Below are 56330 nucleotides of genomic sequence, written 5' to 3'. Positions count from 1 at the left end.
ACACGCCAAGCCCGGGCCTTGCAGCCCGGTGGCCCGCTCTTTGCTACCACTCGTCCCTTAACCTTTTGTCGGCCTTAGGTTTTTTAAGGTTTATGGGCACATATTTACTAATTTCTCGTTCCCCCCGCACCCCGCATCATCGCTCCAACAAGAACGCGTCGCCCTTCGCCGGCACGCACCCGGGCAGCACCCGATGCCCAGCCTTGCCTTGGAGTCAGTCATGACCAGTGCAGCCAATTCGGCACCCCTCATAGAAAAACACACGATCGGCTACGTGCCCCCGCAAGACCGCCATGGAAAGGTTAGGGATCTGTTCACCCTGTGGTTCGGCGGCAACATCGCGCCGCTACCCATCGTCACCGGCGCACTCGGCGTGCAGCTGTTTCACCTGAACCTGGTGTGGGGCATCGTCGCCATTCTGGTCGGCCATTTGGTCGGTGGGGTGCTGATGGCGCTGCACTCGGCCCAAGGGCCACAAATGGGCATCCCGCAGATGATCCAGAGCCGCGCCCAGTTCGGCTCGCTCGGGGCGCTGCTGGTGGTGGTGATCGCCGGGGTCATGTACATCGGCTTCTTCGCCTCCAACATCGTCCTCGCCGGTAAGTCGCTGCATGGCGTGGTCGACGCCGTGCCGGTACCGGTCGGTATCGTCATCGGCGCGCTGGGTTCAGGGATCATCGGCATCATCGGCTACCGCTTCATCCACGTACTCAACCGTATCGGCACTTGGGTGCTGGGCATCGGCATCGTGGTCGGCTTTGGCTACATCTTCAGCCATGTGCAGAGCGACGACTTCCTGACCCGTGGCGGCTTCAACCTGGCCGGTTGGCTGGCCACGGTGTCGCTGGCGGCGCTGTGGCAGATTGCCTTCGCCCCCTACGTGTCGGACTACTCGCGCTATCTGCCGGCCGACGTGAAAGTCAGCTCGACCTTCTGGACCACCTACCTCGGGTCTGCCCTGGGTTCTAGCCTGTCGTTCATCTTCGGCGCCGTAGCGGTGCTGGCGATTCCGGCCGGCATGGACACTATGGACGCAGTCAAGCTGGCCACCGGCACCCTCGGCCCGGTCATGCTGGTGCTGTTCCTGCTCAGCGTGATCAGCCACAACGCCCTCAACCTGTATGGTGCGGTGCTGTCGATCATCACCTTGATCCAGACCTTCGCTTACCGCTGGATCCCCACCGCTAAGAGCCGCGCAGTGCTGTCGCTGATCGTGCTGGCGGGCTGCAGCGTGGTGGCGGTATTTGCCTCGGCAGACTTCATCGGCCATTTCGTCGACATGGTGCTGGTGCTGCTGGTGGTACTGGTGCCGTGGACAGCGATCAACCTGATCGACTTCTACGTGATCCACAAGGGCGACTACGACATCCAGTCGATTTTCAAGGTCGATGGCGGGATCTATGGGCGTTACAACCCACAGGCGCTGATTGCTTACGCCGTAGGGATCGTGGTGCAGATCCCGTTCATGAATACGCCGCTGTATGTCGGGCCGATTTCCGAACACATCAACGGGGCTGACCTATCGTGGTTGGTGGGGCTGGTGATCACTTCGCCGCTGTACTGGTGGCTGGCTAGCCGTGACAGCGCGTATCGTCGTCGGCAGAGCAGTGCCAAGCTGGCGACTGCAGCCTGAAAAACCGGGGCTGCTTTGCAGCCCCACTTATTGCATCAGTACTGGGTTTGACCCGGCACCCAAGCGGTCCCAGCCAATGGCACCCTGGCCATCGCAGCCGCCTCCACGGTCAGCGCCACCAGGTCCTCGGGATCAAGGTTGTGCAAGTGCGACTTGCCGCAAGCGCGGGCCATGGTCTGCGCTTCCAACACCAATACTCGCAGGTAGTTGGCCAGGCGGCGCCCCGCTTCTTCCGGATTCAAGCGTTTGGCCAATTCCGGGTCCTGGGTGGTGATACCGGCCGGGTCGCGGCCGTTCTGCCAGTCGTCGTAGAAGCCAGCCGCCGAGCCGATCTTCTTCAACTCGCTGTCCAGCCGCGGGTGGTTGTCGCCCAGAGCGATCAGCGCGGCGGTGCCGATGGCCACGGCATCGGCACCCAGGGCCATGGCCTTGGCCACATCGGCGCCGTTGCGGATGCCGCCTGAGACGATCAGCTGCACCTTGCGGTGCATGCCCATCTCCTGCAGCGCCTGCACGGCCTGGGGGATGGCGGGCAAGATCGGAATGCCCACATGTTCGATGAACACTTCCTGGGTCGCCGCAGTACCGCCCTGCATGCCGTCGAGCACGATGACGTCGGCACCGGCCTTGACCGCCAGTTTGACGTCGTAATAAGGACGGCTGGCGCCGATCTTCACGTAGATAGGCTTTTCCCAGTCGGTGATCTCACGCAGCTCGGCAATCTTGATCGCCAGGTCGTCCGGCCCGGTCCAGTCCGGGTGACGGCAGGCACTGCGCTGGTCGACGCCAATCGGCAGGGTGCGCATGCCGGCGACACGCTCGGTGACTTTCATGCCCAGCAGCATGCCGCCGCCACCCGGCTTGGCGCCCTGACCTAGGACGATCTCGATGGCATCGGCCTTGCGCAGGTCGTCAGGGTTCATGCCGTAGCGTGACGGCAGATACTGATACACCAAGTGCTGGGACTGGCCACGCTCCTCCGGGGTCATGCCGCCGTCGCCAGTGGTGGTGCTGGTGCCGGCAATGGTCGCGCCACGGCCCAGGGCTTCCTTGGCATTGGCCGACAGCGCACCGAAGCTCATCCCGGCAATGGTCACCGGAATTTTCAGGTGGATCGGCTTTTTGGCAAAGCGGGTGCCGAGCACCACGTCGGTGCCGCACTTTTCGCGGTAGCCTTCCAGCGGGTAGCGCGACACGCTGGCACCGAGCAGCAGCAGGTCGTCGAAGTGCGGCACGCGGCGCTTGGTACCGCCGCCGCGGATGTCGTAGATGCCGGTTTCGGCGGCACGTTGGATTTCCTGGATGGTCAGCCGGTCGAAGGTGGCCGACTCACGCAGTACCGGGGGGAATTGCTCGCTCATGGGGATGCTCCTGATCAGTACGCGCTGGCGTTGTCGACTTTGAAGTTGTACAGCTGGCGGGCCGAGCCGTAGCGTTTGAAATCGGCGGCCTTGTGTTCAAGGCCCGCGTCGTTCAGCAGCGCCTGCAGCTCTTGCAAATGTTCGGCGCGCATTTCTTTTTCGATGCAGTCCGAGCCCAGCGACTGCACCGTGCCTTTGACGTAGATGCGCACCTCGTACAACGAATCGCCCAGCGCATCCCCGGCATCGCCGCAGACTACCAGGCGCCCGGCCTGGCCCATGAAGCAGCTCATGTGGCCGATGCTGCCGCCAACCACGATGTCCACGCCCTTCATCGAAATGCCGCAGCGCGCTCCGGCATCGCCCTCGATCACCAGCAGCCCGCCATGGGCGGTGGCACCAGCGGCCTGGGAGGCGCTGCCTTTGACCCGGACAATGCCGGACATCATGTTCTCGGCCACACCCACGCCGACGTTGCCATGCACAGTGACGCTGGCCTGCTGATTCATGCCGGCGCAGTAGTAGCCGGCGTGGCCGTCGATATCCACCGACACCGCCTGATTGATGCCCACCGCCAGGTTGTGCTTGCCGTCCGGGTGGGTAACACGCCATTCGTGGTCCTGCACATCGCCATGCAAGGCCTGGTTGAGTTCGCGCACCGAGGCGCTGGAAAGGTCGATCGTTTTCATGAAGGTCTCCAGTGATTCGGCGGTGTCAGGCGCTTTCGCGCTCCCAGACGTACAAGGTGGCCGGTGCCGGTTCCCAGACCTTGGCCTTGTCGATGCCCGGCAGGCTGGCCAGGGCCTGGTATTCGGAAGCCATGGCCACGTAGTCGTCGGTTTCGGCGAGCACCGCCGGCTTGCAGGCGATCGGGTCGCGGATCACGGCAAAGCCGTTGCGGGTACCAATGGCGAAGGTGTAGAAGCCATCCAGGTCCTGCAGCGCACCATCCAACGCCTGGGCCAGGCTATCGCCCTGCTGCAGGCGCCAGGCCAGGTAGCCGGCCGCCACCTCAGTGTCGTTGTCGGTTTCGAAGCTGATGCCTTCGCGCTTGAGCGCCTGACGCAGGCGGAAGTGGTTGGACAGCGAGCCGTTGTGCACCAGGCACAGGTCGGCGCCGGTGGAGAATGGGTGGCTGCCTTCCAGGGTTACGGCACTCTCGGTGGCCATGCGGGTGTGGCCGATGATGTGGCTGCCCTTCATGCCAGCCAGGCCGAAGCGGCTGGAAATTTCCGCCGGCAAGCCCATGCCTTTGAGGATTTCGATGCTCTGACCGGCGCTCATGATGCGCACCTCTGGCGCCATTTGGTTAACAGCGTCCCGCGCAGCTGCTTCGCTGGTGTTCACCTTGAGCACGACGGCGCTGGCGTTTTGGAACCAGTCCAGCGAACAGCCCAAGCGCCCTTCCAGCTGGCCCATCAGCTCGGCCCAGGGGTAATTGATATCAGTGGCCTGCAGGGTCAGCTTGACCCAGCCATCGGCCACTTCGTCGCCATAGATAGCGAAGCCGGCGCTGTCCGGGCCACGGTCGGTCATGGCTTCGAGCATGGGCTCGAAAAGCTCGCCAAGCTGGGCCTCCAGCTCAGGTTTTTTCAAATAAAGACCTACGATTCCACACATGGTGTTGCTCCTTACTAGGCAGTGGGCGACCGTTGTCGTGCTGGCCACCCAGGGGATGGGGGCGGTCAGAAGAACTCGGTGTAGCGCTGGATTTCCCAGTCGGAGACGTGGCGGCAGTACTCCACCCACTCCATGCGCTTGAGCTTGATGAACTCGTCGACGATCTCGGCGCCGAGTACCTCGCGGAACAGTGGGTCGGCTTCCAACGCGTCGGCGGCTTCCTTCAGCGACTGCGGCAAGGTCTTGATGCCGCGTGCGGCGATTTCTTCCAGGCTCAGGTTGTAGAGGTTTTCGTTGCACATCTCGCCAGGGTCCAACTGGCGGTCGATGCCATCGAGGCCGGCGGCGATGATCGCGGCGGTGACCAGGTACGGGTTGCAGCCGGCATCCGGCAGACGGAACTCCAGGCGGCCATAGGGGATACGCACCATCGCCGAGCGATTGTTGGCGCCGTAGGCGACGAAGGCCGGTGCCCAGGTGGCGCCGGACAGCGAGCGGCCGACCACCAGGCGTTTGTACGAGTTGACCGTCGGTGCGGCGAACGCACACAGCGCCGGGCCGTGGGCCAACAGGCCTGCGGCGAAGTGATAGGCCAGCTTGGACAGGCCCATGCCGCTGCTGTCGGTGGGGTCGTGGAACAGGTTCTTGTTAGTGTTGCTGGCCAACGACAGATGGAAGTGCATGCCATTGCCGGCGCGCTTGGGGTCGGGCTTGGGCATGAACGAGCAGATCATGCCCAGGTCGTTGGCGATTTCACCCGCCGCCATGCGGAAGAAGGTGAAGCGGTCAGCGGACTCCATGGCGTCGCTGTAGGTGTAGTTGATCTCGAACTGGCCGTTGGCGTCCTCATGGTCGATCTGATAGATGTCGAAGCCGACCGGTTGCAGGGCCTCGGTCAGGCGTTCGAGGAACAGCCGCGAGCGTGACAGGCCCTTGTAGTCGTAGCACGGTTTGTCGAGGTTGTCGGAGGCGTCCACTAGCTGAAGCTTGCCCAATTCGTCACGGCGGAACAGGCTGAACTCGGGCTCAAGGCCTGTGTTCAGGGTCCAGCCCTTGTCGGCCAGGCGCTGCACTTGCTGTTGCAGCACATAGCGGCTGTCGAAGGGCCAGGGCTGGCCGTTGACATGGCCGACACACACCACGCGCCCGTAACCGGGCTGCCAAGGCACTGGAATCAAGGTGGACAGGTCGCCGCGGGCCATGAAGTCCGGGCCGTGCGGCTCCATACCCATACCGCAGATGGCGAATCCGGCGAAACCGGCCCCCTCCTCGGCCACCATCTTCAGGCCCGAGACCGGCACCGACTTGGTTTTCGCCGAGCCATGGATATCGACGAATTGCGCCAGCACGTACTTGATGCCGTACTGGTCGAGGGTGCGCTGGGTTTCTGCTGGCAACATGGGTTGAACACTCCTGGGTGAGGGGCACTAATTCCGCATGGGAAACTTACTTTCCTTATAGGAATGCAATGCGCTTGCCAACATGCGCCAGCGGTGTCCCATTCGCGGCTAAAGCCGCTCCCACAGGGGCGTGTAGATATGGGAAACTTGTTTTCATCTGAGGAAAGAAGCAGCCATCGCAGCTGCTCTTCGCACTTTCCCAGTGCGAAATCTTTATTCTTGAACTGAAACCGTGCAGGACATTCGATGCCAACCGAAACCGAACCGCGCCTTCGCCTGGAGCAATACCTGGGCCTGCAGATCAAGCGCCAACGCCAGGCGCAGTCCCTCAAGCTTGCGGATGTCGCGCGCATCGCCGGCATCAGCCAAGGCATGCTGAGCAAGATCGAGAACGCTCAGGTGTCCACCAGCCTCGACACCCTCAGCCGCCTGTGCGACGTGCTGGGCATGCCCATGGCCAAGCTGTTTAGCCAATATGACCAGCCCGATGGCAATGCACTGCTGGTCAAGGCCGGTGAAGGACTGGAAGTGGTGCGCCGCGGCACCGAGAAAGGCCATACCTACCACTTGCTCAATCACGCCAGGGGGCCGAAGAAGAATTTCGAGGCGTACATGGTGAGCATGGACGATGCCAGCGAGGAGTTTCCGACCTTCGCCCACCCCGGTACGGAGTTCCTGCATTTGTTGGAAGGGGAATTGGTGTACCGCCACGGCAACCAGCTCTACCGCATGCAGGCCGGCGACAGCCTGACCTTCGATGGCGAAACCCCACACGGCCCGGAGCAGCTGGTGCAGGTGCCGATCCGTCTACTGTCGATCATGAACTACGGCGACGAATAAGGCGGCGCGGCGCGACAATTACCGATGTCGCGATCAGACAAGCACACGTCGCCCGTGATCGGCCTCACAACGCTGTATACAGAAAGAATACACCCATCGACCAGCCCCGCGCCGTGGGCTGGTGGACGCGGTATTTGCGAGTAAGCAGCCTCGCTTCACAATTCCAACGCTGTGGCGCCTTTTTGCACCGGGCAATTCGTCCGGGCTCATAACGATAAAACTCCCAGAATTAAAGACCCGCGTCGCGCAGCCGGGAGTGTATGCGCGCGCCACATTGTGAAGACTTGACTGCCATGATCGCGACTTCAATCCCCGTAGCCGGTGCTGCCACCGGCCACCGTAACGCCCTGCTCGTTGCCCACATCGCCGCGGTGCTGTTCGGCCTGACCGGTATTCTCGGTCATCTGATCGAGGCCGACGCCAGCATCATCACCTTCGGCCGGGCTACTTTCGCCTTCATTGCCCTGGGTTTCGTCGCCGGGCTCAAAGGCACCCGCCTGCTCGACGCACTGACCTTGCGCAACCTGCCGATTCTCGGCCTGACCGGCGCCTTGCTGGCGACCCATTGGGTGACCTTCTTCATTGCCGTCAAAGTGGGCGGCGTGGCTGTGGCCACCCTGGGTTTCGCCAGCTTCCCGGCCTTCATCGCGATGATCGAACGCGGCGTGTTCGGCCAGCGCATCGGCGCCGTGCAAGGCTTGCTGCTGCTGATGGTGACGGCCGGCCTGGTCATGGTGGTGCCGTCCTTCGATCTGCTCGACAGCGGCACCGTCGGCCTGCTCTGGGGGCTGGGGTCGGGCCTGGCCTTCGCCGTGCTGACCGTGGCCAACCGCCGCAATGCGTCGAGCATGAACGCCATGCAGGTGGCCTTCTGGCAGAACGTGGTGGTGGCCGCGCTGGTCGCGCCATTCGCCTTCACCCACCTGGCCAGCACCAGCCTGAGCGGCAACGACTGGGTCAACCTGGCGCTGTTGGGCGTGTTCTGCACCGGGCTGTCGCAGTTCCTCTTCGTCAAGAGTCTTGAAGGCCTGGAGGCACGCACGGCCGGCATGATCATCGCGCTGGAGCCGGTGTACGCGATCCTCGGCGCCTGGTGGCTGTTCGGTGAGCAACCGAGCCTGCGCATGGCGGTGGGCGCCGGGCTGATCGTGCTGGCAACTATCCTCGCGGCAGCCCGCAAGGCGCCTGCCGAACAAGGAGATACCAGCCGCTGTGCACATTAATTCGCACGGCGGATCCCTGTGGGAGCGTGTCCAAAAACGCCAACTGCTCGTCCTCGACCTATTGCTGCGGATCTAGCAAAGTACATAGGCATTCCAGCGAGGAGAGCCCTATGAAAATCGCCAGTTTCGATGTCGACGCGCAAAACGGCTTCACCGCCAATGCCCCACAGGAACTGCCAGTGCCAGAGGGCAATGAAATCGCCGCCGACCTCAACGTGATGGCTTTGCGCGCCGACCTGCGTCTGGGCAGCAAGGACGCCCACCCGGCCAACGCCGCCTGGGTGGTCGCCGAACCTGGACAGATGTTGCAACCGCTGGCGCTGGCCAATGCCGACCTGACCTGGGTCAGCCACTGCGTGCCAGGCACCCCAGGCTTCGAGTTGCTGCCCGGCCTGCCCGCCCCCATCGACTACGACTACTTCGTGTGGAAAGGCGTCGAGCCCGACTTGCACCCCTACGGCGCCTGCTACCACGACCTGGCTGAGCGCCGCTCCACCGGCGTGATCGAGTACCTCAAGGTGCAACAGGTGGATACGGTAATCGTCGGCGGCCTGGCCCTGGATTATTGCGTCAAGACCACCGCCCACCAGCTGCGCCAGGCCGGCTTCCAGGTGCTGCTGTACCTGCCCGCCTGCCGGGCGCTGACCCAGGAAGGCGCCATTGCTGCCTGCGGAGCACTGGCAGCCGAAGGTGTCATCCTCTGCGGCGACGAGGCCGCGCTTGACCACCAGCTCTCTGTGATCAAGGAAGCCCGCCCATGAGCGCCAGCGTTTGTTCAAAGTGGCGTAGCCCAGCTTGTTGGGCATGAGGCTTTTACGACGCAATACATCTGGCTATTAATCCTTTCGTGCACCCCGTCCGGTAATACGAAAGTAGTGGGAGCAAGCCGCTCACAGCCAGCCTCTGAACTGTACACAGCCTTCCTGTGTGAACTTCACGAGGTGCAAGATCATGGCTAACGATCAAGGCAAAGGTGGACAACAAGGCGGCATGCCAGAGAATCCGGATCAGGTTACCAATGATCCGACTAAACAGTGGGACAAAGGCCGTCAAGGTGGCCAGACGCCGGATGACCAATGGGATAAGGATTCCCAGCGTTCAGGCGGCGCGGGTCAACAGGGTGGAATGGGCGGCCGTGGCGCGGGTAGCAAATCTGAAAGCGACCGAGAGCAAGGCATGGACCCTGGCACCCAGGTCAATGATGAAGAAGACAGCGGCATGAGCAAGGACGATCGCTGATCCCCTCAGGCCAGGGTTGCAGGAGCGCCCTGGCCCATACACAACTCCATGAACCGCGCCGCCGCTCGCGACGGCGTGGCTGCATGCGGCAACAAGATGGAAAAGCGCCGCCCCAGCGGCTCCGGCGCGATGTGCAAACGTCGTAAAGCGCCATCCTCATGCCTGATAGACATCGCCGATACAAAGCCGATGCCCATCCCCGCCCGCACCGCCTCCTTCACCCCTTCCACGCCGGCGATCTCCAGGGCCACGCGCATCGCCACACCACTACGAGCAAACGCCCGCTCGACGATCTGGCGCACGCCCGAACCGCTTTCGCGCAGTACCAACGGGTAGCTGCCAAGCGATTCCAGGGTCTGTTGTTCATCAGCCGCCAGCGGATGCCCGCTGGGCACGATGGCGACGATCTCGTCCTCGCGCCACGGCGTCACCCCGGTGCCCAGCGGCAGTTCCTGGCCGGGTGGACCTTCGATCAAGGCGATATCGACGCTGTCCAGCGCCGCGACGATTTCGGCTGTATTGCCGTGGGAAGTGGACACCACTACTTCGGGATAACGCGCATGGAAGTCGGCAATCAAATACGGCAACAGGTAACTGGCAGGCGTGGTGCTGGCGCCGATCCGCAACGTGCCACGCTCCAGCCCGCGCATGGCTTCGCGCAACGCCTGGGCCTGGCGAAAGGTTTCGCGCAGGCGCTCGGCGTGAGCCAACAACTGTTCACCTGCCGCCGTGAGCCGCACGCCTCGCCCGGCGCGCTGATAAAGGGGCTCGCCAAACGCTTCCTGCAGCAGTTTGAGCTGGCCGGAAACAGCCGGCTGCGACAGATGCAGGGCCAGGGCCGCATGGCTGATGTTGCCATGCTCGGCAACGGTGGCGAACGTTATCAGTTGTTCCGGGGTCATTTCTTCAAAATATCAGCTGTGCGGATACTTGGCATCCTGAATTACGATTTTTTATAAGCTTATAACCAAAATAAAATAGGCCCTGTCGAAACACCTTTTCCGGAGGACTCACATGGCCACGGTTCCGTCCAACCCCGCCTTTGCCCCTACCCTCTCCACCCGAGGGCGGCTGAACGGCATTCTGTTCGTCGCGCTGTTCGCGTTCGCGGTCACCCAACTGGCCGCACTGCCTGCCATTACCAACCTGGGCATCAGCCCACTGATCGTCGGTATCGTCGCTGGCGCCTTGTACGGCAATGCCCTGCGCGACGGCGTACCCGCCAGCTGGGCAGCCGGCATCAACTTCTCTGCGCGCGGCCTGCTGCGCATCGCCGTGGCGTTCTTTGGCCTGCGCGTCAGCCTGCAGGAAATCGCCGAAGTCGGCTGGTCCGGCCTGACGGTGTCGCTGCTGGTGGTGGTCAGCACCCTGTTGATCGGCCTGTGGTGTGGCATGAAAGTGCTCAAGCTCGACCGCGACACCGCTCTGCTGACCGCTGCCGGCAGCGCGATCTGCGGCGCCGCTGCGGTGCTGGCATTCGAGTCGGCCTTGCGCAGCGCCCCGCATAAAAGCGCCATGGCCGTCGGCAGCGTGGTTCTGTTTGGCACCCTGTCGATGTTCCTATACCCGCTGGCGATCAATGCCGGCTGGTTGCACCTGGATACCCTGGGCGCCGGCCTGTTCCTCGGCGGCACCATTCACGAAGTGGCGCAGGTGGTGGGCGCGGCGAGCAACGTCAGCCCTGAGGCGACGCACATCGCCACCATCGTCAAGATGACCCGTGTAATGCTGCTGGTGCCGGTACTGCTGGTGGTCGGCCTGTGGATCAGCCGCTCGCGCCAGCCAGGCCAGGCCCAAGGCAACGGCCGCATCGCCATGCCCTGGTTCGCCTTCGGCTTCCTCGGCCTGGTGCTGATGAACTCGCTGCAGGTGCTGCCGGGCAGCGTGACCCAGGTGGTCAACAACCTCGACACCTTCGCCCTGACCATGGCCATGACCGCGCTGGGCATGGAAACCCGCTTCAGCCAGATCCGCCAGGCCGGCCCTCGGGCGCTGGTCACTGGGGCGATTCTCAACCTGTGGCTGCTGGGTGGCGGCATGGCGATTACGCTGGGTGTGCAAAAGCTGTTCGCATGACTTATGGTGTTGGAAAGAAGGATGTTTTACCTGCACAGGAAAGACTTAGATGCCCCAACGCCATGTCATCAATGCATCCGTCAGCCCCAAAGGCAGCCTGGAGACGCTGTCGCAACGTGAAGTCCAGCAACTGAGCGAAGTCGGTACCGGTACGCTCTACACCCTGTTCCGCCAGTGCGCCCTGGCCATCCTCAATACCGGCGCGCACGTCGACAATGCCAAGACCATCCTCGAAGCCTACAAGGACTTCGAGGTACGTATCCACCAGCAAGACCGTGGCGTGCGCCTGGAGCTGCTGAACGCGCCGGGCGATGCCTTCGTCGATGGCGAAATGATCGCCAGCACCCGCGAGATGCTGTTCAGCGCCCTGCGCGACATCGTCTACACCGAAAGCGAGCTGGCCAGCCAGCGCATCGACCTGGAAAGTTCCCAGGGCATCACCGACTACGTCTTCCACCTGCTGCGCAACGCCCGCACCCTGCGCCCGGGCGTGGAGCCGAAAATGGTGGTGTGCTGGGGCGGCCACTCGATCAGCAGCGAGGAGTATCAGTACACCAAGAAGGTCGGCCACGAGCTGGGCCTGCGCAAGCTGGACGTCTGCACCGGTTGCGGCCCTGGCGTGATGAAAGGCCCGATGAAGGGCGCGACCATCGCCCACGCCAAGCAGCGCATGCACGGCAGCCGCTACCTGGGCCTGACCGAGCCAGGCATCATCGCCGCCGAGGCGCCCAACCCAATCGTCAACGAACTGGTGATCCTGCCGGACATCGAGAAGCGCCTGGAAGCCTTCGTCCGTGTCGGCCACGGCATCATCATCTTCCCCGGCGGCGCCGGTACCGCCGAAGAGTTTCTCTACCTGCTGGGCATCCTCATGCACCCGGACAACCAGGACCTGCCCTTCCCGGTGGTGCTGACCGGGCCGCGCAGTGCCGAGCCGTTCCTGCTACAGCTGCACGCCTTCGTCGGCGCCACCCTTGGCGAAGCTGCCCAGCGCCATTATCAGATCATCATCGACGACCCGGCCGAGGTGGCGCGGCACATGGTCGAAGGGCTCAAGGAGGTCAAGCAGTTCCGCCGCGAGCGCAACGACGCCTTCCACTTCAACTGGCTGCTGAAGATCGACGAGGGCTTCCAGCACCCGTTCGACCCGACCCACGCCAACATGGCCGAACTGGCCCTGCGCCGCGAGTTGCCACCGCACGAACTGGCCGCCAACCTGCGCCGGGCGTTTTCCGGGATCGTCGCGGGTAACGTCAAGGACAAGGGCATCCGCCTGATCGAAGAGCACGGGCCGTATCAGATCCGTGGCGACAATGCGGTGTTGGAGCCGTTGGGGCGCCTGTTGCAGGCGTTCGTCGACCAGCACCGGATGAAATTGCCAGGTGGCGCGGCATATGTGCCCTGCTATCAGGTAGTAACCTGATGTGGGAGCGGCTTTAGCCGCGAAGCAAGCGACGCTGGCGGATGGCACAGGCTTCGCCAGTGTTCGCGGCTGAAGCCGCTCCTACGAGGGTCAGCCCGCATTCTTTTACCTGACCGGGCTCACCTCGGTCCGGTCAACCAGCCGAATGCTGTCACGCCCACCGCGTTTGGACTGATACAGCGCCACATCCCCCTGCTCGATCAACGCCGCCAGGCTCGCCGGCGGCTGGTCGAACAGGCTCGCGCCAATACTCAGAGTCACCGCCTGCGGGGTGGGCATGGCCTGCTCGGCAAATTGCTGGAACTGGCCGCGCAACACACTGCCCAGCTCCACCACCCGCTCACTGCTGGCATCGCGCAGCAGAATGACGAACTCATCGCCCCCCAGCCGCGCAGCCAGTGCCCGCTCCGGCAGCACCGTGCGGATCATTTCGCTCAGCGCGACAAGCAAGCGGTCACCGGCGGCGTGGCCGTGCAGGTCGTTGACCAGCTTGAAGTTGTCGATGTCGATCAGCAGCAAGGCGCCAGGCCGGGCCGGGCTCACATCTTTGAACAGGTGCGTGGCGCGAACCTCCAGGGCGCGGCGGTTGTACAGTGCCGTCAATGGATCGCGCGCGGCCAGGCGGGCAATCCGCTCTTCACGGCGGTAGCGCACGGTGCCGGTCATCGACAGGGCGATCAGCATGATGGCCATGGCGCCTTCGACCAGCGATATCTGGATGATCAGGCCGCCGAAGGTCGCCAGGTCGATCAGCGTGCCGGGGGTGATCGCGATGACCGCCTTGGCCACGTAGAACAGGCCATGGATCATCAGTACATAACGCAACTGCGCTGCCCCCACACTCAACGACTTGCCGTGCGGGCGCAGCAGCAGGCTGCCCTTGAGCGTGAGCAGCGCCACCAGCAGCGAGTTGGCCATCAGCATGACTTTCGACCACTGCGGCCCCGGTGGCAGCAGCAGCAAGGCGAACCACAGCGGCACGATCAACAACCATGCCCGAGACAGCCGGGTCTGGGTAAACCGCACCACGCCCAGCAGGAAGAACGCATGCGCCACCACCAGCAGCCCGTTGGCGAACCAGATACCGATCAGCAGCAAACCAATGCCGCGCAGCAGGGCCAGGGTCGAGCCGATGGTGATGGTGGCGAACCCCGCGCTCCAGTAGAGCAGCGAGGATTCGCGGACGCTGCGCCACTCGATCGCCTGGTACAGGGCTGCGGCGGCAGCCAGGGCGATGGTAATGGTGAGCATCGTGGGTGGATCAAGCGCCATGAAAGTGTTGGCCTATCTGGTTAACGTGGAAAACGGCTGATTGTATTCGTTTGCCATGACTTTTCAGAGAGGTAATAACGGCTCAAAGCACCCGCTTGATCAACGGTTCCAGGCGGCTGAAACGCAGACGGCGCAGGAGCTTGCGCACTTCCTTGGGATGTTCTGCCTTGACCCCCAGTTGTTCGGCCGAAGCGATCTTCGGCGCATGCCGGCGAATGCCTTCCAGTTCGACCTCGCGCTGCACAGTCCACTGGCCTTGCGGGTCGTCGATCAGCAAGCCGTTTTCCAGGTCCAGGTTGAAACCGCGCGGGTTGAGATTGTTGCCGGTCAACAGCGAAAAACGCTGGTCGACCCACACGCCCTTGGCATGAAAGGTGTGCCCCGGGTCGTTCCAGATCCGCACCGTCAACTGGCCGCTGGCAATACCGGCCTGGCGTCGCCGGGCAAAGGCGCGCAGATTGTCTTCGTAAAGGTAAGGCAACGCGCCACTGGCACTGAACGGCTCACCGGGCGCGATATAGAAGTCGTTGGCGGTACGATCACCGACGATCAACTCGACCCGCACCCCACGGTCCAGCGCATGGTCGATCTCGCGCATCACCACCCGAGGCGGGTTGAAATACGGCGTACTGATGATGACCTGCGAACGGGCAGCCGCCAGCAGCGCACACAGGGCGCGGTTGAGGGGGTTGCCACGGCCGACGCCGAGCAACGGCACCACCCGCAGGCCCTGCCCCGGTGCCGCGGCCGGCGCGTCATAGGCCATGCGCCGCAACCGCGCGCGCAGGCGGCGGATATCGCCGCGCAGGTTACGGGTTTCGGGTGGGGCAGGCAGGTCCAGGCGCGGTGTGGCGGTGTGGTGCAGCAGCCGGCGCACCAGGTCGACCATCGAATCGGCCAGCCCCGGCGACTGGAACAGGTGGTAGCGGTCCAGGCGGTAGCGGTCGAACCGATGCAGGTAGACATTGTTGAGGCTGGCGCCCGTGTAGATCACGCAGTCATCGATCACGCTGCCTTTGAGGTGCAGCACGCCGAACAGCTCGCGGGTTTGTACCGGCACGCCATGGATTACCACATCCAGCCCGCGCAGCTGGCGCTGGGCCTGGTACCAGGCGGCATTGCCCGGCTGACGCCCCGCCCCCAGCAGGCCGCGCCGGGCGCGGAACCAGTCGACCACGATGACGATCTCAAGGCCCGGCCGCGCGGCCTTGGCCTGATACAAGGCATCGAGCACTTCCTGTCCGGCCTCGTCTTCCTGCAGGTACAGGGCAACGATGACGATTCGCCGGGTTGCCGTGGCGATGCGCTCAAGCAGGCAGGTACGGTAGGCCGCGGCATCAGGTAGTACCTGGATCGCCTCAGGGGCGATGGCGAAACCTGGCAGCGCCGTCAGCATGGATTCGGGGTTCAAATATAGTCACCTTTGTCTGCAATCAGGTCCGTCCTGGCGGTCACGCTGATTGTAGTGCTCCCATTCGCGGGCAAGCCCGCTGCCACAGGTACAGTGCCATATTTTGCCCTGGCACTGTACCTGTGGCAGCGGGCTTGCCCGCGAAAAGGGGTGCAGAGCACCCCGGTTGTTGCTATTTCAGATCGAAGCGATCGAGCTCCATCACTTTCACCCAAGCCGCGACGAAGTCCTTGACGAACTTGTCCTTGCCGTCGCTGCTGCCATACACCTCGCTCAGCGCCCGCAACTGGGCATGCGAGCCGAACACCAGGTCGACACGGCTGCCCGTCCACTTCACCTGGCCGGTCTTGCGATCCCGGCCTTCGAAGGCTTCGTTGTCATCCGTCGTCGGCTTCCACTCCACGCCCATGTCCAGCAGGTTGCGGAAGAAGTCGTTGCTCAGGGTGCCCGGCTTGTCGGTGAACACGCCGTGCTTGCTGCCGCCATGGTTGGCACCCAGCACCCGCAGGCCGCCAATCAGCGCAGTCAGTTCGGGGGCGGTGAGAGTCAGCAGCTGGGCTTTGTCCAGCAGCAGTTTCTCGGCCTTGACGCTGTACCGGGCCTTGGTGAAGTTGCGGAAGCCGTCGGCGAGCGGTTCGAGTACGGCGAACGACTCGACATCGGTCTGCTCCTGAGAAGCGTCGACACGGCCTGGCCGGAACCCCACGCTGCCACTGTAACCGGCGTCCTTGGCCGCCTTCTCGACAGCGGCGGTACCGGCCAGCACGATCAGGTCGGCCAGGGACACCTTCTTGCCACCGCTGTTGAACTCACCCTGGATTTTTTCCAGCGCCGCCAGCACCTTGTCAACGCCCTGGTTGGCAGCCCAGCCCTTCTGCGGTGCCAAACGCAGACGGGCGCCATTGGCCCCGCCACGTTTGTCAGAGCCGCGGAAGGTCGAGGCGGAAGCCCATGCCGTGGAGACCAGCTCGCCCACGCTCAGGCCCGAAGCCAGGATCTTGGACTTGAGCGCAGCGATATCCTGCTCGCTCAGCGGTGCCTGGTCGGCTTTGGGCAGCGGGTCTTGCCACAGCAGTTCTTCATTGGGCATTTCCGGGCCAAGATAACGCGCCAGCGGGCCCATGTCGCGATGGATCAGCTTGTACCAGGCCCTCGCAAAGGCATCCGCCAACTGCTCGGGGTTGTCCTTGAAGCGCCGAGCGATCGGCTCGTAGATCGGATCGAAACGCAGTGCCAGGTCGGAGGTGAGCATGGACGGCGCGTGTTTTTTGCCCGGGTCGTGGGCATCCGGCACGGTACCCGCACCTTTGCCCTCTTTGGGCCGCCACTGGTGGGCGCCGGCCGGGCTCTTTGTCAATTCCCATTCGAAATTGAACAGGTTGTTGAGGTACTCATTGCTCCACTGGGTCGGCGTCGAGGTCCAGGTCACTTCGAGGCCACTGGTGATGGTATCAGCGCCCTTTCCGCTGCCGAGCTTGTTGGGCCAACCCAGGCCCTGCAGCTCCAGGCCTGCTGCTTCTGGCTCGGGGCCAACGTTGTCGGCCGGGCCAGCGCCATGGGTCTTGCCGAAGGCATGGCCACCGGCGATCAGGGCCACGGTTTCTTCGTCGTTCATGGCCATGCGGCCGAAGGTTTCGCGGATATCCTTGCCCGATTTCACCGGGTCGGGCTCGCCTTCCGGGCCTTCCGGGTTGACGTAAATGAGGCCCATCTGCACGGCGGCCAGCGGATTTTCCAGGTTGCGCTCGGCGCTGAGGTCGCGGCTCTGTTCCTCGGGATGTTTCTCCGGCTCCGCAACCAGGTCACCCTGCCCTGGCGGCTGTGCCTTGACCTGCTCTTTGCCATAGCGAGTGTCCCCGCCCAGCCAGACTTTTTCCGAGCCCCAGTACACGTCTTCGTCCGGCTCCCAGACATCGGCGCGGCCGCCGGAGAAGCCGAAGGTCTTGAAGCCCATCGACTCCAGGGCAACGTTGCCGGTGAGTACGATCAGGTCGGCCCAGGAGATCTTGTTGCCGTACTTCTGCTTGATCGGCCACAGCAGGCGCCGGGCCTTGTCCAGGCTGACGTTGTCGGGCCAGCTGTTGAGCGGGGCGAAACGCTGCTGGCCAGAACCGGCGCCGCCACGCCCATCGCCGATGCGATAGGTGCCGGCGCTGTGCCAGGCCATGCGGATGAACAACGGGCCATAGTGGCCGAAGTCGGCCGGCCACCAGTCCTGGGAGTCGGTCATCAAGGCGGTCAGGTCTTGTTTCAACGCCTGGAAGTCGAGGCTCTTGAACGCCTTGGCATAGTCGAAGTCCGGGTCGGGGCTGGACTTGGACGAGTGTTGGTGGAGGATTCTGAGGTTGAGCTGGTCAGGCCACCAGTCACGGTTGGTGGTGCCGCCACCTGCGGTTTGATGGAACGGGCATTTCGATTCGTTCGACATCTGCTGTTACCTTTGGGTCGGTTATCCAGATTTCCGGTCTATGCCAGGTGTTCTTTCAGCCGAGCACATGGGCTCATGCCTACCCCTCATCAGGTCAGGTCGGTCACGGTCACAGGGCCAGAGTCAAGACTAGTCGAGCTTGGGCAGACTTCTAATAGAGTGGCTATTGGGGGGTGATAGGTTGGCTCTGTCACAGGCCCGCACATCCATACAAGGCACAAGGGCCGGCGCCATGCTTCAATACACCGCCCTCCCCTCTACCCCGTGAGTCAAGCCCATGAACCGCAACGACCTGCGCCGCGTCGACATGAACCTGCTGGTGCTTTTCGAAGCCCTGATGATCGAACGCAACCTCACCCGCGTCGGCGAAAAGCTGTTCATCACCCAGTCCACCGTCAGCGCCGCCCTCGCCCGCCTGCGCGAGCTGTTCGACGACCCGCTGCTGATCCGCAGCGGCCGCGCCATGGAGCCGACCCCGCGGGCGATGCAGATTTTCGCCGAGCTTGGCCCGGCCATGGATGTGATCTCATCGGCAATCAGCCGCGCACGGGAATTCGACCCGGCCAACAGCTGCAACGTATTCCGCCTGGGGCTCTCTGACGATGCCGAATTTGGGCTGTTCCCAGCCCTGCTGCAGGCCCTGCGCGAAGAAGCACCGGAGATCAGCGTGGTGGTGCGCCGGGCCAACTTCCTGCTGATGCCCAGCCTGCTGGCCAGCGGCGAGATCTCGGTTGGCGTCAGCTACACCACCGACCTGCCCGCCACCGCCAAGCGCCGCAAACTACGCGACATCGGCGTGCGCGTGCTGCGCGCCGACGACCGCCCAGGCCCGCTGACGCTCGACGAATACTGCGCTAGGCCGCATGTGATGGTGTCGTTCTCCGGTGACATGAGCGGCAATATCGACCTGGACCTGGCGCGCATCGGCCGCTGTCGCAAAGTAGTGCTGGCGGTCCCACAGTTCGGCAGCCTGCGCGCCTTGCTGCGCAACACCGAGATGATCGCCACCGTACCGGACTACGCCGCCTGCGCCCTGGCCGACGACGGTAGCTTGCGCGCCGATCCCGCGCCGTTCGAGATCACCGAGGCGGAGCTGTCGATGGTCTGGAGCGGTGCCCAGGACAACGACCCGGCAGAGCGCTGGCTGCGCGAGCGAATTCTGCAGTTCATGGCCCGGTAGCGGTTCATTTACTGCGCTGCATCCAGGCCGCACCCAGCCCACTCAAGCAGATGATGGCGATCCCCGCCAGGCTCGCGCTGTCCGGCACCTGGCCGTAGATCAGCAGCCCCAGCAGCCCGGCAAATACGATCTGGCAGTAGCTGAACGGTGCCAACAATGCGGGCGCGGCATGGCGGAACGCCTGGGTCAGCAGCAAGTGCGCGCTCATGCCGAAGCCGCCCAGCGCCAGCATCAGTAGCGCATGGTCCCAACGCGGCAGTTCCCAGAAGAATGGCACCAGCGCGCTCATCACCAGGGTGTTGCACAGCCCGGCGTAGAAATTGCTGGTGGTCGGGCTGTCGTAGGCCGAAAGGATGCGCGTCAGTAACTGATAAAAGCAGAACCCCAGCGCCGAACCGAACGGGTAGAGGATGGCCGGTGTAAACATCGCACCGCCGGGGTGCACCACCACCAGCACACCGATGAAGCCCAGCACCACCGCCACCCACTGCCCTACGCTCACCCGCTCCTTGAGCAACGGTGCCGACAGCGCGGTGACCAGCACCGGGGCGAGGAAGTTGACCGATGTCGCCTCGGCCAGCGGCAGGTATTGCAGGCCGGTGGTGAACAGCAGGCTGGTGCTGAGCAGGCTCAACGCACGCAAGGTTTGCAGCACTGGGCGCCGGGTGCGCAGCACATTGAGGCCGGACTTGGGCAGGAAGATCCCGGCCATCAGCAGGGTGTGCACCACATAGCGGGCCCACACCACCATGACGATCGGGTACAGGCCACCGAGGAACTTGGACAAGGCATCGTGGCTGGCGAACAGGAACGTCGCCACCACCACCAGGACGATGCCGCGCAGGGGGTGGTTGACTCCGGACAGCGGTGTGCTGGAACTCATGGCGTTCTCGATGGCGGCGCGGCGGCATGCTGCGCCAGGTGAAGGCAGGTGCGACAGCAGGGATTCTAGAAGAGATACGACGACTTGAGGAAGGTCAATTGACGCGCTGGTTCAGGGCACGGTGTTTTCCGTTCGCTGATCGACCAGTTTCTGCTCCCGTATGGGCTGCAAAGCAGCCCCATTGACCCCTCAGCCCGCCACTGCCACCTGTTTCAACCGCTCTCCCGCCGGCACCGGCCGCCCATACAGATACCCCTGGAAGTGCGAGCACCCTTCCGCCCTCAGCCGCTGCATCTGCTCTTCAGACTCGACGCCTTCGGCCGTGGTCTTGATCATCAGGCTGTTGGACAGCTCGGTGATTGCACGAATGATCGACATCGCCTCCCGGCTGTCGCACATGTCATGCACGAACGACTTGTCGATCTTGATTCGGTCGAAGGGGAACGAACGCAGGTAACCCAGGGACGAATACCCGGTGCCGAAATCATCCAGCGAAATCGACACGCCCAGGTCCTTCAATGCACGCAAGGTGCGCACGTTCTCTTCGCTGTTGCCGAGCAATACCGATTCAGTGATTTCCAGCTCCAGGCGCCGTGCCGGCAAACCAGAATCGGCCAGGGCCAGGGCCACGGTATGCACCAGGTTGGCATTCTTGAACTGCACCGGTGACAGGTTGACCGACACCGTCTGCTCACTGTCCCAAGTGGCCGCCTCCTGGCACGCCAGGTTCAGCGCGCGGATACCCAACTCGTGAATCAGCCCGGTTTCCTCGGCAATGGGAATGAAGTCCATCGGCATGACCATGCCCCGGGTCGGATGCTCCCAGCGCAGCAACGCCTCGTAACCGGTCACGCTGCTGGTCTGCTGATCCACCACAGGCTGGTAGTGCAGATGCAACTGGCCCAAATGCAAGGCAGTGCGCAGGTCGGTTTCAACTAAACGGCGCTGGCGCGCGGCGACATCCAGTTCAACCTGGAAACACTCGTACCGGTTGCGACCGTTGCGCTTGGCCTCGTACAGCGCCATGTCGGCATAGCCCAGCAGTTGCTCGGCCTGTTCGTTGTCATCGGGCGCGATGGCGATGCCGATGCTCACGCCCACGGTGAACTGGTGGCCCTCGATCTGAAAGGGCGGGCAGACCGCGTCGATCAGACGCTGCGCGGTATTGCAGGCGGCCTCGCGGTTATCCAGGTGGGTCAGCACCACGGCGAACTCGTCGCCGCCCAGGCGGGCCAGGGTGTCGTGTTCACGCAACTCGCGGCGCAAGCGCTTGCCCAGGGCGCGCAGCAGCTTGTCGCCGAAGGCATGGCCGAGGGAGTCGTTGATGTTCTTGAAATTGTCCAGGTCCAGGCACAACGCGGCGGTCAGCTTGTCGCCCTCGTGGCCGCGCACCAGCGCCTGCTTGAGGCGCTCATTGAATAGCGTGCGGTTGGGCAGGCCGGTCAGCGCGTCGTGGTGCGCCATGTGGTGGATCTGCGCGTGGGCAGCCAGCTCTTCGGTAGCGTCTTCGGCGATGAACAGCACATAGTCGGCCTGCCCTTCGCGGTGCTGGCTGAGCAGCGCACGGCTGCGCAGCGTACGCGGTCCGCAGGCGGTATCGACCCGGGTTTCAGCGGCGTAGCCCTTGGCATTGCGGGCGCCGCGGCTGAGCTGTTGCTCCAGGTAGTCAGCGGCAGCCGGTGCCAGGCAGTGGCCTGGCAGCTGGCCAATCATGCTGCTGCCACGCCCGCCAAACAGGCGTTCGGCCTGCTGGTTGGCCAGCAGGATGCGTTGGCTTTCCAGGTCCTGGACGATGACACTGGCGGGAATGTTGGCGATCACCGAATCGAGGAACTGCGACAGCTTGGCCATTTCCTGGCTGTATTGCTCGGCCAGTTCCTTGGCCTGCAACAGCTCCAGCTCTTGCTGACGGCGCTCGGAAATATCGCGGGTGACTTTGGCGAAGCCGACCAGCTGGCCGTTGTCATCGCGCACGGCATCGATCACCACATGGGCGTGGAAGGCCGTGCCGTCCTTGCGCAGACGCGAGCCGATTTCCTCGAAGCGGCCGGTGTTACGTGCCTGCTCCAGGTTCTGCTCGGGCAGGCCGGCGGCGCGCTCGGATTCGCTGTAGAACAGCGAATAATGCTTGCCGACGATTTCGTCGGCGAGGTAGCCCTTGGCCCGCTGGGCGCCAGGGTTCCAGTTGGCGACAATACCGTCGGGGGTGAGCATGTAGATGGCATAGTCCACCACGCTCTGGATCAACAGCCGGTACATGATGTCGGGGCTTGCGACTAGCGACATGAAATTTCCCTGAACCTGCAGCGCGCACGAAAAGGAGCCCCGGACTAGAGCGACCGGGTCTTGATAAGAAGTGCTGGCATTATGCCGCGAGCGTAGATTTTGTGAAGTGGTTCACAAAATTTTGCTGCACCCTCAGTGCAGCGCGGCGGTGACCTTGTAGGTCATCAGGTTCGGGTCGTCATCCAGCACCATCTGCTGGACCCGCCGTGGCAGGTCGGCCACCACGGCCGTGCAAAAGGCGACCGCCACTGGGTCCGGCGCGTAGCAGCGCAGCAGCCAATCGCCCGGGGCACTGAGCACCTGTTGCGCCACGGCGCGGCCGATGCCCTGGCGACGATAGCGCTTGAGGATGAACAGGTCGGCCAGTTCACTGGCGTCGAAGCCTGGCAACTCGCTGCGCTCGATCAGCACGAAACCGGCGATGAAACCGTCCGCCAGCACCAGGCTGGCGCTCCAGCCTGCGGACTGCCAGTAGCGCTGCAAGTGCTCTTCATGCACGTAGAAACGCCCGTCCACCTCGACATCTTCCTGCTCCCAGTCGGACGATTCGTAGGCATAGAACTGGTAGAGGTTGCGGATCAGTTCGGCCTGGTCGGCGGTGGTCGGGAGTAGTTCGATGGGTAGCATGGGGGCTCGAAAAAAGTGAGGGCCAAGGCGTGTGTTCTGTAAGTATCGCCGCAACGGCCTCAATCTCAACAACATTCCATCTTGAGCAGAGCTCAACAGCGGAAATTGTCAGCAATTTCGCTTTTCCCACGGATAGATCTAAACGTCGCGTATGTTTTCCCGTCGCGTATGGCACGCTAAATTGCACATTCCGGCAAGGAGGCCAGTTCTGCGGCGTGACGCCGAGCCAGTCAAGGAAATGCCATGAGCAAGCCACACGAGTTCCAGCTGTCTTACACCATCAGCCCCAAGAAGCCTTCAAATGAGTCCGACGCGGTCAAGGCGCGCACTCACATGCGCGAGAAGATGGGCTGGAATACCATCAACAATGTTGAAACAACGCTGCTTGGCGACATCAACCTCGCCGCAGGAACCAATGACGAAAAACGTCGCGAAGCCAGCCGGTTAGTGCGCAAGAGCATCAACGATGCGTTCAAAGCGCTCGATGTCGATGGTCGTATCATCTTCAAAAGCAGCCTGATGGTCACCGGCGTCACGCCGGCCATCGAACTGAACATCCCCTGACCCCCACAACTGGCATCAGGCGCCCTGCACCTGATGCCTTTCCCGTCATTTCTCCTGCAACACCGCCCTGCCCTTCACCGCCCGTGGCCCGCGCCACGCCCAGAACAGCAACCCGGGGAACGGTGCATAAACCACGAAGACGATCCACAGCATCTTGCGCTCGGCGCGCCGATCGCTTCCGATGATGTGCCAGATGGCGAAGATCTCCAGCAGGATGACCAAGGCTGCGACAATGATCCAGATCGTTCCGATTTCCATAAGCACTCTCCCGTTGGCATGTACTGGGTTGGGTAACGGCTCGCGGTGAGGGTTCATTCGGATTTCCTGGCTGCACAGCCCACTTGCCTCAACACGACCTCGAACACGACACGCCCACCCTGGCGATTGTCTTTCCCCCGGCCACCCGCCACACTCTCACGGCCAGCCAGGAAGCGGAGTCCAGAGTGCCAACCCCACGTCAGTTCAGTAAGAAGACTAGCACCAGCAACATGCTTCGGCTCAAGTCCGCCGCCGGCAGCCCGCAAGCGCCCTATCGGGTCGATTTCGTGCTGCTCAAGCACTTCTCGATGGCCAGCTTCACCGTGGCCATGGACGTGCTGGTCACCGCCAACCTGCTGCGTGCCGACAGCTTCGCATTCACCCCGCTGTCGCTGGACGGCGACCGGGTGCTGAGCGACCTGGGCCTGGAGCTGGTAGCCACCGAGCTGGCCGCCAGCGAATTGAAGGAACTCGACCTGCTGATCGTCTGCGGTGGCTTGCGCACCCCGCTCAAATACCCCGAACTCGACCGGCTGCTGGATGACTGCGCCGCCCATGGCAAAGCGTTGGGTGGGCTGTGGAACGGTGCCTGGTTCCTTGGCCGCGCCGGGGTGCTGGACGATTATGGCTGCAGCATCCACCCCGAACAGCGCGCCAGCCTGTCCGAGCGCAGCCCGCAAACGCATATCACCCCGGCCAGCTTCACCCTCGACCGCGACCGCCTCAGCGCCGCCAGCCCCAACGGCGCGATGGAGCTGATGCTCGGCCTGGTCCGCCGCCTGTATGGCGACGGCCTGGCCGAAGGTGTTGAAGAGATTCTGTCGTTCTCTGGCGCGCGCTATCGCCAGGTCGGCCCGGGCGCGAAAAAGTCCATGAGCCTGCACCTGCGCACCATCGTCGAATTGATGGAAAACAACCTGGAAGAAACCCTCAGCCTCGATCAGCTGGCTTCCTACAGCGGCCGCTCACGCCGGCAGATCGACCGCCTGTTTCAAGCCCAGTTGGGCACGTCGCCACGTCGCTATTACATGGAGCTGCGCATCACCAAGAGCCGCCGCCTGCTGCAGTACTCCGACCTGTCGGTAATGGAAGTGGCGGTGGCCTGCGGGTTCGTTTCGGTGTCGCACTTCAGCAAGTGCTACGCGGCGTACTTCGGCTACCCGCCGTCGCGCGAGCAACGGCTGGGCGAGTGAGCGGCCGTCAGGCCTTGATGTAGCGCATCACCGCTTCGCAGATAACCGCCTTGTGCCGCAGCTTGATCTGCTCGTCGAGCAGGTCGATCTGGAAGATGTCGCCAAAGGTGTGGCGGTTCGACACCCTATAGAAGCAGAACGAGCTCATCAGCATGTGCAGGTCGATCACCTCGATGCCGGGGCGGAACACGCCCTCCTGCACACCCCGCTCCAGCGTGCGGCCCAGGGCCTGCAGCACCAGGCTGCTCATCTCGCGAATGGCCGGGGTTTTCTTCACGTATTCGCCGTAGTGGATGTTTTCGTTGCAAACCATGCGCACGAAATCGACGTTGCGGTCGTGGTGGTCGAAGGTGAAATCGGTCAGGCGCTGGATCGCCTGCTCGGCCGGCAGCGACTCCAGGTCCAGGCGATGTTCGGTCTCGCGGATGTCACCGTACAGCTTGACCAGGCACTCGACGTACAGCTGCTCCTTGCTGCCGAAGTAGTAATAGATCATGCGCTTGGAGGTAGCCGTGCGCTCGGCGATGGCATCCACCCGCGCCCCGGCCAGGCCCTGCTGGACGAACTCGTTGATGGCGGCCTGGAGGATGTCCTCGCGGGTTTTCTCGGGGTTGTTCTTGCGCGACTTGCGTGTCCCTTCGGTCTCGGGCTGGCCGAGGGGGGCTACGGGGTGGCTCATGGCTGCTCACGGGGTGTTTATTGGGATTTGCCAGGGATTATCCGTGAGGTGGGCGGCGCAGGGAAGCGCGCTGTTGGTCGAGTGGTCAGGATTGGGGATGGCCCATGGCACCGGTTTGAACTTATCGGTAGGTGCTGAGCCCTAATCCTGCGATAGGCCCACAGCTAAATCACAGGAAGGTTTCCAACCATGAAGCGTGAACAGATCGAAGGAATTGTAGAAAAGGCTGCAGGCAAGGCACAGAGTGCAGCAGGGCAGTTGCTCGAAGACCCGTCCCTGGAAGCCAAGGGTGATGCGCGGCAGGCGTCGGGCCAGCTTACGAAGAGCTATGGTGATGCGGTGAACACTGTATCCACGTTCGTGAAGGAGAAGCCACTCACTGCGCTGGCAGTGGGCGCAGGTATTGTGCTGGTGCTGAATCGCCTGCTCCGTCGCTGACGCACCACCCCGTGGGAGCGGCTTCAGCCGCGAACACCGGCGAAGCCGGTGCCATTCACCGCGTCGCTCGCTTCGCGGCTGAAGCCGCTCCCACTGGGGTCATACTGGTTTCAAGATAGGTAGCTCGACTACAACACTGGCTTGCGCACCGCCCCGCTCCGCCGCTTGGCCATCGCCGCCAAGCGCACTGCAACGTTCGCCGCACCATATCCGGCATAACCACCTTTGCGCTGGATGATCTCGAAGAAAAAGCGATCCTCGAACGACTCGGTATACACGTGGAATAGCTCGCCACCCTGGGCATCACGGTCATACAGCACGTTGTAATACGCCAACTCGCTGAGAAACTCGTCATCGAAATCGAAGCGCGCTGCCAGGTCGTCGTAGTAGTTCAGCGGGATCTCCAGCAACGGCACACCCGCTTCCTTGGCCCGCGCCACCTCCTTGAAGATATCCGCGCAATCGAAGGCGATGTGGTGCACGCCCGAGCCGCGATAGCTGGACAGCGCATGGGCAATCGCGGTGTTGCGGTTTTCCGAAATGTTCAGCGGCAAACGCAGGCTGCCGCACTGGCTACGCAGAGCGCGGCTTTTTACCAGGCCATAGGGGTCGGGCAGCACCACTTCATCATCGGCGGCAAAGTCGAACAGGCTCTTGTAGAACAGCACCCAGCTGTCCAGCGACTCGGCTGGGAGGGCCAGGGCCATGTGGTCGATGCGCTGCAGGCCGCCGGTGGCAGTAGCGGCCGAATCCAGCCGGAAATCGGTGTCGTACAGCGACGGGCCTTCCTTGCCCTGCTCCACCAGGTAGATCAGGCTGCCGTCCGGGGCGCGCACGGCGGGCACTTCGCATTCGTTCGGGCCGACCAGGCCACGGAATGGCTGGCCGCGAAAATCGGTGGCGCGCTGCAGCGCGGCGTGTTCGTCCTTGACCCGCAACGCTGTGGCGCACAGCGACGGCCCGTGGGCCTCGAAGAAGTTGTGGCCGAAGGAATACGGCTCTGCATTGAGCACGATGTTGATGTCGTTCTGGCGCAGCAGGCGCACGTCCTTGCTGCGGTGCTTGCCAGCTTCGGCGAAGCCCAGGCGCTTGAGCCAGCCGCCCAGGCGCGCGCCGACGGCTTCGTCGACGGCAAATTCGAGGAACTCCACACCCTTATAGGTACTGGCGGCGGGCGGCGCGAACAGCACGCCTGCCTCGATGGCGGTGCCTTCCTGCTGCAGGCGCAGACGGGTCTGTTCTTCGAGGTACAGCAGCGAACGCAGGCCATCGGCAGCGTTCTGCCGGGGCGGCGCGGCGCGGAAGCCATCGTTGAAGATTTCCAGCGACAGCGGGCCGCGATATCCGGTGGCAAGGATTGGCGCGAGGAAGCCGGCCAAGTCCATTTCGCCCTGGCCCGGGAAGCAGCGGAAGTGACGGCTCCACTCCAGCACGTCCATGGCCAGGATCGGCGCGTCGGCCATCTGTACGAAGAAGATCTTGTCGCCGGGGATGTCACGGATCGCGGCCGGGTCGCCCTTGAGCGACAGGGTGTGGAAGCTGTCGAGGATCACCCCCAGCGCCGGATGGTCGGCCTGGCGCACCAGGTTCCAGACTTGCTGGTAGGTGTTGACGTGGCGGCCCCAGGCCAGGGCTTCGTAGCCGATGCGCAGGTCGCGTTTACCGGCGTGCTCGGCGAGCAGGCGCAGGTCGTCCACCAGTAACTGTTCTTCACCCAGCGCGTCGGCCTGCACGTTGCTGCACACCAGCACCAGGTCGGTGCCCAGCTCTTGCATCAAGTCGAACTTGCGTTCGGCGCGGTCGATGTTTTTCTGCAGGCGGTCACGGCGGCAGCCTTCAAAATCGCGGAACGGCTGGAACAGGGTGATGGCGATGCCGAGGTCGGCGCATATCTGCCGTACTTCGCGCGGGCTGCCGGCGTAGTAGAGCAAGTCATTCTCGAAGATCTCGACGCCGTCGAAACCGGCGGCGGCGATGGCTTCGAGCTTTTCCGGCAGGGTGCCGCTCAAGGACACGGTGGCTATCGAACGCTGCATGGTGGAGTTCCTTGTTATTGGAAATGACAACAAACCGAACCTCGACGGGTTCCTGGCACGATCGATTATTCGCAGGTAAAGTCGCGGCAGCAATCACTTTGTACGGAACGGTTAGTTTTGCGTTCGATTACCGCACAAAACCCGTTTAGGCGAATTGATTCACTGCCACCGCTGAACAACCATGTGATCGCACGCAGGCACTTCGACAGCCACCCAGCGCAGCAAATACTCCCGATAGCGATCGCACTCCCAGCGCCTGCCTCCAGGCAACGCCAACTGTGCGGTCACCAACAAAAACAACGGAGACAACAATGGCCAACTCTAGCTCTCAAGCCAAGAAAGCGACCGCCAGCGGTTGGATAGGCTCAGCACTCGAGTACTACGACTTTTTCATCTATGCCCAGGCTGCGGCGCTGATTTTCCCGCAGATCTTCTTCCCCAACACCGACCCGAAAATGGCCATCATCGCCTCGCTGGCCACCTACGGCGTGGGCTACCTGGCCCGCCCGGTCGGCGCTTTCGTGCTCGGCCACTGGGGTGACACCCGTGGGCGCAAGAACGTGCTGCTGCTGTGCATGTTCCTGATGGGCCTGTCGACCATGGCCGTCGGCCTGCTGCCGACCTACCACGACATCGGCCTGCTCGCACCGGCGTTGTTGGTCGTGCTGCGCCTGGTTCAAGGCTTCGCGGTGGCCGGTGAAATTTCCGGCGCCAGTTCGATGATCATGGAGCACGCGCCGTTCGGCCGGCGCGGCTATTACGCCAGCTTCACCTTGCAGGGCGTGCAGGCCGGCCAGGTGCTGGCGGCAGCGGTGTTCCTGCCACTGGCCTACTTCATGCCGAGCGAAGCGTTCAACGACTGGGGCTGGCGTATTCCGTTCCTGATGAGTGCGGTGGTACTGATCGCAGGCTTCATCATCCGTAAGGAAGTGCACGAAACCCCGGCGTTCGTGAAGGAAGAAAAGCAGGACAAGGTAGCCAAGTCGCCGATCAGCGAAGCTTTCCGCCACAGCTGGAAGCACATGGTGCTGGTGATGTTCATGGCCCTGATGAACGTGATCCCGGTGGTCGCGACCATCTTCGGCGCAGCCTACGCGGTGCAGCCGGCCTATGGCATCGGCTTCGACAAGAGCGTGTACCTGTGGATCCCGGTGGTGGGCAATATCGTCGCCGTGCTGGTGATTCCCTTCGTCGGCAGTCTCTCCGACAAGTTCGGCCGTCGCCCGACCATGATCGCCGGTTGCCTAGGCTCGGGCCTGCTCGCATTCGTCTACCTGTACGCGATCAGCATCCAGAACGTGCCGCTGGCCTTTGCCGCTTCGATCGTCATGTGGGGCATGGTCTACCAGGGTTACAACGCTGTGTTCCCAAGCTTTTACCCAGAGCTGTTCCACACCCGCTACCGCGTCTCGGCCATGGCCATCGCGCAGAACATCGGCACCATGCTGACCGCCATGCTGCCGGCGCTGTTCGCCCTGGTGGCGCCACCAGGTTCGGATAACATTCCGCTGGTGGTGGGTGGCCTGGCGTTCTTCATCACCTGCGTGTGTGCACTGGCGGCCTATATCGCGCCGGAGACCCATCGCTTGGCGATGGAAGACCTGGGTAATCCGCAGGCCAAGCCGATGGGGAAAGAAGCCTTTGAAGCGAGCCGCAAGGGGAGCTTTCAGGCGGTGAGCAACTGATAGATCGCCTGGGGCCGCACAGCGGCCCCAACGATGTCAGCCTTTGATCACGTTCTGCAGCCGCAGCCAGAGCTTCTCGACATGCTCACGCTCGGTAGGCAACGCCCCCACCGACACCCGCACCATCCACCGACCGTTCAAGGTCGCCGGGGTTACATAAGCATCGCCTGAAGCATTGAGCCGCTCGGCCCAAGCCTTGGTATGCACATCCAACGCCTCCCCCGCCAACCCTGCTGGCCGGTGCTGAATACACAGCGTCTGCAGCTGGACCGGCGCCAACAATTCCCACTCGGCAGCCGCCGCCACCTGCTCGCCCAACCAACGGGCATTATCCAGGTCACGACGCAAGCGCTGCTGCAACGCCTCAACCCCTTCGCTACGCAACATGAACCACAGTTTCAACGCACGGAAGCGGCGGCCCAGCGGAATACCCCAGTCGCGCAGGTTCTTCACCTCGCCGTCCACCGCCGATTGCAGGTAGCTCGGGTTGGTGCTCATCACCCTGATCAGGTGCTGCGGGTCGCGTACGTAGTAGATCGAGCAGTCGAAGGCCACGCCCAACCATTTGTGCGCATTCACCACCACCGAATCGGCCAATTCGATGCCGTCCCACATCCAGCGACACTCGGGCAGGATCATCGCCGAACCGGCCATGGCCGAGTCGACGTGCAGCCACAAACCCTGAGCCTGGGCGATTTCACCGATCGGGCGCAGCGGGTCCAGCGCTGTAGTGGTGGTGGTGCCGGTGGTGGCGACCACCGCGCAAGGCTGGTTGCCGGCGGCAAGGTCCTGTTCGATGGCGGCCTGCAGGGCATCGGGGCGCATGGCGAACTGTTCGTCGGTGGCGATCAGGCGGATGTTGGCGCGGCCGAAACCGGCCAGCAGCGCGGCCTTGTCCACCGAGCTGTGGGCGTGGGCGCTGACATAGACGATGAGGGGTTTTGCCTCAGCCTGCAGGCCGCCTCGCACCAATGCGTAGTCGCTGGTGCGTTCACGGGCGCTGATCAGCGCGACCAGGGTGCTGGTCGAGGCGGTGTCCTGGATCACCCCGCTCCACTGCGCCGACAGGCCCAGCAGTTGGCGCAGCCAGTCGAGGGTGGTTTCCTCCAGCTCACTCAGTGCCGGGCTCGATTGCCACGACAGGCCAAGCACGCCAAGGCCCGTGCTGAGGAAGTCGCCGAGCACCGACGACAAAGTGCCGTTGGACGGGAAATAGCCGTAGAAGTCCGGGTGCTGCCAGTGCGACAGGCCGGGCATGACCAGTTTGTTGACGTCGTCGAGAATCGCCTCGAACGGCTCGCCCTGCTGCGGCGCCCCCGTCGGCAAGGCAGCTTTGAGATAACCGGGCTCGACCTGGGCCATGACCGGGCGCTCGCCGACGGTCTGGCGGTAGTCGGCGATCAGGTCGATCAGTTGGTGGCCGTACTGGCGAAATTGTTCGGGGGTCACGCGCGGTCTCCTGTGGGCGGGCTGGTGCCGACAGTCTAGGCGCCTGCTACCCGCCGAATAACCCCGCTTCGCGCATACCTGCTATGGCAAACCCGCATGCCCACCCTGCACACCGAACTGCGATTGGCGCCACAGCTCGAACACCCGGTTGCGCAACCAGCGGTGCTCGGCCGACGCCTGCAGGCGCTGGTGCCACACCACCCAGTAGCGCTGGGTATGCTCGACAAAGCCCAAAGGCCGCCAGGCCAGGTCATGCAGGCGGCACAGCTGGCGGGCGATATGCTCGGGTACGGTGGCCAGCGCCTGGCTGTTGGCGATCACCTGCACGGTGGCCGAGAAAAACGGCACCTCCAGGCTAACCCGCCGCTGCAGGCCCTGGGCGCGCAGGTGGCGGTCGATGAAGCTGTCCTTGTCGCCGCCACCGGAAATGCGCACGTGCTTGAAGGCCAGGTAATCGTCCTGGCTCAGTACGTCGTAGGCCGCGAGCGGATGTTCCCGGCGCATCAGGCACACCGCCCGGTCTTCGCCAAGCAGGCGCCCGTGCAGGTTGGGCGGCGACTCGTCGAACAGCGTGGTGGCCAGGTCAATCTCGCCGCTGGCGAGCAAGGCGTACTGGCCGGCCTGCCAGGTGCGGTATTCGATGCATACGCCCGGGGCTTCCTGCTCCAGCGCGGCCACCAGCAGCGGCAGCATGTGCTCGGCGACGTAGTCGGAAGCGGCCAGGCAGAAACGCCGTTCGCAGCGGGCTGGGTCGAAGGCGGCGGGTTGGCGCAGGGCCTGGAGTTCTTCGAGCACCTGGCGCAGGGGTTCGACCAGGGCTTCGGCGTATTCGCTGAGCACGTAACCACGGCCCTGGCGCACCAGCAGTGGGTCGTCGAAGGCTTCGCGCAGGTGGGCCAGCTGACGGCTCAGGGCCGACTGGCTGACGCCCAGGCGTTCGGCGGCGTGGCTGAGGTTTTTCAGCTGCAGGAGGCAGTCGAGGGTGCGCAGGTGGGCGAGGCTGAGGGAGGCGAAGGTTGGGTTCATGCAGGCGCCCCTTTGTTGCATTGACTCGCCCGATCGCCGGCAAGCAGGCTCCCACAGGAACAGCTGTGCAGTATCTGTGGGAGCGGCTTCAGCCGCGAAGCGAGCGACGCGGTGGGTGGCACCGGCTCCGCCGGTGTTCGCGGCTGAAGCCGCTCCCACGGGTTAGGGCTTGATTAGGCGGTCAGACCCACGTAGACGTTCTGCACGTCATCGTTCTCGTCAATCGCTTCGAGGAAGGCTTCCACCTCAGCCAGCGCTTCAGCACTCAGGCTCGCCGCGCTCACCGGGTTTTTCGGGGTGTAGCCGATCTTCGCCGAAGTCACGGTGAAACCTTGCTCCGGCAGTGCCTTCTGCACAGCATCCAGGTCAGTAGTGTCGGTAATGAACAGCGTCGAGCCCTCTTCTTCACCTTCATCGAAATCCTGCGCACCGGCTTCGATGGCGGCCATTTCCGGGTCTGCGTCATCGCTGGCAGGAGTGGCTTCGATCAGGCCGACATGGTTGAAGTCCCAGGCCACCGAACCGCTGGCACCCAGCTGGCCCTTGCGGAACAGCACGCGGATCTGCGCGACGGTGCGGTTGACGTTATCGGTCAGGCACTCGACGATCAGCGGCACCTGGTGTGGTGCGAAACCTTCGTAGCTCACCGCGTGATACTGCACGGCATCGCCGTCCAGGCCGGCACCCTTGCGGATCGCCCGGTCCAGGGTCTCGCGGGTCATCGAGGCCTTTTTGGCCTGAACGATGGCCAGGCGCAGGCGCGGGTTCATGTCGGGGTCGGCGCCCGATTTTGCCGCGATCTGGATTTCCTTTGACAGCTTGCCCATGATCTTGCCCTTGGCATTGGCAGCTGTTTCTCTATGCTTGGCTTTCCACTGTGCGCCCATGTCGACTCTCTTGTTTCAACGGCCAGTTCAGGAAGCGACCGGCCAAAAGTGGGAGCAGTTTATACGCCCTCGCGCCTGTGATCGACAACAAATCTCACGCCTTGTCGGCCTTACCCGCCGCCGCCGCGAAGCGCGCCAGGCGCACGTCCAGGTGGCGTGGCCGCAGACCGCGGTCTTCGGCCCGCTCCTTGCGGCGGATGGCATTGCGCACCATTAGCGAGCCCAGGTAGCGAATCGGCTCCGGCGGGAACAGGCCCAGCGGGCCTTTGACCAGTGGCGAGCGGGTCCACGGGTTGTCCAGCCCCAGCGCCAGCGACGAGAGGATCTGCCCGCCCATGTGGCACGGCCCTACCCCGCTTCCGGAATAGCCAAAGCCGTAGAACACGTTGCCCTGCCCATCCAGCCGGCCAAAGAACGGCAGCCCGGTCACCGAGCGGTCCGACGGGCCGTTCCAGCTGGCGGCTAGCGGCACCTCGGCCAGCGCCGGGAAGAATTCGCCCAGGGTTTCGCCCAGCAACGGCCGGTACGGCGACGGTTGGTCGAACACCGGCAGCATGCGCCCGCCATAGGCGAAGGTGTTGCCGCCCTTGCCCAGCATCAGGCGGCCGTCGGAGGTGTTGTGGTAGTAGTGCACGAAGATGCGCGAGTCGAGCACGCTGATGCCGTTGTTCAGGCCGATCTCGCGCAGCAATTCTGGGCACGGCTCGGTGATGACCATGTCGCTGGAGACGATCGCCACGCTGCGCTCGAACTGCGGGAAGGCGCGCGCCATCCAGGCATTCAGGCCAAGCACCACGCGGTCGGCGCGCACCGTGCCACAGGCCGTGCGCACCTGCGCCGGGGCGCCGTGTTCCAGGCCGGTCATGGCCGTGCCTTCATGAATGCGCACACCACGCTGCAAGGCCACCCGGCGCAAGCCGCGCACCAGGCGGCCCGGCTGCACGGTGGCGGCGGCTGGCGAGAACCAGCCCTCCAGATGCCGAGCGGAACCTGCCAGGCGTTGCACATCATCGAGTGCCAGGCGCTCGAACGAATTGATGCCCCGCTGCTCCAGCGCCGCGATCACTGCATCCGTGGCGCCGACCTGGGCCTGGTTGGTGGCCGTGTACAACGTACCGTCCAGGCGATAGTCGCAGTCGATGCCATTGGCGGCGCAGAAATCGCCAATCGCGCCGATGCTGCGCTCCGACTCGCGCACCAGGCGCACCGCTTCGGCCGCGCCGAACAAGCGTTCGAGGGTGAAATACTTGGCCGACCAGGACAGCGCGCAACCGCCGTTGCGGCCACTGGCACCCGCGCCGCAGATATCCGCCTCGATCAGCAGCACGTCCAGCGCCGGCACCGTCTCTTTGAGCATCAGTGCGGTCCAAAGGCCCGTGTAGCCACCGCCGACGATGCACACGTCGCAACGGGCATCGCCCTGCAGCGGCGGGCACACCGCCTCCTGTTCCGAATCCAGGGCCTGTTGCAGCCAGAAGGGTCTCATTCGCTCGCTTTCCTTTAGGTACGCAGTGGCTTGATCGCCATGCTGGTATTGGGTGCCACGTCATTGGCCAGGGGCACGCTGGCCGGGCGGCTGTTCCAGTGCGGCAGCAGCACCAGGGCCGAGAACAGCGCGCAGCCGGCGAACACGATGAACACCGTGACGCTGTCGAAGTAGCCGGGAAGCAAGCCGCCGAGCACCGCGCCCACCGAGCCGCAACCGTTGACGAAGCCGGCCGCCGTGGCACCGGCCTTGGCGGTGCCGAAGTCGATGGCCGCCGCGCCGCTGATCATCGAGTCCGGCCCGTAGAGGGTCAGGCCCATGACGAACAGCAGGCCCACCACCATGACGATGCTGCCGCTGTGCATGGCGGCCATGAACAGTGCCAGGGTCACGGTCAAAAGCAGCAGGCTGATTACGCAGGCGGGCATGCGCCGGGCACCGAACAGCTTGTCCGAGGCCAGGCCGATGATGATCGGGCCGAGCAGGCCAGCCAGCTCGAACGCCGTGGGGATGATCGCCGCGCCGACCTTGCCCACCGAGGGCATCTGCTCGAAGACGATCACCGGGCCCCATAGCAGGATAGCGTAGCGTGCCGGCTTGAGCAGGAAGTACGCCAGGCCCAGGGTCAGCACCGTGCGATTGCGCAGTATTTCGCGCAGCGGCGCCCAGATGCTGCACAGATTGCCGGCGGGCGCCATGCTCTGCGGCTCGGGCTCGACCGCTGGCAGGCCAACGTCCTCGGGCTTGTTGCGCTGCAGGAAGAAAAACAGCACCGCCACCGCGGCCACCACTGCGGCGCTGGAGAAGAACGCCGCGTGCCAGGTACCGACCAGGGTGTAGGCCCACCAGCCGGCGAACGGCGAGGCAACCAGGCCGCCGAAGGCATAGCACGAACTCCACAGCCCCAGCACTCGCCCCCGCTGCGAAGCCGGGAAGAAGCTGCCGATGTTCTTGCACAGCCCGGCCCAGCCGGTGGACTGCGCCAGGCCCTGGATCAGCATGCAGGTGGCGAAGATCGGGAAGGTCGCGTAGCTGCCCATCACCACCGCCGCCGCGGCTGAAATCAGCAAGCCGCCGAGTACCACCACGCGCGGGCCGAAACGGTCGGCCAGCATGCCCCAGGTGAACTGGCCCACGGCATACGCCGCCAGGTAGATGGCGTCGAGGTTGGCCATCGCGGCCTTGTCGAGCATGAATGTCGGGTCTTCACCGATGCCGAGCTTGGCCACCGAGAAGGCCTTGCGGGTGAAGTAGAAGGCGGCGTAAGCCAGCCAGGTAATGGCGAAAATCTGGATACGCCAGCGTTTGAACGCGGCTAGGGATTGGTTCATGTTGATTCTGACCTCTTGCTCAAGTGTGCCGGCAGATTGTTAAAAAACGCCTGTCTTGTTGTTGTGTTGCGCACTGCATGACGTGGGCACGTCATTGGTCAGATGGCGCAGGAATACGCGCCATGGCCCGGCTGGCGCTTGTGGCGGCGGCCTTGGGTTGAAAGCTATGGAAACAGTTGCTGACTGATAAATAAAATCGATTTATCGTATTTCACACATAAGCCCAGCTTGTTACTGGAGTGTCCATGTCGGTGTCTCACGCTCAACTCAAGGCCTTCCACGCGGTGGCCGTGCACGGCAGCTTCACCCGCGCGGCGGAAAAGCTGTTCCTCACCCAGCCAGCCATCTCCGACCAGGTGCGCAAGTTGGAGGAGCGCTTTGGCGTGTTGCTGTTCCACCGCAACAAGCGCTCGGTGCAATTGACCGACCTGGGCGAACGCCTGCTGGGCATCAGTCAGCGCCTGTTCGCCTGCGAGGCCGAAGCCCACGAACTGCTGCACGACTCCCGCGCCCTGCACACCGGCAGCCTGGTGCTGGCGGTGGATGCCCCCGTGCACGTGCTGCCGCAGATCGCGCGGTTCTGCCAGCGCTATCCGGGTATCCAGGTCAAGGTGGAGACCGGCAATACCGACGAATCGCTGGCCCGGCTGTTCAGCTATCAGGCGGATTTGGCGCTGCTGGGGCGCGATGTCGACGATGAGCGGCTGTACTGCGTGCCGTTGCGCCGCGACCCGATGGTGGCCTTCGTGTCGCACAACCACCCGTGGGCCAGCCGTGGCTCGATCAGCCTGGCCGACCTCGACGACACGCCGCTGGTGCTGCGCGAACCGGGCTCGGTCACGCGGCAGACGCTGGAAGAAGAGATGCAGCGCGCCGGGCTGCGGATTCGCCCGGCCATCCAGGTCGAAGGCCGGGAAGCGGCGCGCGAAGCGGTGGTGGTGGGGATTGGTGTGGGCGTGGTGTCAGCTGCCGAATTTGGCGCGGATGCCCGGGTGTGTGCGCTGCCGATCACCGATTGCCAGCGGCATTTGACCGAGACGCTGGTGTGCTTGAGCGAGCAGCGTACACGGCGGGTGGTGGCGACCTTTCTGCAGATGGTTCAGGAAGCCTTGCCATGCTCTTCCGACTAGCCGCCGACTCCCTGGTGCTGCTGCACCTGGCCTTCATCCTGCTGGTGTTGTTCGGTGGCCTGCTGGTGCTCAAATGGCGCCCAGCCCTGCTCGTCCACCTTCCCGCCCTGGCCTGGGGCCTGGCGGTGGAAGGCCTGCACCTGGAGTGCCCGCTGACCGACTGGGAAAACCGCATGCGTTTCGCAGCAGGCGATGCCGGCTACCCTGGTGGCTTCATCGAGCACTACATCTGGCCGCTGATCTACCCGGCCGGACTGACGCCGCAGATCCAATGGTTGCTAGGCGCCATCGTGCTGCTGCTCAATCTCGGCATTTACGGGTATGTGATCTGGCGTTGGCGCCGCGCCTAACGTGTAGCAATCACAAACAGTCGGGGAAACGGCAGTAGCACGTTTCCGTCCGTGGCCGGTGGGTAGTCGCGCTGCATGGCCTGCAGGTACATCTGCAGGAAGTCCGTTTGCTCCTGCTCATCCAGCTTGGCCAGGTAAGGCCTCAAGGCCGACCCCTTGAACCATTCCACCACCGCCTCGGCGCCTCCGGGCAGCGGATGGTGATAAGTGGTGCGCCACACATCCACCCGCGTGCACAGCGGGCTCAGCAGGTCGTAGTAGAACGCCGCGTTGTGCCGCGGCGGCAGGCTGAAGTCGGCGAACTTGTCAGCCCACGGGCCGCGACCGGCGATCTCGCGCAACTGGCGATGGGCCGGCTCGTCGAGGTTGTCCGGGGTTTGCACGGCCAGGCTTCCCCCTTCACTCAACTGGCGCACCAGGTGCGGGTACAGCGAGCCATGGTCGGGCACCCACTGCAGCGAGGCATTGGCCAGGATCAAGTCCTGCGGCTCGGGGGCGCTCCAATCGCTGATGTTGGCGATCTTGCAACTGACCCTTGGGAGATTCAGGCGTTTGCGTTCGCGAGCCTTGTCGATCATGTCCTTGTCGCTGTCCAGTGCCGTCACCTGGGCATCCGGGCAGCGCTGCAGCAGCACTTCGGTGGAGTTGCCGGGGCCACAGCCCAGGTCGGTGGCATGGCGCACCGGGCGTGGAGGCACGGCGGCGAGCAGGTCGCGTACGGCGCGGGTGCGCTCGTCTTCGAAGAGGGAATACTGGGTGGCGGACCAGGCCATGGGGGGCTCCTTTGGGCGGGCAATGTGCTCAGCATAAGCCATGTGCCCGCGAAGAGGCTGTCAGTCTCAGTCTATGCTTCCAGTCAGTTTAGCCATGCGTATACCCATGAAAAAGTTCCTCGCCCTCGCCCTGCTGGCCCTGATCGCCGCCGCCGCCCTCCTCGGCTCACCCTGGATGAAGGGGCGCTTTCACATGCCGGCGGAAAAAACGCATACCCAACAACGCGAAACGGCCGGGTCCACGAGGGAGCCGGCCGTTTCCAACAACCATTAGCGCTTAGTGTGTCTTGGCGCTGCGAATCTGATGCACCACACCCATGGCCACCACTACAGCGGCGGCGATACCGGTGGAGATCACCAGGATCTGGTAGTCAGGCATGAAGGCCATGGTCACCAATGCGGCGACGATGAACGCGATCACCAGGTAGGTCAGCCACGGGAACAGCCACATCTTCAGGCGAACTTCCTTGCCTTCGGCGATCAGCTTGCGGCGCATGCGCAGCTGCGAGAAGGCGATCACCAGGTACACCAGCAACGCGATCATGCCGGTGGTGTTCATCAAGGTGTCCAGCACGTCTTTCGGGCGCAGAGTCTCGCTGAAGTTGATCAGCGCGCAGACCACGGCCACGGCGCACGAACCGATGATCGCGTACACCGGCACGCCGGTGCCGGCGCGGGTGATCTTGAAGAACGACGGCGCGTCGCCACGCTGGGCCAGGGAGAACAGCATGCGCGAAGCGGTGTAGTGGCCCGAAATCAGGCAGCTGCTCACCGAGGTCAGCACCACAAAGTTCATCAGCAGTTCGGCATACGGAACGCCCAGCAGCTCAAGGGTACGGCGGTAAGCGCCATAGCCGGAAACGCCCAGGTGCGGGTCGTTCCACGGTACCAGGCAGACGATCAGGAAGATCGAACCGACGTAGAACAGGCACACACGCCATACCACCGAGTTGGTGGCCTTGACGATCTGTGTGGCTGGGTCTTTGGCTTCAGAAGCCGCGATGGTGACGATTTCAGCGCCAAGGAAGGCGAACATCACCCCGAGCAAGGCACCGATCACCGTGGTGATACCGTTCGGCATGAAGCCTTCGGCGGTCAGGTGAGTCATACCGCGCACTTCACCGAACTGCCAGATGTTCATCACCGCTGCGGTACACACGATCAGGAAGCAGACGATCGCGATCACCTTGATCAGCGCGAACCAGAATTCGAACTCACCGTAGTGCTTGACGTTGAAGAAGTTCACGGTGATCAGCAACAGGGTCGTGGCCAGCACGAACACGTTGACGCTCACATCCGGGAAGAAGCCATGCAGGATCTTGCCCGCCACATAGGCTTCCCAAGCCATGAGGATGACCCAGTACCACCAGTACAGCCAGCCGATGGTGAAACCGGCCCAACGGCCAATGGCGCGGTCGGCGTAGGTGGAGAACGAGCCGGTGTCAGGCGAGGACGTCGCCATTTCACCCAGCATGCGCATGATCAGTACCACCAGGATGCCGCCGGCCAGGTAAGCCAGGACCGCAGCCGGGCCGGCGCTGTGGATCACGCTGCCGGAGCCGACGAACAAGGCGCCGCCGATAACCCCAGCGATCGACATCATCGTCAGGTGGCGCGACTTCAGCGAGGCACTGAGTTTGCTCTCGTGCCCGCTGTTCGCGGTGGTGGTTGTGGATGTTGCGTCCATCAGTTGTGTACCCCGTGCTTCTTTTTATCCAAGGAAATCTGCGAGGCCGCGATGGTCATCGGCTTCGCCTGTACATCAGTGCTAATGCGGGCAGGAGGTGTGCGGTTACACACGCAGGCCATCCGTGGCGGCCTGCTGACGCGCCCCTGGGTTTGCTCCTGGGGCGAACTGAACATGCTTTATGTGGCGATATCTGACACCTAATGTAAAAATGTCCGACAGATAGAGCCATGCACAGTGGCATGAATCTCGCACTGCACTGTACAGGTCGACGATGCAATACACCCTGCAGGCGCTTGACGTTACGCACCCCTCAAGGCCCCCGAATGCTTGAATTACATCCAGACTCCTCGACGCCGCTGGTCAACCAGATCATCGACGGGCTGCGCGATCTGATCGACAACCAGACCCTCAAGCCAGGCGCCAAGGTGCCGTCGATCCGCGCGTTCGCCTCGACCTACTCGGTGAGCACCTTCACCGTGGTCGAGGCCTACGACCGGCTGGTCGCCCAGGGGCTGCTGGTGAGCAAGGGCAATGCCGGGTTCTTCGTCAACCGCGCGGCAGCCGAATTGCTGGACACACATACTGCCGAGGCAGACGCCAGTCGACCATCGTTCAACTCCGAGTGGTACCTGCAGCAGATCTTCGAGACCCGCCAGCTGCCGTTCAAGCCCGGTTGCGGCTGGCTGCCCAACGACTGGATGTACGAAGACGGCCTGCGCCGGGGCTTGCGCCAGGTGGCGGGCAGCCCGCTGGAGCTTTCAGGCTACGGCGACCCGATGGGGCTACCGGAATTGCGCGCCCTGACTGCGCAGAACCTGCAGCAAGAGTTGTCGATCGTCGCCAATACGGCGCAGTTGATGCTCACTCACGGCGCCAGCCAGGCCTTGGACCTGGCCGTCCGCACCCTGGTGCGCCCCGGTGACGTGGTGCTGGTGGACGACCCCGGCTATCCCAACCTGATGAGCATCCTGCGAACCCAGGGCGCCACCCTGATCGGTGTGCCGCGCACCCCCAACGGCTACGACCTCAATCACCTTGAGCACCTGCTGGCGCACCACCGCCCGACGGCGTTCTTCACCCAGCCGCACCTGCACAGCCCGACGTGTTCACGCACCCCGCTGCCGCAGCTGCACCGCCTGCTGCAACTGGCCAGCCAGCATGGTTTCCGCCTGGTGGAAAACAACCTGTACGCCGACATGGTCGCCGAACCGCAACCGTGCCTGGCCAGCCTCGACCACCTGCAACAGGTGGTTTACGTGGGCAGCTACTCCAAAAGCATCTCGCCCAACGTGCGGGTCGGTTATCTGCTGGGCAACCCTGAATTGATGCAGAAATTGCTGCATTTGAAGATGCGCTCGGGCCTGACCACCTCGCAGGTGATGGAGCGCGTGGTGTATGCCGCGATCATCGACGGGCGCTGGCGCAAGCACCTCAAGCGTTTGCGCCAGCGCTTGGCCGAAGCGCATCAGGAAGTGGGTCGGCACCTGCATCGGTTGGGCTTTGAGCTGTTCATCGAGTCCGACGAAGGAATGTACATCTGGACCCGCCACCCGGCGATTCCGGACAGCGCGGCGTTGCTCGACGATGCGCTGGAGAAAGGCATCATGCTCGGGCCTGGCCAGTTGTTCATGGTCGATGCCAAACCGACCGGGTGGATGCGCTTCAATGTGGCGTTCAGCACCGATCCCGCGATGTGGGAATTGCTGGAGAAGGTGCTGGTGAAACACGTACGGCGTGCGGGCATGTAGGAGCGGCGGTGCGGCGATCCGCTTCATCCGCGATGCGCCGCGCGGGCGGCGCTCGATTTCATGATCGCTGAAGATTTTTAGACAGGCTGGTCTCGGCCCAACTTCCGTTTAACGCCAAGCCGCCTTATCTGCAAAAAACGCCTGCGCATTCGCCTCCAGACTCTCCAGGTGATACCCCCCCTCCTGCACAATCACACACGGCAAGCGCAACGCACGAATCCGCTCGCCCAAAACCGCAAACCCTTCGGTCGTCACCGCCACCTTGCTCTGCGGATCCAGCTCATAAATATCGAACCCGAGCGAAAGCACCAGCACCTCAGCGCCAAAGTCCTTTACCGCATCCAGGGCAATATCCAGCTGTGTCATGAAATCCGCCTCGCTGGCCCCATGCGCCATCGGCAGGTTGAGGTTGTACCCCTCCCCCGCACCGCTTCCACGCTCATCCTCGAACCCGGCAACACCCGGGTAGAAGTTGGTCGGATCACCATGGGTCGACACATACAGCACATCGTTGCGCTCATAGAAAATCTCTTGAATTCCCTGACCGTGGTGCATGTCAGTGTCGAGAATCGCCACGCGGCGATAACGGCTGCGCAGCGCCTGGGCAGCAACGGCGGCGTTGTTGATGTAGCAGAAACCACCTGCAGCATCGAAGCGCGCATGGTGCCCCGGCGGGCGGCACAGGGCGTAGGCCGCGGGCTCGCCGTCGAGAATGGCCTGGGCTGCCGCCACCGCGCTTTGCGCCGACCAGTAAGCCGAATGCCAGGTATGCTCGCCCACCGGGCAACTGCCGTCGGCCAAATAGCGTCCGGCCTGGGCGAGGATGCCGCGCAGGGCATTAGGCTCTCGCACGAAGATGTTCGACATAACTTCATCGCCCCAATCTTCGGGGACTTCTTTCCAGCGAGTGTGGGCTTCTTCGAGGAACGCCAGGTAGGCTTCACCATGCACCGCCTTGAGCGGATCGAGACCAGCGTCGGAGGGCTGACGGATGTCGAAATCAAGATCCTTGGCTGCCTGCAACAAACGCTGGGCGCGCTCGGGGACCTCTTGCGGGGTGCGCATGGCGCCGCGCGAGTAGTAGCTACGCGGGTGGTGTAACAGCTGTTCGGGGTGGAAATAGCAACGCATCAGGCTTCTCCTTCTACACGGCCGGCACGGGTCAGCACGGCGTTGAGCAGTACATCGGCACCCTGGCGGGCGTCCTCGGGCAGCACGTCCTCGGCTTCGTTGTGGCTCAGGCCACCGACGCAGGGGATGAACACCATGGCCGTCGGGCAGTAGCGGGCCAACAGGATGGCGTCGTGGCCGGCGCCGCTGACGATGGATTGCTGGGCATAGCCAAGGCCGTCCACCGCCTGTTGCACGGCGGCCACGCATTCGACGTCGAATGGCGTGGCTGGGCTGACCCAGTGGCGCTCGATGCGCACCTGCAGACCGCGCTGGCGGGCAATCGCCTGCAGTTTCTCGCCGAGATCGCGTTCCATGGCTTCGATGGCTTCGTCACGGTGGTGGCGCAGGTCGACGGTGAAGCGCAGCACACCGGGGATGGTGTTGCGCGACGACTTGGCAATCGACAGCTCGCCTACAGTGGTGAGGCCTTCAGGGGCGAAGTCGGCGGCGAGTTGTTCGACAGCCTGGATCATCCGCGCGGCACCATACAGGGCGTCCTTGCGCAGCGGCATCGGCGTAGTACCGGCGTGGGCCGCCATGCCTTCGACGGTCACGTCCAGCCAGCGAATCGCCTGACCGCCACTGACCACACCGATGGCCTTGGCGTTGTCTTCGAGGATCGGGCCTTGCTCGATGTGCGCTTCGAAATAGGCATCGACCTTGCCGCCCAATGGGCGCTGGCCGGCGTATCCAGTGCGCTGCAGTTCATCGGCCACACTGATGCCATCGGCATCGCGAATGGCCAGGGCCTGGTCCAGCGCCAGGGAGCCGGTGAACACCGCCGAGCCAAACATGGCTGGCGTGAAACGGGCTCCCTCCTCGTTGGTCCACACTGCGATTTCCAGTGGCTTGCGGGTCTGAATGCCCAGATCGTTGAGGCGACGCACCACCTCAAGGCCCGCCAGCACGCCGTAGACACCATCGAATCGGCCGCCTTCGGGCTGGGTGTCGAGGTGGCTGCCCATCATGACCGGCGCGGCGTCCGGGTCGCTGCCGGCGCGGCGGGCGAACAGGTTGCCGATGGCATCCACGCTCAGGCTCAGGCCAGCCTCGCGGCACCAGTGGCTGAACAGTTCACGGCCGGCCTTGTCCTCGTCGCTCAGGGCCAGGCGGCAGCTGCCGCCGCGGGCGGTGGCACCGATTTCGGCCATGGCCATCAGGCTCGCCCATAGGCGTTCGCCATTGCTTTTCAACATGTATGATTGCTCCAGAAAGTTCAGGCCAGTTCCAGGCGCTGGCTGTGGGCGTACTGACGCGCCAGGGCGAGCACGCAGACCAGCGAAATGGCCGCGATCAAGGTGTAGAACACCGCCATTGGCCACCACTGGCCGGTGAAGGTGTGGGCCAGCCAGGTGCCAATCAGCGGCGTAAGGCCGCCCGCGATGGCACCGCATACCTGGTAGGCCATGGAAATCGCGGTGTAGCGCACGCGGGTTTCGAACATGCCGCTGACGTAACCGGCGATCACCGCGTAGAACGAGGCCATGCACGCCGCCGCCAGGGCGATGCCGAGCACGATCAGCGGGCCTTGGCCAGAGCTGACCAGCACGAACATCGGGTACGGCGAAGCCATCGCCAGCACGGCGACCAGGGCCAAAAAGCGCGTGGCGCCGATTTTTTCCGATAGCCAGGCGGCCAGTGGTTGCACGCAGAACTGGATGACCGCCACGAAGAACAGGCACTCAAGGATCAGCGAGCGCTCCAGGTGCAGCTGCTGGGTGGTGTAGCTGATCATGAAGGTGTTGGTGAAATAGACCCCGGCAATGCCCAGGGTATTGGCGCCGATGCACAGCAGCAGCGGGCGCCAGGCGGTGCGCAGCACCTCCAGCACGGGCGCCTGCTCCTTGCGCTGGGCCTTGGCCGCTTGCTCGCGGCTGGCGATGAACTCGGGCGACTCGTTCACCCCCAGACGGATCGCCAGGCCCACCAGCAGCAACAGTGCGCTGGCCAGGAACGGCACGCGCCAGCCCCAGCTCATCAGCTCTTCTTCGGGCAACCGAGTGACCGCGCCGAACGCCAGCAACGAAAGAATCAGGCCAGCCGGGCTGCCCAACTGGGCGAACGAGGCAAAGAAGTTGCGTCGCCCTTTGGGCGCATGTTCGCCCGCCATCAACACCGCGCCGCCCCACTCGCCGCCCACGGCAATGCCCTGGATGACCCGCAGGATGATCAGCAGCACCGGCGCCGCAGCGCCAATCTGCGCATGGGTCGGCAACAGGCCGATGCACACGGTGACGATGCCCATCATCAGCAAGGTGATGACCAGCGACTTCTTGCGCCCGATGCGGTCGCCCACATGGCCGAAGACGATGCCACCCAACGGCCGCGCGAAGAAGCCCACGGCGAAGGTGCCGAATGCGGCCATGGTACTGAACAGGCTGTTGTCGGAGGGGAAGAACAAGGCACCGAACACCAGCGCGGCGGCGGTGGCGTAGATGTAGAAGTCATACCATTCGATCATGGTGCCGATGAACGCGGCGGCGGCGGCACGGCGCGGCTGGGGCGAAGCGATGGGCTTCATGGGGGCTCCTTTGCTTGTTTTTTTGGCAGGAGTTGATCGGGAACACGGTGGCGCTCTTGGGCGCCTGGCCGAGATTTATCGTCTCGGGGCTATGATTAGTCAATTTTCTATTTATTATTCGCACTATTAGCCATGCTTATCATCGAGCCTCGCCATGTCCGACCGCCTGCTCAACGACCGCCTTGATTGGAACCTGCTGCGCACCTTCCGGGTGATCGGCCAGGAGTTGTCCATCAGCCGCGCTGCGGCGCGCCTGCACCTGACCCAGCCGGCCGTGAGCCAGGCACTCAAGCGCCTGGAAGAGCAGCTCGGACGCCAGCTTATCGCCCGGCGCGGGCCGCGTTTCGTGCTCACCGACATGGGCGAGCAGCTGTTCCTGCTGGCCGGCGAGGTGTATGGGCAGATGTCGCAAATCGGCGGGCTGCTGGAGCAACCGGCGGACGAGCTGGTGGGCAAGGTCCGCTTGCTGATGATCAGCCGCATCGTCAGCGAGCGCTTCGACGACTTTCTGGCCGAGTTTCACCGCCAGCATCCGCGAGTGGATGTGGAAATCGACGTGATGCGCAGCTCCGACATCGTCGCCGCGCTGCAGGAGAAGACTGCCACCGCAGGCCTTAGCCTGAACCGCCGGGCACAACCCCGGCTGGAGCAGCGCCTGTTCCTGCGCCAGCGCTACGCGTTTTTCTGTGGCAAGCACCATGCCCTGTTCGGCCAGGCGCAGAGCGATCTGCAGCGGGAGAATTTCGTCAGTTTCACCAGCGATCAGATTGGCGGCATGCTCTCGCCGCTGACCATCTTCCGTGACCAGCAAGGGTTTTCCGGCAGAATCGTGGCGTCGTCGCCGAGCCTTGAAGAAGTACGCCGTCTGGTCATCGCCGGCTTCGGCATTGGCTGCCTTCCCGAGCACGTGGTGGCGGAGGATGTGGTGAAAGGTCTGCTGTGGAAGCTGCCGCCGCAGGAAGGGATTGCCGACGTTGATATCCACCTGCTGTGGAATAGAGAACAGCGTTTGAGCCGGGCTGAAGAGGTATTCATCGAGGCGCTGCAGGCCAGTTTAGGCTGATAGATGCATTCAGAGTAGGGGCCTCTCTCTTCGCCTCTGCCAACACCGGCGCTGCCTTGCGGGTCGACCGACAGCCTGGCTATCTGAATTTTTCTAGCGCGCACAGCAGGGACGCTTTGCCCTTCAGACGGCTGGAACTTGGATCCGATCCAACGAAAGAGTATGCTCGCAACAATAGCCATATGCCATCACTCAGGCGCACCGCGACCCGCTTTCAAGGACGAGCCCTTTGCCCAGCCACCCCACCCGCCACACCATTGCCCGCCAGTGGCAACTGCTCAAACTGTTGCCCGACCGTCACCCTGGGTCGAGTTCGACACAGCTGCAAGCGGCATTGGCCAAGGCAGGCCACAAGACCAGCAAACGCACGGTCGAGCGCGATCTCAACGAGCTCGCGGCGCTGTTCCCGTTGCGCTGCAACAACAAGGGCATGCCCTACGGCTGGTACTGGCAGCCGGGCTTGAGTCTGGGTGAAGCCCAGCAACTGCAGCCGGATGTGCTGTCCCCTGCGCAGCAGATCGAATTGAACGCCTGGGTGGATGACGCCCTCGCACGGCGGTTGGAACAGCAGCCGCTGTCCGATGACATGCGCCTCGCCCCACATGGCGCGGGTGGCGCAACGCTCGATGCCACGGTCGACGATAGCCGCGCGCTGATGGGTTGGTTGCTGTCACAGGCGGGGTCCATTCGTGTGCAGGCGCCTGAAGACTTGCGCATGGCAGTGGTTGAGCAATTGCGCCAGAGCCTGGCCCTGCACGACAGTGTCAGCTAGGCACGGCGCCGCGCCAGGCAGACATAACCCAGGCCTATCACGCTGAGCACCAGCACTCCCAGCAATATCATCAGTTCACGGTTGTACCGCGCCACCCACGCCGGGAAGCCGACGAATTCGCGATAGATCCGTACATCTGCCGCACCATCGGCATGGCTGATGCTAGTACCCCCTTGGCGAATCTGAGAGTAGTCGGCGTCGAAATAGACCCAGACCTTGCACTCCCCGCCCGGTTCGATCGCGGGGATCTCGACCGTCGCCGTGGCGGTCTCGATAATCGTGTCATTGCCGGCAGCATCGCGCACTTGCACCAGGCCTTTGGCCGGCAAGCGGATCTTGACCTCGCGCACCACGGCGTCGCCACTATTGCGCAAGTCGATCAGCAAGCCGGTGCGGTGGTCCACCAACCCGGCCTCGAACGGCTTGGCGAACAGTTGGGCATACGGTGCCTGCGCCAGGTCGATGAGCCTGTCGACCTGATCCTGATTCAATGCCCCTTGGCCAATGCTGCTGATACGCGGCTGCAAGCGCTCGTACTTGAGCTGTTCGCTGGCCTTGCTGATGCGCTCGCTGAACTGGCTTGGGTAGGTGAGGTAGGCGTAGGTCAGGGAAGCTTCAAGGCGCGCGTTGCCCTTGAGCGCCACATAGGCCACCAGCGTGACCATCAGGCCAAGCAACAGGGCTACGAGAAGTTTGCCGACTTTATCCCAACTCAACGGTGCGTTTCCTTCTGTCACGGCACGGGCGGTTCAAAGGCCCCAAAGGGTGCCAAGTTCAGCGCCGCCAGGCAAGCGTTCAGCGGCCCAGCAACACCGGTACCGATGCCATCAGCATGGCGATGCCGGACAGCGTCAGCAAACCCAGCACCACCCGGCGGAATGCCAGCTCGCTGATCCCCAGGTACACCCGCGTGCCGAGCAAGGCCGGCAGCGCCATAGCCAGCAGCACCACGCCGAACGACGGCAGCATGTCGCGGGTGACAACCCCGGTGCCCAGGTAGGTGAGCATGGTGACCAGCAGCATCGACAGATTGAAGTTCTGGATCACCGCACGCTGAGTGTCTCTCTCGAAACCGCGCAAGGTGCACCACAGGGTGGGCACAGTGCCGGTGAAGCCGCCAATGCCGCCCAGCGCCCCGCCGATCATGCCCACCGCGCCATCGGCGAGGCGGTTGCCAGGCAGGCGCGGCAAGCGCGGTGCCAACAGCATCAGCGGGCACCACACCACCAGCAGTGTGCCGAATACGGCCTTGAACCAGAGCATATTCAAGTACGGCAGTACCCACACCCCCAGCGGAATGCCGGCCAGGCCACCGAGCACGAAGGTCCACAACAATGGCCAGCTGAAGCCCCGGCGTACGCTGAATACCGCAATCAGTTGGCCGCTGAGGCTGCCGAACACAGTCAGCGACGCGGCCAAACGTGGTTCCAGCCCCCACGCCCAGAACGACATGGCGACCATGCCGAAGGCGAAACCTGAAAGGCCCTGAACGAAACCGGCAACGACGGCGCCAAGGGCGATGAGGTAAAGCGGGTCCATGAGGGTCCTTGCCAGCGAAGTTAGATCAGCGCTGTACCATGCCAGAGCTGATCAGCAATGTCTGCCTTGACGCCTCAGGCAAACCGCTCGACGTGTGCCGGCGTGCGTCGCATCAATACCTTGCCATTGCGCACCGACACCAGCGCATGCCCCTGACTGCGGACCATCTCGTAGTCATCAGGCGCCGACAGCAACAACAGGTTTGCCGGGCGTCCCACCTCGATGCCATATCGCTCGCCAAGGTTCAAGGTACGCGCACTGTTGTCGGTGATCAGGTCCAGGCAGCGCTGCAGATCTTCATAGCCCAACATGTGGCAGATATGCAGCCCGGCTTCGAGAATGCGCAGGATATTGCCGTTGCCCAGCGGGTACCACGGGTCGACGATCGAGTCCTGGCCGAAGCATACGTTCATCCCCGCCCGGTCGATTTCGGCCACGCGGGTCAGGCCACGGCGTTTCGGGTAGGTGTCGAAACGCCCCTGCAGGTGAATGCTCTCGGTCGGGCACGAAACGAAATTGATGCCCGACATCTTCAGCAAGCGGAACAGCTTGGAACAGTAGGCATTGTCATACGAACCCATGGCCGTGGTATGGCTCGCCGTCACCCGCGCGCCCATGCCACGCACGCGCGCTTCTTCCGCCAGCACTTCGAGGAAGCGCGACTGCGGGTCGTCGGTTTCGTCGCAATGCACATCCACCAGGCAGCCGGTGCGTTCTGCCAGTTCCATCAGGAACTTGACCGACGACACACCCTGATCGCGGGTGTTTTCAAAGTGCGGAATGCCACCGACCACATCGGCGCCAATGGCCACCGCCTCGGTCATCAGCGCCCGACCATTGGCGTACGACTCGATGCCTTCCTGAGGGAAAGCGACGATCTGCAGGTCGATCAGCTCGCGCACCTCGTCACGCACCTCGACCATCGCCTTGAGCGCGGTAAGCGTGGGGTCGGTGACGTCGACGTGGGTACGCACATGCTGAATGCCGTGTTCCACCAGCATGTCGATGGTCTTCTTCGACCGCGTCTTGATGTCGTCGTGGGTGGTGATGGCCTTGCGCTCGGCCCAGCGCTCGATGCCCTCAAACAACGTACCGCTCATGTTCCACTTCGGCTCGCCAGCGGTCAGGGTGGCGTCGAGGTGGATATGCGGCTCGACGAAAGGTGGCACCACCAGGTTTTGCTGGGCGTCCAGATCGTCGGCCTGGGTCAGGGCAACCACCTGGGCCTGGGGCGTAATGGCAGCGATGCGATCACCGCTCAGCTCGATGCGGAACAGGCCAGCCTTGCCACGCAGGCGTGCGTTGATGATGTTCATGGGTTACTCCTTGCCTTGGGCCTCGGTCATGCGCCATATCAGCATAGCGACCGCAGCGTTCATGCGAAAAAGCGGGTCGTCGAGGGACTGCCCGCTCAATTGTTCGATGCGTTGCATCCGTTGGTTGATGGTGTTGCGGTGCAAACCCAGGCGCTGTCCGGCCTTGAGACCGTTGCCGTTTTCCTTGAGCAGCGCGTCGAGGGTGTGCAGCAGCGCATTGGGCTGCTTGCGCCCTGGGGCGCGCAGGGGGCCGAGGGTCTGGGCGACGAAATCGTCGATCAGCGAGCGATCGACGATGCCCTGCAGCAGACGCAATACGCCGAGTTCGCTGAAGTCGCAAAGGCCGCTGGCCGGACGCAGGTTTTGCGCCACCTCCAACGCCTGGCGGGCCTGATTGAGGGCCTGGCGATAGTGGCCGCAGTCTTCGGCCAGGCCCGACAGCCCCATGAACAGGCCCATCTCCCCCGCCACCGCGGTGAGTTGCTGATGCAGCGCGGCCAGGGCTGAGCGCAGGTCTGTCGTATCTGGCAACAACAGCACGAACAGGTCACCTGCCAATTGCGCCGTTACCGCCCCATCGTGGGTGCGGCACCAGGCTTCGAGCTGGTCCTCCAGCGCCTGCCGTGCTCTGCCACAGCCGCTCACCCTGGGCCAGCCCATGCCGCTCGAATAGCCCGTCGACCGCTGACAGGCGCAACGCCACCAGCCGTCGTGGACTATCCAGATCAAGGTGCAAGTGAGCCGCCCGCTGCCGGGCGATGGCCAGGCTCGGGTAGTCACCGGTCAATAGTTGGCCAAGAATGTCATTGCGCGAGCGACGCACCTGGGTCATCTGTACCAGCGCCGTGCCGATCAGGTGGGTGACCACTACCATCTTCAGCGCATACGGCTGCTCGATCAGCGGCAGCCCGAGCTGCTCGGCGCGTTCGACCACCGCCGATGGAATACCCTGGATGAAGCTGCCGCCGGTGAGAATCACCAGGCCAGCGATGCCCACCGCGTCGCCATCCTCGACCAGGCTCAGCAGGTTGCCCTCGCCGCGCGGGTGGTTGATGCCGGTGACGAACACCAACTCGCCTCCCATGACCCATTCGGCAATGCCTTCGTTCTCTGCCACATAGGGCCAGCGCACCCGCCGTTGCAGGTTGCGCGTGCCGGCTCGCACGGTCATTTCCTCGAGGCCGGGCAGGTGAAGGATTTCTTCCAGCGCCAGGCTCACGGATCGACCCCAGCCTGGCCCAGTGCAGCGGGCCGACCAAAGACTTCTTGCAACAGGATGTAGCACAGCGCCGAAGCGCCTATGCCCACCAGCGGCGCGACCCACGGCGAGGCATAAGCCGCCACCGCACCGACGGCGTAGGCGAGCAGCCCCAGCAGGTTGTAGCGCGGCAGGCTGACGGTGGCCAACGCCGGGTATTTGCCACGGTGGCGGTACCAGAAGTCGGCCATGATCACCCCGCCCACCGGCGGGATGATCGAACCCAACAGCACCAGGAACGGGATCAGCAACTCGTACATGCCGCCGATCGCCAGCACGATGCCAACACCCGCTGCCACCAACGTCGCCGTGCGCCGACGCTCGCTGCGCAGCAGGTGGCAGGCCGCCGCAGCCACGTTGTAGATGGTCGGACCCTGGATCGTCCACAGGTTGAGGCAGAGCATCACCACCGCCGCGAACGACAACCCCTGGAGCATCATCACTTCGACGATATCGGCCTGCTGGTAGACCATCGCGCACCAGGCCCCGGCCACCACCATCAGCCCATTGCCCAGTAGAAACGCCACCACGCTGGCCGTCACCGCCACCCGCCCGCTGCGCGACAGGCGTGTCCAGTTGGTGGCCTGGGTGGCGCCACTGGCAAAGGTGCCGAAGACCATGGTAACCGCCGCCGAGAACGTCAGGGTTTCATGCGGCACCAGCGCCGCCAGTTGCTGTAAGCCACCGACATCGCGGGTGGCGATGACCATGGAAATGATCAGCAGCGCGAACATCAGCGGCACCGACACCCGCGATAGCAGGTCCAGCCCCTTGAAACCGACGATCGCCGTGATGCTGAAGCCCAGCCCGAACAGCACCATCAACGGCACCGTAAAGCCCTCGGCAAGCCCCAACAACTTGACCAGCACGATCGCCACCGTGGCCGTGCCCCAGGCGTACCAACCCAATTCGGCAAAACCCAGCAGAAAGTCCGAGAGCCGACTGCCCGCCTCTCCAAAGCAGAAGCGCCCCATCAACACGGTGTTCAGCCCGCTGCGCGAGGCGATGAACGCCAGCGCCGCGGCGTAAAGGGCCAGCAAGGTGTTGCCGATGGCAGCGATCCACAGCATGTCCACGAAGTTGAAGGCCATGCCCAGCTTGCCCCCGGCGAACATCGTCCCGGTGAAGAACGTGAAACTGAACAGCACCATGGCGATGGGCAACAGGCCTTTGCGCGCGTGCTGCGGTGCTTCGCTCAGCGGGAATTCGGAGGGTGAGCTCATTGTTCGAGTGCTCCAGGTTGAAGTTGGAGCTGCAAGAGCAATATGTGGGCCGCTTTGGGCTGCGTGTTTCGCTGGAAGAAAACAGGCGGACCGCACAGGAGATGGTGTGCAACATGAACAGAACTAAGCATTTTGATTGGATTTTTATGTGCTTGATGACTCAATTTGACGCCATTGTGCACCAAAGCAGAACGCGGCTGGGTAACTTTTACCCAGCCGCGTTAAACCCCTACGCGCTTTTCGCCCGAGGCATCAGCTCATACGGATGCTTCCAGCCAGGTTGCGCCCGAAGGCGTGCTTTCCAGGCCTCGATATGGGTGAATTCCGCCAGCGGGATGCCAGTGTCTTCCGGCATGAATACATAGCCCGCCAGCGACAGGTCGGCAATGGTCAGGCGCCCGCCGACCACGTAAGGCGTCTTCGCCAGGTGCGCATCGACGATGCGATAGGCTGCCGTGGCACGCTCGCGCAGAAACTGGGTCACGGGCGTTTCGCCGGAATTTTTCAGGCAGAAGATGAACCGCAGCGCCGCGTAATAGGCCGTGAACTTATGGTTGTCGAACAGCATCCAGCGCCAGATTTCGCGCTTCTCCTGCTCATCTTGCGGGCCGAACTGCCTGGTGCGTTCGGCCAGATACTCGAGGATCAGCGCCGACTGGGTCAGCGTCTGGCCGGCATGCTCCAACACCGGCACCTCGCCCTGTTCGTTGACCTCGTCGCGCCATTGCGGGTCGCGGGTCTGGCCATTGAAGAAATCGACGAACACCGGCTGCCAGTCCTGGCCGGTGAGTTCGAGCATCAGCGCAGCTTTGTAGGCGTTGCCGGATTCGGCGAAGCAATGCAGTTTGTAGTCGGGCATGGTGGTCCTTCATTTCCCTGGGGTGGCTGTGAAGCCGAGCAGATCACGCCCGACAAAGCACGGTCAACTCAAACCTCGCAGCGGGTAAAACAGGGTTATGATGCCCCTACGACTCAGCCAGGATGGCCCCCATGCCCTACCCCACACTGCCCCAGACCCTGACCACTGCGCGCACGCGACTGGTCCGCCCTGACCCGGCGATTGCCGAGCAGTTACGCCAAGCCTTGCTCGACAGTTACGCGCTGCACCAACCTTTCCTGGCGTGGGCCAAGCCCGACTGGACGCTGGACGAAGTGCGCGAAAGCCTGCAACTGAGCGCCAGCGAGTTCGTTGATCCCGCTGCCGAAAAGCGCTTTTTCGTGCTGCAGCCGGACAGTGATGCCGTGATTGGTTGCATCGGCCTGCGCCCAGGCAATGATGAATACGAAGTGGGCTATTGGGCCAGCCAGGCGTTCAGCGGCAAGGGCCTGCTGCGTGAGGCATTGACGCATCTGCTCGACACCCTCGCAACGCCGGTTTGGCTGACCACCGATATCGACAACAAGGCCAGCCAGCGCCTGGCCGAGCGTGCCGGCTTCAAGGCGGCCGGCAGCAAACTCACCGAGCTGGACCCGAGCACGCCACGCCCGCTCTACAGACGCGCGGCCGTCTGACCAAACATCCCAGTACCCGTCCCAGCCGTTATATGCCCGCTGCAAACGCCAATGCGATAGTGGAGAAAACAACACGGATAAAAACCCCATGTACAGACACACCTCCACCCCCGCGGACGACAACGGTTGCGGCTGGTTCCACCTCAGCCCCAAGCGCCAGCCACGTGCACCGCACCGGGGGCGGAGCGAAACCCGCTGGGTGGTGCTCGGTGCGGGCTTCACCGGCCTGGCCGCCGCGCGGCAACTGGCGCTGCATCACCCTGACGACGAAGTGATCCTGGTCGAGGCGCAGGAGGTCGGGTTCGGTGCTTCCGGGCGCAATTCCGGTTTTGCCATCGACCTGCCGCACGATATCGGCGCCCCCGATTACATTGGTGACCTGGCCACGGCGCGGATGAACCTCAAGTTGAACCTTCGCGCGCAAACCATCTTGCGTGGGCTGATCAACCAGCATGGCATCGATTGCCAGATCCGCCCCGATGGCAAGTACCAGGCTGCGGTCGAAGACAAGGGCCTGGCGGTGCTCGAAGCCTACCGCAGCGGCCTGGAAAAACTCGGCCAGCCTTACCAGATGATCGACACCCGCGACCTGCCCGAGCATTTTGGCACTTCGTTCTACCGCAAGGCGCTGTACACCCCGGGCACCCAGTTGCTGCAGCCGGCCGCACTGGCCAAGGGCCTGGCCGACAGCCTGCCGGGCAATGTCACGCTGTACGAGCACACCACCATCACCCGCATCGAACAGGGCAAGCGCATCACCCTCAAGCACGCCAACGGTGAGATCGTCGCCGACCAGCTGTTGCTGACCAACAACGCCTTCGCTTCGTACTTCGGCTTCCTCCCTGGCCGGCTGCTGCCGATCTTCACTTACGCCAGCATGACCCGCCCGCTGAGCGAAGAGGAACAGGCCCGCCTGGGTGGCAAGGCGGCCTGGGGCATCATCCCCGCCGACCCGTTCGGCAGCACCCTGCGCCGCACGCCAGACCAGCGCCTGCTGGTGCGCAACAGTTTCAGCTTCAATGCCGACGGCCGTGCCAACCCGCGCCATCTGCAGCGCGCTGGGCGCCAGCACCGCGCGTCGTTCGAGCGGCGCTTCCCGATGCTCGCGGGCCTGCCGTTCGAGTTCACCTGGGGCGGTTCGATGTGCCTGTCACGCAACCACCTCTCGCACTTCGGCACCCTGGCGCCCAATGTACATGCAGCGCTGTGCTGCAATGGCCTGGGCATCACCCGCGGCACCGCCACCGGCACCTTGCTGGCCGACTGGTTGAGCGGTGAGGGTGACGAGCTGATCGATTTTCTGCTCGGCTCCGAGGGGCCGAACCGCAACCCGCCAGAACCGCTGCTGAGCGTGGGCGTCAACCTCAACCTGCACTGGGGCCAGCGCCGCGCCGGCCTGGAAAGCTGACAAGGAGGCATCATGCAAAGCCTGGGTATTCTCGGGGTTGGCGAGCTCACCGAAAAAGTGGTGATTGGCCTGCGCCGTAGCGGTTTTGACGGTGCGATCGTGCTGTCGCCACGCAATGCCGAGCGCGCCGAAGCGCTGGCGGCTGGGCAGCGTTGCGAGGTGCTGGAGAGCAATCAGGCAGTCGTTGACCAAGCTGATCTGGTGATGCTTGGCGTAAGGCCGGAATCACTGGCGCAGCTGGCGAGCGAGGTACAGCTGCGGCCTGGCCAGCGTCTGGTCTCGCTGGCCGCCGGGGTGAGCCTGGAGCAGTTGCGCGCGGCCTTTCCTCACGCCCAGTGCGTGCGCGTGATGCTGTCGTATGCGGCGCAGTACAACCAGTCCACGGTAGTGGTTTGCCCCCCGGATCCGATGACTGAGCAAAGCCTGGGGCCACTGGGCACTGTAGTGGTGCTTGAGGATGAAGCCGCGTTCGAATTGGCTACGGTGGCGGCGTGCATGAATGGCTGGTTCTACTTCCTGTTGCACGATCTGCAGCAATGGCTGACCGACAAGGGCCTTCCGGCTGCCGAGGCGCGAGCTCTGGTACTGGGCAATTTGCAGGATTGTGTGGCCAGTGCGCAGCAGCAGCCGGAGTACACGTTGAAAGCGCTGGGACAGGCGATTGCCACTCCGGGTACGTTTACCGCCGATGGGTTAGCGGTGCTCAATCATCAGCCGGTGGGTGCCAGTTGGGGCGCGGCGTGCGAGGTGGTGCTGGATGCGTTGTTGAACCGGTCGCGGTAGTGCCAGCCGCAATATTTTTGGCGCCCATGAGATCGAGCGCCGCCCGCGCGGCGCATCGCGGATGAATCCGCTCCTACGGTTTGTTCGGCAGCGTCAGCCGAAAAATCCCGTCGTGCCAACAAGGCTGGCAACTATGG

51 protein-coding genes and 1 pseudogene are annotated in these 56330 nt (G+C 63.5%); 21 read left to right on the top strand and 31 right to left on the bottom strand.

Going from position 1 to position 56330, the window contains the following annotated elements:
* Nucleotides 1-220: 220 nt before the first annotated feature.
* The gene (locus ACIQUF_RS01730) at nucleotides 221-1633 is read left to right on the top strand and encodes a purine-cytosine permease family protein (RefSeq protein ID WP_403127442.1); all 1413 of its coding nucleotides are present in this window, start codon (nucleotides 221-223) and stop codon (nucleotides 1631-1633) included.
* A gap of 35 nt (nucleotides 1634-1668) precedes the next feature.
* Here ACIQUF_RS01730 and ACIQUF_RS01725 read toward each other — a convergent pair whose 3' ends face one another.
* The 4 genes from ACIQUF_RS01725 to glnT form a co-directional block, all read right to left on the bottom strand.
* Nucleotides 1669-2994, bottom strand: a complete 1326-nt coding sequence (locus ACIQUF_RS01725; protein ID WP_403127439.1) for an FMN-binding glutamate synthase family protein — start codon at nucleotides 2992-2994, stop codon at nucleotides 1669-1671.
* Between the two features lie 14 nt (nucleotides 2995-3008).
* Nucleotides 3009-3683 carry a protein glxC gene (locus ACIQUF_RS01720; protein WP_403127436.1) on the bottom strand — a complete coding sequence of 225 codons (675 nt, stop codon included), beginning with the start codon at nucleotides 3681-3683 and terminating at the stop codon, nucleotides 3009-3011.
* A 25-nt stretch (nucleotides 3684-3708) separates the two neighbouring features.
* Nucleotides 3709-4614: a glutamine amidotransferase family protein gene (locus tag ACIQUF_RS01715; protein ID WP_403127433.1), complete on the bottom strand. Its 906-nt coding sequence runs from the start codon at nucleotides 4612-4614 to the stop codon at nucleotides 3709-3711.
* A gap of 65 nt (nucleotides 4615-4679) precedes the next feature.
* A complete protein-coding gene (gene glnT, locus ACIQUF_RS01710; RefSeq protein WP_403127430.1) occupies nucleotides 4680-6014 on the bottom strand; it encodes a type III glutamate--ammonia ligase in 1335 nt (444 codons plus the stop codon).
* 246 nt (nucleotides 6015-6260) lie between these two features.
* On the opposite strand from glnT, the gene ACIQUF_RS01705 reads away from it, so the two are divergent.
* From ACIQUF_RS01705 to ACIQUF_RS01690, 4 genes are all read left to right on the top strand, one after another.
* Complete coding sequence (locus ACIQUF_RS01705) at nucleotides 6261-6854, top strand: helix-turn-helix domain-containing protein (protein WP_403127427.1); 594 nt, start codon at nucleotides 6261-6263, stop codon at nucleotides 6852-6854.
* A gap of 293 nt (nucleotides 6855-7147) precedes the next feature.
* On the top strand, nucleotides 7148-8077 hold the full coding sequence (locus ACIQUF_RS01700; protein ID WP_403127424.1) for a DMT family transporter: 930 nt from the start codon (nucleotides 7148-7150) through the stop codon (nucleotides 8075-8077).
* Nucleotides 8078-8187: 110 nt separating this feature from the next.
* Nucleotides 8188-8838: an isochorismatase family protein gene (locus ACIQUF_RS01695; protein WP_403127422.1), complete on the top strand. Its 651-nt coding sequence runs from the start codon at nucleotides 8188-8190 to the stop codon at nucleotides 8836-8838.
* A 190-nt stretch (nucleotides 8839-9028) separates the two neighbouring features.
* Nucleotides 9029-9316 carry a stress-induced protein gene (locus ACIQUF_RS01690; protein ID WP_403127419.1) on the top strand — a complete coding sequence of 96 codons (288 nt, stop codon included), beginning with the start codon at nucleotides 9029-9031 and terminating at the stop codon, nucleotides 9314-9316.
* Nucleotides 9317-9321: 5 nt separating this feature from the next.
* Here the strand turns inward: ACIQUF_RS01690 and ACIQUF_RS01685 are convergent, their stop codons facing one another.
* The gene (locus ACIQUF_RS01685; protein ID WP_403127416.1) at nucleotides 9322-10218 is read right to left on the bottom strand and encodes a LysR family transcriptional regulator; all 897 of its coding nucleotides are present in this window, start codon (nucleotides 10216-10218) and stop codon (nucleotides 9322-9324) included.
* A gap of 112 nt (nucleotides 10219-10330) precedes the next feature.
* Between ACIQUF_RS01685 and ACIQUF_RS01680 the strand changes: the two genes are divergently transcribed.
* Nucleotides 10331-11392, top strand: a complete 1062-nt coding sequence (locus ACIQUF_RS01680) for a YeiH family protein (RefSeq protein ID WP_403127413.1) — start codon at nucleotides 10331-10333, stop codon at nucleotides 11390-11392.
* A gap of 49 nt (nucleotides 11393-11441) precedes the next feature.
* Nucleotides 11442-12815 (top strand): nucleotide 5'-monophosphate nucleosidase PpnN, encoded by a 1374-nt coding sequence (gene ppnN / locus ACIQUF_RS01675; RefSeq protein ID WP_403127410.1) that lies wholly within the window; start codon nucleotides 11442-11444, stop codon nucleotides 12813-12815.
* A 105-nt stretch (nucleotides 12816-12920) separates the two neighbouring features.
* Here ppnN and ACIQUF_RS01670 read toward each other — a convergent pair whose 3' ends face one another.
* From ACIQUF_RS01670 to katG, 3 genes are all read right to left on the bottom strand, one after another.
* Complete coding sequence (locus ACIQUF_RS01670) at nucleotides 12921-14087, bottom strand: GGDEF domain-containing protein (RefSeq protein ID WP_403127408.1); 1167 nt, start codon at nucleotides 14085-14087, stop codon at nucleotides 12921-12923.
* Nucleotides 14088-14169: 82 nt separating this feature from the next.
* On the bottom strand, nucleotides 14170-15498 hold the full coding sequence (pssA, locus tag ACIQUF_RS01665; protein ID WP_403127405.1) for a CDP-diacylglycerol--serine O-phosphatidyltransferase: 1329 nt from the start codon (nucleotides 15496-15498) through the stop codon (nucleotides 14170-14172).
* A 172-nt stretch (nucleotides 15499-15670) separates the two neighbouring features.
* Complete coding sequence (gene katG, locus ACIQUF_RS01660) at nucleotides 15671-17926, bottom strand: catalase/peroxidase HPI (protein WP_403127395.1); 2256 nt, start codon at nucleotides 17924-17926, stop codon at nucleotides 15671-15673.
* A 277-nt stretch (nucleotides 17927-18203) separates the two neighbouring features.
* Here katG and ACIQUF_RS01655 point away from each other — a divergent pair, with 277 nt between their 5' ends.
* A complete protein-coding gene (locus tag ACIQUF_RS01655; RefSeq protein WP_400794787.1) occupies nucleotides 18204-19106 on the top strand; it encodes a LysR family transcriptional regulator in 903 nt (300 codons plus the stop codon).
* Nucleotides 19107-19110: 4 nt separating this feature from the next.
* Here ACIQUF_RS01655 and ACIQUF_RS01650 read toward each other — a convergent pair whose 3' ends face one another.
* From ACIQUF_RS01650 to ACIQUF_RS01640, 3 genes are all read right to left on the bottom strand, one after another.
* Nucleotides 19111-19989, bottom strand: a complete 879-nt coding sequence (locus ACIQUF_RS01650) for a DMT family transporter (protein ID WP_403127391.1) — start codon at nucleotides 19987-19989, stop codon at nucleotides 19111-19113.
* 189 nt (nucleotides 19990-20178) lie between these two features.
* Nucleotides 20179-22275, bottom strand: a complete 2097-nt coding sequence (locus ACIQUF_RS01645; protein WP_403127388.1) for a putative bifunctional diguanylate cyclase/phosphodiesterase — start codon at nucleotides 22273-22275, stop codon at nucleotides 20179-20181.
* 132 nt (nucleotides 22276-22407) lie between these two features.
* Nucleotides 22408-22902: a GNAT family N-acetyltransferase gene (locus ACIQUF_RS01640; protein ID WP_403127385.1), complete on the bottom strand. Its 495-nt coding sequence runs from the start codon at nucleotides 22900-22902 to the stop codon at nucleotides 22408-22410.
* A 243-nt stretch (nucleotides 22903-23145) separates the two neighbouring features.
* Here ACIQUF_RS01640 and ACIQUF_RS01635 point away from each other — a divergent pair, with 243 nt between their 5' ends.
* Nucleotides 23146-23466 (top strand): hypothetical protein, encoded by a 321-nt coding sequence (locus ACIQUF_RS01635; protein WP_403127382.1) that lies wholly within the window; start codon nucleotides 23146-23148, stop codon nucleotides 23464-23466.
* Between the two features lie 45 nt (nucleotides 23467-23511).
* On the opposite strand, the gene ACIQUF_RS01630 is transcribed toward ACIQUF_RS01635, so the two are convergent.
* On the bottom strand, nucleotides 23512-23724 hold the full coding sequence (locus tag ACIQUF_RS01630) for a PLDc N-terminal domain-containing protein (protein ID WP_079227615.1): 213 nt from the start codon (nucleotides 23722-23724) through the stop codon (nucleotides 23512-23514).
* 185 nt (nucleotides 23725-23909) lie between these two features.
* Here ACIQUF_RS01630 and ACIQUF_RS01625 point away from each other — a divergent pair, with 185 nt between their 5' ends.
* The gene (locus tag ACIQUF_RS01625) at nucleotides 23910-24917 is read left to right on the top strand and encodes a GlxA family transcriptional regulator (RefSeq protein ID WP_403127379.1); all 1008 of its coding nucleotides are present in this window, start codon (nucleotides 23910-23912) and stop codon (nucleotides 24915-24917) included.
* Nucleotides 24918-24924: 7 nt separating this feature from the next.
* Here the strand turns inward: ACIQUF_RS01625 and ACIQUF_RS01620 are convergent, their stop codons facing one another.
* On the bottom strand, nucleotides 24925-25596 hold the full coding sequence (locus ACIQUF_RS01620; RefSeq protein WP_403127376.1) for a TetR/AcrR family transcriptional regulator: 672 nt from the start codon (nucleotides 25594-25596) through the stop codon (nucleotides 24925-24927).
* A 189-nt stretch (nucleotides 25597-25785) separates the two neighbouring features.
* On the opposite strand from ACIQUF_RS01620, the gene ACIQUF_RS01615 reads away from it, so the two are divergent.
* Entirely contained in the window at nucleotides 25786-26034 is a 249-nt protein-coding gene (locus ACIQUF_RS01615; RefSeq protein ID WP_403127373.1) for a CsbD family protein, read from the top strand.
* A 128-nt stretch (nucleotides 26035-26162) separates the two neighbouring features.
* On the opposite strand, the gene quiC is transcribed toward ACIQUF_RS01615, so the two are convergent.
* Nucleotides 26163-28070, bottom strand: coding sequence for a 3-dehydroshikimate dehydratase QuiC (quiC, locus tag ACIQUF_RS01610; protein ID WP_403127370.1), 1908 nt, complete (start codon nucleotides 28068-28070; stop codon nucleotides 26163-26165).
* Between the two features lie 311 nt (nucleotides 28071-28381).
* Here quiC and ACIQUF_RS01605 point away from each other — a divergent pair, with 311 nt between their 5' ends.
* Nucleotides 28382-29755 (top strand): MFS transporter, encoded by a 1374-nt coding sequence (locus ACIQUF_RS01605; protein ID WP_403127367.1) that lies wholly within the window; start codon nucleotides 28382-28384, stop codon nucleotides 29753-29755.
* 36 nt (nucleotides 29756-29791) lie between these two features.
* On the opposite strand, the gene ACIQUF_RS01600 is transcribed toward ACIQUF_RS01605, so the two are convergent.
* The 5 genes from ACIQUF_RS01600 to ACIQUF_RS01580 all read right to left on the bottom strand — a co-directional run bounded on the left by ACIQUF_RS01600 (nucleotide 29792) and on the right by ACIQUF_RS01580 (nucleotide 35934).
* On the bottom strand, nucleotides 29792-31204 hold the full coding sequence (locus ACIQUF_RS01600; protein WP_403127364.1) for a DOPA decarboxylase: 1413 nt from the start codon (nucleotides 31202-31204) through the stop codon (nucleotides 29792-29794).
* Nucleotides 31205-31285: 81 nt separating this feature from the next.
* Nucleotides 31286-32230, bottom strand: a complete 945-nt coding sequence (locus ACIQUF_RS01595; protein ID WP_403127360.1) for a LysR family transcriptional regulator — start codon at nucleotides 32228-32230, stop codon at nucleotides 31286-31288.
* Between the two features lie 173 nt (nucleotides 32231-32403).
* Nucleotides 32404-33117 carry a YebC/PmpR family DNA-binding transcriptional regulator gene (locus ACIQUF_RS01590; RefSeq protein WP_403127357.1) on the bottom strand — a complete coding sequence of 238 codons (714 nt, stop codon included), beginning with the start codon at nucleotides 33115-33117 and terminating at the stop codon, nucleotides 32404-32406.
* Nucleotides 33118-33211: 94 nt separating this feature from the next.
* On the bottom strand, nucleotides 33212-34603 hold the full coding sequence (locus ACIQUF_RS01585) for an FAD-dependent oxidoreductase (RefSeq protein WP_403127354.1): 1392 nt from the start codon (nucleotides 34601-34603) through the stop codon (nucleotides 33212-33214).
* A 14-nt stretch (nucleotides 34604-34617) separates the two neighbouring features.
* Complete coding sequence (locus tag ACIQUF_RS01580; RefSeq protein WP_403127351.1) at nucleotides 34618-35934, bottom strand: MFS transporter; 1317 nt, start codon at nucleotides 35932-35934, stop codon at nucleotides 34618-34620.
* A 245-nt stretch (nucleotides 35935-36179) separates the two neighbouring features.
* Between ACIQUF_RS01580 and ACIQUF_RS01575 the strand changes: the two genes are divergently transcribed.
* Both ACIQUF_RS01575 and ACIQUF_RS01570 read left to right on the top strand, forming a co-directional pair.
* Nucleotides 36180-37064 carry a LysR family transcriptional regulator gene (locus ACIQUF_RS01575; RefSeq protein WP_403127348.1) on the top strand — a complete coding sequence of 295 codons (885 nt, stop codon included), beginning with the start codon at nucleotides 36180-36182 and terminating at the stop codon, nucleotides 37062-37064.
* Entirely contained in the window at nucleotides 37049-37414 is a 366-nt protein-coding gene (locus ACIQUF_RS01570; RefSeq protein WP_403127339.1) for a DUF2784 domain-containing protein, read from the top strand. The genes ACIQUF_RS01575 and ACIQUF_RS01570 overlap by 16 nt, the downstream gene beginning before the upstream one ends.
* On the opposite strand, the gene tam is transcribed toward ACIQUF_RS01570, so the two are convergent.
* Nucleotides 37411-38187 (bottom strand): trans-aconitate 2-methyltransferase, encoded by a 777-nt coding sequence (tam, locus tag ACIQUF_RS01565; RefSeq protein ID WP_403127337.1) that lies wholly within the window; start codon nucleotides 38185-38187, stop codon nucleotides 37411-37413. The two genes, ACIQUF_RS01570 and tam, sit on opposite strands and share 4 nt — an antisense overlap.
* Nucleotides 38188-38281: 94 nt before the next feature.
* Between tam and ACIQUF_RS01560 the strand changes: the two genes are divergently transcribed.
* Nucleotides 38282-38461, top strand: a complete 180-nt coding sequence (locus tag ACIQUF_RS01560; RefSeq protein WP_403127332.1) for a hypothetical protein — start codon at nucleotides 38282-38284, stop codon at nucleotides 38459-38461.
* Nucleotides 38462-38464: 3 nt separating this feature from the next.
* Here ACIQUF_RS01560 and ACIQUF_RS01555 read toward each other — a convergent pair whose 3' ends face one another.
* Nucleotides 38465-39874, bottom strand: a complete 1410-nt coding sequence (locus ACIQUF_RS01555) for an amino acid permease (RefSeq protein ID WP_403127328.1) — start codon at nucleotides 39872-39874, stop codon at nucleotides 38465-38467.
* Nucleotides 39875-40200: 326 nt separating this feature from the next.
* Between ACIQUF_RS01555 and ACIQUF_RS01550 the strand changes: the two genes are divergently transcribed.
* Nucleotides 40201-41625 carry a PLP-dependent aminotransferase family protein gene (locus ACIQUF_RS01550; RefSeq protein ID WP_403127325.1) on the top strand — a complete coding sequence of 475 codons (1425 nt, stop codon included), beginning with the start codon at nucleotides 40201-40203 and terminating at the stop codon, nucleotides 41623-41625.
* A gap of 108 nt (nucleotides 41626-41733) precedes the next feature.
* Here ACIQUF_RS01550 and ACIQUF_RS01545 read toward each other — a convergent pair whose 3' ends face one another.
* The 3 genes from ACIQUF_RS01545 to ACIQUF_RS01535 are packed head-to-tail and all read right to left on the bottom strand — an operon-like array spanning nucleotide 41734 to nucleotide 45319.
* Entirely contained in the window at nucleotides 41734-42756 is a 1023-nt protein-coding gene (locus tag ACIQUF_RS01545) for a histone deacetylase family protein (RefSeq protein WP_403127322.1), read from the bottom strand.
* Nucleotides 42756-43994 carry a Zn-dependent hydrolase gene (locus tag ACIQUF_RS01540; protein WP_403127319.1) on the bottom strand — a complete coding sequence of 413 codons (1239 nt, stop codon included), beginning with the start codon at nucleotides 43992-43994 and terminating at the stop codon, nucleotides 42756-42758. The genes ACIQUF_RS01545 and ACIQUF_RS01540 overlap by 1 nt, the downstream gene beginning before the upstream one ends.
* Before the next feature lie 20 nt (nucleotides 43995-44014).
* Nucleotides 44015-45319 (bottom strand): MFS transporter, encoded by a 1305-nt coding sequence (locus ACIQUF_RS01535; protein WP_403127314.1) that lies wholly within the window; start codon nucleotides 45317-45319, stop codon nucleotides 44015-44017.
* 154 nt (nucleotides 45320-45473) lie between these two features.
* Here ACIQUF_RS01535 and ACIQUF_RS01530 point away from each other — a divergent pair, with 154 nt between their 5' ends.
* On the top strand, nucleotides 45474-46382 hold the full coding sequence (locus tag ACIQUF_RS01530; RefSeq protein WP_403127311.1) for a LysR family transcriptional regulator: 909 nt from the start codon (nucleotides 45474-45476) through the stop codon (nucleotides 46380-46382).
* Between the two features lie 229 nt (nucleotides 46383-46611).
* Nucleotides 46612-47154 (top strand): WYL domain-containing protein, encoded by a 543-nt coding sequence (locus ACIQUF_RS01525; RefSeq protein ID WP_403127308.1) that lies wholly within the window; start codon nucleotides 46612-46614, stop codon nucleotides 47152-47154.
* On the opposite strand, the gene ACIQUF_RS01520 is transcribed toward ACIQUF_RS01525, so the two are convergent.
* From ACIQUF_RS01520 to ACIQUF_RS01490, 7 genes and pseudogenes are all read right to left on the bottom strand, one after another.
* Nucleotides 47151-47870: a hypothetical protein gene (locus ACIQUF_RS01520; RefSeq protein WP_403127305.1), complete on the bottom strand. Its 720-nt coding sequence runs from the start codon at nucleotides 47868-47870 to the stop codon at nucleotides 47151-47153. The two genes, ACIQUF_RS01525 and ACIQUF_RS01520, sit on opposite strands and share 4 nt — an antisense overlap.
* A gap of 79 nt (nucleotides 47871-47949) precedes the next feature.
* Nucleotides 47950-48693, bottom strand: coding sequence for a sulfite exporter TauE/SafE family protein (locus tag ACIQUF_RS01515; RefSeq protein ID WP_403127301.1), 744 nt, complete (start codon nucleotides 48691-48693; stop codon nucleotides 47950-47952).
* Nucleotides 48694-48767: 74 nt separating this feature from the next.
* Nucleotides 48768-50009, bottom strand: coding sequence for a cytosine deaminase (codA, locus tag ACIQUF_RS01510; protein WP_403127298.1), 1242 nt, complete (start codon nucleotides 50007-50009; stop codon nucleotides 48768-48770).
* Nucleotides 50010-50012: 3 nt separating this feature from the next.
* Nucleotides 50013-50789, bottom strand: a complete 777-nt coding sequence (locus tag ACIQUF_RS01505; RefSeq protein ID WP_403127294.1) for a PucR family transcriptional regulator — start codon at nucleotides 50787-50789, stop codon at nucleotides 50013-50015.
* A 121-nt stretch (nucleotides 50790-50910) separates the two neighbouring features.
* Nucleotides 50911-51180 (bottom strand): annotated as a pseudogene (locus ACIQUF_RS01500) (PucR family transcriptional regulator ligand-binding domain-containing protein); the annotation flags it as partial.
* A gap of 44 nt (nucleotides 51181-51224) precedes the next feature.
* Entirely contained in the window at nucleotides 51225-52490 is a 1266-nt protein-coding gene (gene codB / locus ACIQUF_RS01495; protein ID WP_403127291.1) for a cytosine permease, read from the bottom strand.
* Nucleotides 52491-52719: 229 nt separating this feature from the next.
* Nucleotides 52720-53349 (bottom strand): glutathione S-transferase family protein, encoded by a 630-nt coding sequence (locus ACIQUF_RS01490; protein WP_403127288.1) that lies wholly within the window; start codon nucleotides 53347-53349, stop codon nucleotides 52720-52722.
* 131 nt (nucleotides 53350-53480) lie between these two features.
* Here ACIQUF_RS01490 and ACIQUF_RS01485 point away from each other — a divergent pair, with 131 nt between their 5' ends.
* The 3 genes from ACIQUF_RS01485 (at nucleotide 53481) to ACIQUF_RS01475 (ending at nucleotide 56193) form a co-directional block, all read left to right on the top strand.
* Nucleotides 53481-54002: a GNAT family N-acetyltransferase gene (locus ACIQUF_RS01485; protein WP_403127285.1), complete on the top strand. Its 522-nt coding sequence runs from the start codon at nucleotides 53481-53483 to the stop codon at nucleotides 54000-54002.
* Between the two features lie 88 nt (nucleotides 54003-54090).
* Nucleotides 54091-55410 carry an NAD(P)/FAD-dependent oxidoreductase gene (locus ACIQUF_RS01480; protein WP_403127283.1) on the top strand — a complete coding sequence of 440 codons (1320 nt, stop codon included), beginning with the start codon at nucleotides 54091-54093 and terminating at the stop codon, nucleotides 55408-55410.
* Between the two features lie 12 nt (nucleotides 55411-55422).
* Nucleotides 55423-56193: an NAD(P)-binding domain-containing protein gene (locus ACIQUF_RS01475; RefSeq protein ID WP_403127280.1), complete on the top strand. Its 771-nt coding sequence runs from the start codon at nucleotides 55423-55425 to the stop codon at nucleotides 56191-56193.
* Nucleotides 56194-56330: the final 137 nt, after the last annotated feature.

It is taken from the genome of Pseudomonas sp. NPDC090233 (assembly GCF_044772285.1).
Classification (GTDB): Bacteria; Pseudomonadota; Gammaproteobacteria; order Pseudomonadales; family Pseudomonadaceae; genus Aquipseudomonas.
This window is presented reverse-complemented; position numbering and strand designations above follow the sequence as displayed.

Bases quoted from the DNA above. Each gene is read 5' to 3' on its own strand.
- codA (WP_403127298.1), bottom strand. From the start codon at position 50,009: ATGAACATCATCAACGCACGCCTGCGTGGCAAGGCTGGCCTGTTCCGC.
- ACIQUF_RS01680 (WP_403127413.1), top strand. From the start codon at position 10,331: ATGGCCACGGTTCCGTCCAACCCCGCCTTTGCCCCTACCCTCTCCACC.
- ACIQUF_RS01545 (WP_403127322.1), bottom strand. From the start codon at position 42,756: ATGCGTTGCTATTTCCACCCCGAACAGCTGTTACACCACCCGCGTAGC.
- ACIQUF_RS01535 (WP_403127314.1), bottom strand. From the start codon at position 45,319: ATGAAGCCCATCGCTTCGCCCCAGCCGCGCCGTGCCGCCGCCGCCGCG.
- ACIQUF_RS01715 (WP_403127433.1), bottom strand. From the start codon at position 4,614: ATGTGTGGAATCGTAGGTCTTTATTTGAAAAAACCTGAGCTGGAGGCC.
- ACIQUF_RS01690 (WP_403127419.1), top strand. From the start codon at position 9,029: ATGGCTAACGATCAAGGCAAAGGTGGACAACAAGGCGGCATGCCAGAG.
- codB (WP_403127291.1), bottom strand. From the start codon at position 52,490: ATGAGCTCACCCTCCGAATTCCCGCTGAGCGAAGCACCGCAGCACGCG.
- ACIQUF_RS01580 (WP_403127351.1), bottom strand. From the start codon at position 35,934: ATGAACCAATCCCTAGCCGCGTTCAAACGCTGGCGTATCCAGATTTTC.
- glnT (WP_403127430.1), bottom strand. From the start codon at position 6,014: ATGTTGCCAGCAGAAACCCAGCGCACCCTCGACCAGTACGGCATCAAG.
- ACIQUF_RS01570 (WP_403127339.1), top strand. From the start codon at position 37,049: ATGCTCTTCCGACTAGCCGCCGACTCCCTGGTGCTGCTGCACCTGGCC.
- ppnN (WP_403127410.1), top strand. From the start codon at position 11,442: ATGCCCCAACGCCATGTCATCAATGCATCCGTCAGCCCCAAAGGCAGC.
- ACIQUF_RS01485 (WP_403127285.1), top strand. From the start codon at position 53,481: ATGCCCTACCCCACACTGCCCCAGACCCTGACCACTGCGCGCACGCGA.
- ACIQUF_RS01540 (WP_403127319.1), bottom strand. From the start codon at position 43,994: ATGTTGAAAAGCAATGGCGAACGCCTATGGGCGAGCCTGATGGCCATG.
- ACIQUF_RS01605 (WP_403127367.1), top strand. From the start codon at position 28,382: ATGGCCAACTCTAGCTCTCAAGCCAAGAAAGCGACCGCCAGCGGTTGG.
- ACIQUF_RS01725 (WP_403127439.1), bottom strand. From the start codon at position 2,994: ATGAGCGAGCAATTCCCCCCGGTACTGCGTGAGTCGGCCACCTTCGAC.
- ACIQUF_RS01670 (WP_403127408.1), bottom strand. From the start codon at position 14,087: ATGGCGCTTGATCCACCCACGATGCTCACCATTACCATCGCCCTGGCT.
- ACIQUF_RS01720 (WP_403127436.1), bottom strand. From the start codon at position 3,683: ATGAAAACGATCGACCTTTCCAGCGCCTCGGTGCGCGAACTCAACCAG.
- ACIQUF_RS01555 (WP_403127328.1), bottom strand. From the start codon at position 39,874: ATGGACGCAACATCCACAACCACCACCGCGAACAGCGGGCACGAGAGC.
- ACIQUF_RS01645 (WP_403127388.1), bottom strand. From the start codon at position 22,275: ATGTCGCTAGTCGCAAGCCCCGACATCATGTACCGGCTGTTGATCCAG.
- ACIQUF_RS01685 (WP_403127416.1), bottom strand. From the start codon at position 10,218: ATGACCCCGGAACAACTGATAACGTTCGCCACCGTTGCCGAGCATGGC.
- katG (WP_403127395.1), bottom strand. From the start codon at position 17,926: ATGTCGAACGAATCGAAATGCCCGTTCCATCAAACCGCAGGTGGCGGC.
- ACIQUF_RS01620 (WP_403127376.1), bottom strand. From the start codon at position 25,596: ATGAGCCACCCCGTAGCCCCCCTCGGCCAGCCCGAGACCGAAGGGACA.
- ACIQUF_RS01635 (WP_403127382.1), top strand. From the start codon at position 23,146: ATGAGCAAGCCACACGAGTTCCAGCTGTCTTACACCATCAGCCCCAAG.
- ACIQUF_RS01490 (WP_403127288.1), bottom strand. From the start codon at position 53,349: ATGCCCGACTACAAACTGCATTGCTTCGCCGAATCCGGCAACGCCTAC.
- ACIQUF_RS01650 (WP_403127391.1), bottom strand. From the start codon at position 19,989: ATGAGTTCCAGCACACCGCTGTCCGGAGTCAACCACCCCCTGCGCGGC.
- ACIQUF_RS01630 (WP_079227615.1), bottom strand. From the start codon at position 23,724: ATGGAAATCGGAACGATCTGGATCATTGTCGCAGCCTTGGTCATCCTG.
- quiC (WP_403127370.1), bottom strand. From the start codon at position 28,070: ATGCAGCGTTCGATAGCCACCGTGTCCTTGAGCGGCACCCTGCCGGAA.
- ACIQUF_RS01475 (WP_403127280.1), top strand. From the start codon at position 55,423: ATGCAAAGCCTGGGTATTCTCGGGGTTGGCGAGCTCACCGAAAAAGTG.
- ACIQUF_RS01560 (WP_403127332.1), top strand. From the start codon at position 38,282: ATGCGTATACCCATGAAAAAGTTCCTCGCCCTCGCCCTGCTGGCCCTG.
- ACIQUF_RS01615 (WP_403127373.1), top strand. From the start codon at position 25,786: ATGAAGCGTGAACAGATCGAAGGAATTGTAGAAAAGGCTGCAGGCAAG.
- ACIQUF_RS01550 (WP_403127325.1), top strand. From the start codon at position 40,201: ATGCTTGAATTACATCCAGACTCCTCGACGCCGCTGGTCAACCAGATC.
- ACIQUF_RS01515 (WP_403127301.1), bottom strand. From the start codon at position 48,693: ATGGACCCGCTTTACCTCATCGCCCTTGGCGCCGTCGTTGCCGGTTTC.
- ACIQUF_RS01655 (WP_400794787.1), top strand. From the start codon at position 18,204: ATGAACCGCAACGACCTGCGCCGCGTCGACATGAACCTGCTGGTGCTT.
- tam (WP_403127337.1), bottom strand. From the start codon at position 38,187: ATGGCCTGGTCCGCCACCCAGTATTCCCTCTTCGAAGACGAGCGCACC.
- ACIQUF_RS01705 (WP_403127427.1), top strand. From the start codon at position 6,261: ATGCCAACCGAAACCGAACCGCGCCTTCGCCTGGAGCAATACCTGGGC.
- ACIQUF_RS01590 (WP_403127357.1), bottom strand. From the start codon at position 33,117: ATGGGCGCACAGTGGAAAGCCAAGCATAGAGAAACAGCTGCCAATGCC.
- ACIQUF_RS01640 (WP_403127385.1), bottom strand. From the start codon at position 22,902: ATGCTACCCATCGAACTACTCCCGACCACCGCCGACCAGGCCGAACTG.
- ACIQUF_RS01695 (WP_403127422.1), top strand. From the start codon at position 8,188: ATGAAAATCGCCAGTTTCGATGTCGACGCGCAAAACGGCTTCACCGCC.
- ACIQUF_RS01575 (WP_403127348.1), top strand. From the start codon at position 36,180: ATGTCGGTGTCTCACGCTCAACTCAAGGCCTTCCACGCGGTGGCCGTG.
- ACIQUF_RS01585 (WP_403127354.1), bottom strand. From the start codon at position 34,603: ATGAGACCCTTCTGGCTGCAACAGGCCCTGGATTCGGAACAGGAGGCG.
- ACIQUF_RS01730 (WP_403127442.1), top strand. From the start codon at position 221: ATGACCAGTGCAGCCAATTCGGCACCCCTCATAGAAAAACACACGATC.
- ACIQUF_RS01700 (WP_403127424.1), top strand. From the start codon at position 7,148: ATGATCGCGACTTCAATCCCCGTAGCCGGTGCTGCCACCGGCCACCGT.
- ACIQUF_RS01530 (WP_403127311.1), top strand. From the start codon at position 45,474: ATGTCCGACCGCCTGCTCAACGACCGCCTTGATTGGAACCTGCTGCGC.
- ACIQUF_RS01480 (WP_403127283.1), top strand. From the start codon at position 54,091: ATGTACAGACACACCTCCACCCCCGCGGACGACAACGGTTGCGGCTGG.
- ACIQUF_RS01595 (WP_403127360.1), bottom strand. From the start codon at position 32,230: ATGAACCCAACCTTCGCCTCCCTCAGCCTCGCCCACCTGCGCACCCTC.